Annotated in this window: 47 protein-coding genes, 2 tRNA genes, 1 other RNA gene and 2 pseudogenes (1 of these 52 running past the window's edge); 32 read left to right on the top strand and 20 right to left on the bottom strand. The window is 68.7% G+C overall.

The window, feature by feature from the left end:
* Positions 1-795: the 5' portion of a DEAD/DEAH box helicase gene (locus LDQ05_RS06930; RefSeq protein ID WP_226436155.1), read on the bottom strand. 879 nt of this gene lie to the left of the window's left edge; 795 of the gene's 1,674 nt are visible here — the first part of the coding sequence; the start codon lies at positions 793-795; its stop codon lies off the left edge, out of view.
* A gap of 203 nt (positions 796-998) precedes the next feature.
* Between LDQ05_RS06930 and LDQ05_RS06925 the strand changes: the two genes are divergently transcribed.
* Both LDQ05_RS06925 and LDQ05_RS06920 read left to right on the top strand, forming a co-directional pair.
* Complete coding sequence (locus LDQ05_RS06925) at positions 999-1,703, top strand: ferritin-like fold-containing protein (protein WP_226436154.1); 705 nt, start codon at positions 999-1,001, stop codon at positions 1,701-1,703.
* A 43-nt stretch (positions 1,704-1,746) separates the two neighbouring features.
* Positions 1,747-1,977 carry a DUF3107 domain-containing protein gene (locus LDQ05_RS06920; protein ID WP_226436175.1) on the top strand — a complete coding sequence of 77 codons (231 nt, stop codon included), beginning with the start codon at positions 1,747-1,749 and terminating at the stop codon, positions 1,975-1,977.
* Between the two features lie 6 nt (positions 1,978-1,983).
* Here LDQ05_RS06920 and fasR read toward each other — a convergent pair whose 3' ends face one another.
* The gene (gene fasR / locus LDQ05_RS06915; RefSeq protein ID WP_226436153.1) at positions 1,984-2,646 is read right to left on the bottom strand and encodes an HTH-type transcriptional activator FasR; all 663 of its coding nucleotides are present in this window, start codon (positions 2,644-2,646) and stop codon (positions 1,984-1,986) included.
* A gap of 190 nt (positions 2,647-2,836) precedes the next feature.
* Here fasR and LDQ05_RS06910 point away from each other — a divergent pair, with 190 nt between their 5' ends.
* The 8 genes from LDQ05_RS06910 to LDQ05_RS06875 all read left to right on the top strand — a co-directional run bounded on the left by LDQ05_RS06910 (position 2,837) and on the right by LDQ05_RS06875 (position 12,691).
* Positions 2,837-3,886, top strand: coding sequence for a DUF3152 domain-containing protein (locus LDQ05_RS06910; RefSeq protein ID WP_372461047.1), 1,050 nt, complete (start codon positions 2,837-2,839; stop codon positions 3,884-3,886).
* 80 nt (positions 3,887-3,966) lie between these two features.
* Positions 3,967-5,175: an adenylyltransferase/sulfurtransferase MoeZ gene (gene moeZ, locus LDQ05_RS06905; protein WP_226436152.1), complete on the top strand. Its 1,209-nt coding sequence runs from the start codon at positions 3,967-3,969 to the stop codon at positions 5,173-5,175.
* Positions 5,176-5,273: 98 nt separating this feature from the next.
* Positions 5,274-6,128 (top strand): TIGR02569 family protein, encoded by an 855-nt coding sequence (locus LDQ05_RS06900; protein ID WP_226436151.1) that lies wholly within the window; start codon positions 5,274-5,276, stop codon positions 6,126-6,128.
* Positions 6,129-6,262: 134 nt separating this feature from the next.
* Positions 6,263-7,702, top strand: coding sequence for an MFS transporter (locus tag LDQ05_RS06895; RefSeq protein ID WP_372461046.1), 1,440 nt, complete (start codon positions 6,263-6,265; stop codon positions 7,700-7,702).
* A 96-nt stretch (positions 7,703-7,798) separates the two neighbouring features.
* Complete coding sequence (gene nirB, locus LDQ05_RS06890; protein WP_226436150.1) at positions 7,799-10,315, top strand: nitrite reductase large subunit NirB; 2,517 nt, start codon at positions 7,799-7,801, stop codon at positions 10,313-10,315.
* Positions 10,316-10,422: 107 nt separating this feature from the next.
* The gene (gene nirD, locus LDQ05_RS06885; RefSeq protein ID WP_226436149.1) at positions 10,423-10,860 is read left to right on the top strand and encodes a nitrite reductase small subunit NirD; all 438 of its coding nucleotides are present in this window, start codon (positions 10,423-10,425) and stop codon (positions 10,858-10,860) included.
* Complete coding sequence (locus LDQ05_RS06880; protein WP_226436148.1) at positions 10,857-11,990, top strand: uroporphyrinogen-III synthase; 1,134 nt, start codon at positions 10,857-10,859, stop codon at positions 11,988-11,990. Before nirD ends, LDQ05_RS06880 begins: the two co-directional genes overlap by 4 nt.
* Positions 11,987-12,691 (top strand): sirohydrochlorin chelatase, encoded by a 705-nt coding sequence (locus tag LDQ05_RS06875; protein WP_226436147.1) that lies wholly within the window; start codon positions 11,987-11,989, stop codon positions 12,689-12,691. The genes LDQ05_RS06880 and LDQ05_RS06875 overlap by 4 nt, the downstream gene beginning before the upstream one ends.
* A gap of 6 nt (positions 12,692-12,697) precedes the next feature.
* Here LDQ05_RS06875 and LDQ05_RS06870 read toward each other — a convergent pair whose 3' ends face one another.
* The 3 genes from LDQ05_RS06870 to LDQ05_RS06860 are packed head-to-tail and all read right to left on the bottom strand — an operon-like array spanning position 12,698 to position 15,560.
* Positions 12,698-14,434: an NTP transferase domain-containing protein gene (locus LDQ05_RS06870; RefSeq protein ID WP_226436146.1), complete on the bottom strand. Its 1,737-nt coding sequence runs from the start codon at positions 14,432-14,434 to the stop codon at positions 12,698-12,700.
* Between the two features lie 46 nt (positions 14,435-14,480).
* On the bottom strand, positions 14,481-14,774 hold the full coding sequence (locus tag LDQ05_RS06865) for an MGMT family protein (protein WP_226436145.1): 294 nt from the start codon (positions 14,772-14,774) through the stop codon (positions 14,481-14,483).
* Complete coding sequence (locus tag LDQ05_RS06860) at positions 14,775-15,560, bottom strand: alpha/beta fold hydrolase (RefSeq protein ID WP_226436144.1); 786 nt, start codon at positions 15,558-15,560, stop codon at positions 14,775-14,777.
* 178 nt (positions 15,561-15,738) lie between these two features.
* On the opposite strand from LDQ05_RS06860, the gene LDQ05_RS06855 reads away from it, so the two are divergent.
* Both LDQ05_RS06855 and LDQ05_RS06850 read left to right on the top strand, forming a co-directional pair.
* Entirely contained in the window at positions 15,739-19,092 is a 3,354-nt protein-coding gene (locus LDQ05_RS06855; protein ID WP_226436143.1) for an ATP-dependent helicase, read from the top strand.
* Entirely contained in the window at positions 19,089-22,490 is a 3,402-nt protein-coding gene (locus LDQ05_RS06850) for an ATP-dependent helicase (RefSeq protein ID WP_226436142.1), read from the top strand. The genes LDQ05_RS06855 and LDQ05_RS06850 overlap by 4 nt, the downstream gene beginning before the upstream one ends.
* A 16-nt stretch (positions 22,491-22,506) precedes the next feature.
* On the opposite strand, the gene LDQ05_RS06845 is transcribed toward LDQ05_RS06850, so the two are convergent.
* Genes LDQ05_RS06845 through LDQ05_RS06835 form a run of 3 tightly spaced genes read right to left on the bottom strand, consistent with a single transcriptional unit; the run spans position 22,507 to position 23,799 of the window.
* On the bottom strand, positions 22,507-22,872 hold the full coding sequence (locus LDQ05_RS06845) for a fluoride efflux transporter FluC (protein WP_226436172.1): 366 nt from the start codon (positions 22,870-22,872) through the stop codon (positions 22,507-22,509).
* Complete coding sequence (locus LDQ05_RS06840; RefSeq protein WP_226436141.1) at positions 22,872-23,381, bottom strand: FluC/FEX family fluoride channel; 510 nt, start codon at positions 23,379-23,381, stop codon at positions 22,872-22,874. The genes LDQ05_RS06845 and LDQ05_RS06840 overlap by 1 nt, the downstream gene beginning before the upstream one ends.
* A gap of 34 nt (positions 23,382-23,415) precedes the next feature.
* The gene (locus tag LDQ05_RS06835) at positions 23,416-23,799 is read right to left on the bottom strand and encodes a DoxX family protein (RefSeq protein WP_226436140.1); all 384 of its coding nucleotides are present in this window, start codon (positions 23,797-23,799) and stop codon (positions 23,416-23,418) included.
* Between the two features lie 141 nt (positions 23,800-23,940).
* Here LDQ05_RS06835 and LDQ05_RS06830 point away from each other — a divergent pair.
* Positions 23,941-24,612: pseudogene (locus LDQ05_RS06830) on the top strand (potassium channel family protein); the annotation flags it as partial.
* 9 nt (positions 24,613-24,621) lie between these two features.
* A complete protein-coding gene (nudC, locus tag LDQ05_RS06825) occupies positions 24,622-25,521 on the top strand; it encodes an NAD(+) diphosphatase (RefSeq protein ID WP_226436139.1) in 900 nt (299 codons plus the stop codon).
* Positions 25,522-25,593: 72 nt separating this feature from the next.
* Here the strand turns inward: nudC and LDQ05_RS06820 are convergent, their stop codons facing one another.
* On the bottom strand, positions 25,594-25,848 hold the full coding sequence (locus LDQ05_RS06820) for a mycoredoxin (protein ID WP_226436138.1): 255 nt from the start codon (positions 25,846-25,848) through the stop codon (positions 25,594-25,596).
* A 130-nt stretch (positions 25,849-25,978) separates the two neighbouring features.
* On the opposite strand from LDQ05_RS06820, the gene LDQ05_RS06815 reads away from it, so the two are divergent.
* Positions 25,979-28,114, top strand: coding sequence for an ATP-dependent DNA helicase UvrD2 (locus LDQ05_RS06815; protein WP_287221836.1), 2,136 nt, complete (start codon positions 25,979-25,981; stop codon positions 28,112-28,114).
* 39 nt (positions 28,115-28,153) lie between these two features.
* On the opposite strand, the gene LDQ05_RS06810 is transcribed toward LDQ05_RS06815, so the two are convergent.
* Entirely contained in the window at positions 28,154-29,161 is a 1,008-nt protein-coding gene (locus tag LDQ05_RS06810; protein WP_226436136.1) for an alpha/beta hydrolase, read from the bottom strand.
* Positions 29,162-29,733: 572 nt separating this feature from the next.
* On the opposite strand from LDQ05_RS06810, the gene LDQ05_RS06805 reads away from it, so the two are divergent.
* Positions 29,734-30,072 carry a WhiB family transcriptional regulator gene (locus tag LDQ05_RS06805; protein WP_226436171.1) on the top strand — a complete coding sequence of 113 codons (339 nt, stop codon included), beginning with the start codon at positions 29,734-29,736 and terminating at the stop codon, positions 30,070-30,072.
* Positions 30,073-30,114: 42 nt separating this feature from the next.
* Here LDQ05_RS06805 and LDQ05_RS06800 read toward each other — a convergent pair whose 3' ends face one another.
* From LDQ05_RS06800 to LDQ05_RS06790, 3 genes are all read right to left on the bottom strand, one after another.
* Positions 30,115-31,440: an ABC1 kinase family protein gene (locus LDQ05_RS06800; RefSeq protein WP_226436170.1), complete on the bottom strand. Its 1,326-nt coding sequence runs from the start codon at positions 31,438-31,440 to the stop codon at positions 30,115-30,117.
* On the bottom strand, positions 31,437-32,318 hold the full coding sequence (locus LDQ05_RS06795; protein ID WP_226436135.1) for a TOMM precursor leader peptide-binding protein: 882 nt from the start codon (positions 32,316-32,318) through the stop codon (positions 31,437-31,439). Before LDQ05_RS06795 ends, LDQ05_RS06800 begins: the two co-directional genes overlap by 4 nt.
* A gap of 93 nt (positions 32,319-32,411) precedes the next feature.
* The gene (locus tag LDQ05_RS06790) at positions 32,412-33,884 is read right to left on the bottom strand and encodes a zinc-dependent metalloprotease (protein ID WP_226436134.1); all 1,473 of its coding nucleotides are present in this window, start codon (positions 33,882-33,884) and stop codon (positions 32,412-32,414) included.
* Positions 33,885-33,971: 87 nt separating this feature from the next.
* On the opposite strand from LDQ05_RS06790, the gene LDQ05_RS06785 reads away from it, so the two are divergent.
* On the top strand, positions 33,972-34,997 hold the full coding sequence (locus LDQ05_RS06785) for a YlbL family protein (protein ID WP_226436133.1): 1,026 nt from the start codon (positions 33,972-33,974) through the stop codon (positions 34,995-34,997).
* A gap of 18 nt (positions 34,998-35,015) precedes the next feature.
* On the opposite strand, the gene LDQ05_RS06780 is transcribed toward LDQ05_RS06785, so the two are convergent.
* Entirely contained in the window at positions 35,016-35,606 is a 591-nt protein-coding gene (locus LDQ05_RS06780; RefSeq protein ID WP_226436132.1) for a PPA1309 family protein, read from the bottom strand.
* Positions 35,607-35,736: 130 nt separating this feature from the next.
* On the opposite strand from LDQ05_RS06780, the gene LDQ05_RS06775 reads away from it, so the two are divergent.
* Entirely contained in the window at positions 35,737-38,739 is a 3,003-nt protein-coding gene (locus tag LDQ05_RS06775; RefSeq protein ID WP_226436131.1) for a UPF0182 family protein, read from the top strand.
* Between the two features lie 259 nt (positions 38,740-38,998).
* Positions 38,999-39,072: transfer RNA gene (locus LDQ05_RS06770), tRNA-Met, on the top strand.
* A 334-nt stretch (positions 39,073-39,406) separates the two neighbouring features.
* On the opposite strand, the gene LDQ05_RS06765 is transcribed toward LDQ05_RS06770, so the two are convergent.
* From LDQ05_RS06765 to hisN, 3 genes are all read right to left on the bottom strand, one after another.
* Entirely contained in the window at positions 39,407-40,618 is a 1,212-nt protein-coding gene (locus LDQ05_RS06765) for an acyl-CoA dehydrogenase family protein (protein WP_226436130.1), read from the bottom strand.
* Positions 40,619-40,649: 31 nt separating this feature from the next.
* Positions 40,650-42,047 (bottom strand): acyl-CoA dehydrogenase family protein, encoded by a 1,398-nt coding sequence (locus tag LDQ05_RS06760; RefSeq protein WP_226436129.1) that lies wholly within the window; start codon positions 42,045-42,047, stop codon positions 40,650-40,652.
* A 228-nt stretch (positions 42,048-42,275) separates the two neighbouring features.
* Positions 42,276-43,085 (bottom strand): histidinol-phosphatase, encoded by an 810-nt coding sequence (gene hisN, locus LDQ05_RS06755; protein ID WP_226436128.1) that lies wholly within the window; start codon positions 43,083-43,085, stop codon positions 42,276-42,278.
* Positions 43,086-43,124: 39 nt separating this feature from the next.
* Between hisN and prfB the strand changes: the two genes are divergently transcribed.
* The 13 genes from prfB to LDQ05_RS06690 all read left to right on the top strand — a co-directional run bounded on the left by prfB (position 43,125) and on the right by LDQ05_RS06690 (position 53,992).
* The gene (prfB, locus tag LDQ05_RS06750; RefSeq protein ID WP_226436127.1) at positions 43,125-44,243 is read left to right on the top strand and encodes a peptide chain release factor 2; all 1,119 of its coding nucleotides are present in this window, start codon (positions 43,125-43,127) and stop codon (positions 44,241-44,243) included.
* A gap of 57 nt (positions 44,244-44,300) precedes the next feature.
* Positions 44,301-45,197, top strand: a complete 897-nt coding sequence (locus LDQ05_RS06745; protein ID WP_488186754.1) for a mechanosensitive ion channel family protein — start codon at positions 44,301-44,303, stop codon at positions 45,195-45,197.
* The gene (locus tag LDQ05_RS06740; RefSeq protein ID WP_226436126.1) at positions 45,194-45,685 is read left to right on the top strand and encodes an Rv3103c transmembrane domain-containing protein; all 492 of its coding nucleotides are present in this window, start codon (positions 45,194-45,196) and stop codon (positions 45,683-45,685) included. The genes LDQ05_RS06745 and LDQ05_RS06740 overlap by 4 nt, the downstream gene beginning before the upstream one ends.
* 217 nt (positions 45,686-45,902) lie before the next feature.
* Positions 45,903-46,592 carry a cell division ATP-binding protein FtsE gene (ftsE, locus tag LDQ05_RS06735; RefSeq protein WP_226436125.1) on the top strand — a complete coding sequence of 230 codons (690 nt, stop codon included), beginning with the start codon at positions 45,903-45,905 and terminating at the stop codon, positions 46,590-46,592.
* A gap of 51 nt (positions 46,593-46,643) precedes the next feature.
* Entirely contained in the window at positions 46,644-47,549 is a 906-nt protein-coding gene (gene ftsX / locus LDQ05_RS06730) for a permease-like cell division protein FtsX (RefSeq protein WP_226436124.1), read from the top strand.
* A gap of 69 nt (positions 47,550-47,618) precedes the next feature.
* Positions 47,619-48,092: an SsrA-binding protein SmpB gene (smpB, locus tag LDQ05_RS06725; RefSeq protein WP_226436123.1), complete on the top strand. Its 474-nt coding sequence runs from the start codon at positions 47,619-47,621 to the stop codon at positions 48,090-48,092.
* The gene (locus tag LDQ05_RS06720) at positions 48,089-48,943 is read left to right on the top strand and encodes an EamA family transporter (RefSeq protein ID WP_502707478.1); all 855 of its coding nucleotides are present in this window, start codon (positions 48,089-48,091) and stop codon (positions 48,941-48,943) included. The genes smpB and LDQ05_RS06720 overlap by 4 nt, the downstream gene beginning before the upstream one ends.
* A 107-nt stretch (positions 48,944-49,050) precedes the next feature.
* Positions 49,051-49,421: a transfer-messenger RNA gene (ssrA, locus tag LDQ05_RS06715) on the top strand.
* Between the two features lie 121 nt (positions 49,422-49,542).
* Entirely contained in the window at positions 49,543-51,171 is a 1,629-nt protein-coding gene (pgm, locus tag LDQ05_RS06710) for a phosphoglucomutase (alpha-D-glucose-1,6-bisphosphate-dependent) (protein ID WP_226436122.1), read from the top strand.
* A 48-nt stretch (positions 51,172-51,219) separates the two neighbouring features.
* A complete protein-coding gene (locus LDQ05_RS06705) occupies positions 51,220-52,440 on the top strand; it encodes an MFS transporter (RefSeq protein ID WP_226436121.1) in 1,221 nt (406 codons plus the stop codon).
* Between the two features lie 22 nt (positions 52,441-52,462).
* The gene (locus LDQ05_RS06700) at positions 52,463-52,954 is read left to right on the top strand and encodes a MauE/DoxX family redox-associated membrane protein (protein WP_226436120.1); all 492 of its coding nucleotides are present in this window, start codon (positions 52,463-52,465) and stop codon (positions 52,952-52,954) included.
* Between the two features lie 61 nt (positions 52,955-53,015).
* Complete coding sequence (locus LDQ05_RS06695) at positions 53,016-53,765, top strand: DsbA family protein (protein ID WP_226436119.1); 750 nt, start codon at positions 53,016-53,018, stop codon at positions 53,763-53,765.
* Positions 53,766-53,919: 154 nt separating this feature from the next.
* A tRNA-Ala gene (locus tag LDQ05_RS06690) sits at positions 53,920-53,992 on the top strand.
* Positions 53,993-54,234: 242 nt separating this feature from the next.
* On the opposite strand, the pseudogene LDQ05_RS06685 reads toward LDQ05_RS06690, so the two are convergent.
* From LDQ05_RS06685 to dprE1, 3 genes and pseudogenes are all read right to left on the bottom strand, one after another.
* Positions 54,235-54,785: pseudogene (locus LDQ05_RS06685) on the bottom strand (helix-turn-helix domain-containing protein); the annotation flags it as partial.
* 291 nt (positions 54,786-55,076) lie between these two features.
* Positions 55,077-55,379 carry a hypothetical protein gene (locus LDQ05_RS06680; protein WP_226436118.1) on the bottom strand — a complete coding sequence of 101 codons (303 nt, stop codon included), beginning with the start codon at positions 55,377-55,379 and terminating at the stop codon, positions 55,077-55,079.
* Between the two features lie 663 nt (positions 55,380-56,042).
* Positions 56,043-57,428, bottom strand: coding sequence for a decaprenylphosphoryl-beta-D-ribose oxidase (gene dprE1, locus LDQ05_RS06675; RefSeq protein ID WP_226436117.1), 1,386 nt, complete (start codon positions 57,426-57,428; stop codon positions 56,043-56,045).
* Between the last annotated feature and the right edge of the window lie 243 nt (positions 57,429-57,671).

Below are 57,671 nucleotides of genomic sequence, written 5' to 3'. Positions count from 1 at the left end.
GCGTTCGTGCACCGCGGACGACTGGGGCTCCTCCGCCCGGATGTGGGTGGGCCGGCTCAGGAACGTGCGGGCGAGCGTGATGATCGGCCCGGGCATCGTCGCGGAGAACAGCATCGTCTGGCGACGGTCGGGAACCATCCCGAGGATGCGCTCGATGTCGGGGAGGAATCCGAGATCGAGCATCTCGTCGGCCTCGTCCATGACGAGCACGCCGATCTTGCCGAGGATCAGATGCCCCTGGTTGGCGAGGTCGAGGAGGCGGCCGGGTGTGCCGACGACGACGTCGACGCCCTTCTTCAGTTCGTCGATCTGCTGCTCGTAGGGGCGGCCACCGTAGATGGACAGCACCTCGAGGCCGTTCTTGCGGCTTCCGGGCAGATACTTCGATGCGTTCACGAGGTCGCCGGTGACCTGGACGCAGAGCTCGCGGGTGGGGACGATGACGAGGGCGCGGGGGGTGCCGTCGAGCGTCGCCGTTCCCGAGTCGGCGCTGGTGATGCGGTGCAGCAGGGGGACACCGAATCCGAACGTCTTGCCCATACCGGTACGGGCCTGACCGATGAGGTCGTCGCCGGCGAGGGCGAGCGGGAGGGTGAGTTCCTGGATGGCGAACGTCCGTTCGATGCCGACCTCGCCGAGGGCGCGGACGATCTCGTCGCGAACACCGAGTTCGCCGAACGTGGGGGCGACGTGGGTGGAATCGAGCTGGGCGGAGACGGTCGTGTCGCTGGCGTCGTCTTCGTGGTCGATGGTGATCTTGCTCAGGGGTCTGGCCTTCCTGGTCTCGGCACGCACGCACGAGGTGGACAAGGCGACCGGCCTGCGTCTTCATACGAGCTACCGGGCGGGTGCTCGCGAGCGCGGCAGCGATCCTCAAACGGGTGCGCGCACATTATCGGCGGAGACCGCGGGCCGCGGTGAGCGGCGCGAAGCGCGGTCTTCCTCGCCCATTGTACCGGCACCCCGTATCGGGCGAGGTGGTACTACGCTCTGTCGTCATGGGAGCCGAAGCATCGCCGTCCGCAACACCGCACCGACCGTCGCCCGCGGGTCACACCGTGCCCGCCGATCATCCGGGGGTCGCCGAACTCTACGCGGTGCTCGCGTACGGCGAGATCTCGGCGTTCTACCGGCTTTCCGAGGATGCGCGGTTCTCGCCGTCGGTGCGGGGCCGGGTGGCGTTCGCGCAGATGGCTGCCGCGGAGATGGGTCACTACGAGATCTTGCACACGGCACTCGAGGAGCGGGGCGTCGACATCTATGCGGCGATGGAGCCGTACCGTCGCGCCCTGGACGACTACCACGCGTCCACCACACCCTCGACGTGGCTCGAATCGCTCGTCAAGGCGTACGTCGGTGACGGTATCGCCGCCGACTTCTACCGGGAGATCGCGACGCTGCTGCACCCCGAGGTCGGAGCGGTGGTCCGTGACGTGCTGGCCGAGACCGGGCACTCGGAGTTCGTGGTGAGCGAGGTGCGGGCGGTCGTCGAGCGGAGTGCGACGCAGAAGGACCGCCTGATGCTGTGGGGTCGCCGGCTGCTCGGGGAGGCCATCACCCAGGCGCAGTACGTCCTCGCGCAACGCGAGGAACTCGCCGAACTCGTCATCCTCGCGTCGGGTGATCTGTCGAACATCGCGGCGCTGATCGACCGGATGCAGGTGGAGCACGCCGAACGGATGGCAGTGCTCGGATTGCACTAGCCTGACCGTGACAGGCAGTACACCCGGAGATTCGGAGGTCCTCGTGGAGGTCAAGATCGGTGTCGCGGACAGCCCGCGCGAAGTCGTCGTCGTCAGCGAACAGACGCCCGACGAGGTGGAGGCTCTCGTGACCGCCGCGCTCGGTGGCGCGAACGGCGGCGTGCTCGCCCTCGTCGACGAGAAGGGCCGCAAGGTTCTCGTGCAGGCCGCGAAGATCACCTATGTCGACATCGGACCCGCCAGCGTCGGCAAGGTCGGCTTCGCCGCGAACTGACAGCGGTCAGCGCTGCCGCAGCTCCGGCTGCAGGGGGACCGTCTTGAGCCCGCCCCAAGCGAGGGCGACCGTCGTGTCGACGGCGTCTTCCTTGGGGATCGGACGGGCTGCGTCGAGCCAGTACCGAGCGGTGAACTGGCTCGTCCCGACGAGCCCGACCGCGAGGATGCGGGCACGATACGGATCGAGACCGGAATCGTGGGCCACGAGATCGAAGACCGCGTCCACACACGCCTCGGTGGCCTGCTCCACCCGGTGCGCCACCTGCGGTTCACCCATCAGATCCGACTCGAACACCAGCCGGAACCCCTGGCTGTCGTTGTCGACGAAATCGAAGAACGCCTGCACCGCGGCGCGCACTCGTTGACGGTTGTCGGTGGTCGAGCGCAAGGCCTGCCGGACGCCGTTGATGAGGACGTCGACGTAGTTCTGCAGGACGGCGCAGTACAACTCGAGTTTTCCGGGAAAGTGCTGGTAGAGGACCGGTTTACTGACGCCGGCGCAGTCGGCGATCTCGTCCATCCCGGCCGCGTGGTACCCGCGGGTGACGAACACCTCACTGGCGGCTTCGAGCAGTTGGGCGCGGCGTTCGTCCCGAGGCATCCGCGCACCGCGCTTGGTGCCGATGGCGTTCTCCTTCCGGGACGCTCGGGCGGCGACTTCGGTCATGCTTGCTCCCACTCTGCGCGTGCACCGACAGTGACGGCGGCCACTGCGATGCGAATCATCTCTGCAGGTTACAGGTCGGCGGTGCGCGCAGGTGCAACGCCCTACCGTCGAGTATCCGCTGTTGTGGTCGAGCAGGGAATCCCGTGGCGACCGACGGTCCGATCCTCGGCGATGTGACATTCTGGCACCCGTGACCGACCGAGGAGGAGTGCGCACAGACGAGTCGGAGGACGGTGTGCAGGGGGATTCACGCACGGAGTCGATCGCGGCGCGGTCGAGTGGGCCCCGCGCCGATCCGACACCGCGCAACGGATCGCACCAGCCGTTGCGTGCTCAGTGGGATCCGGTGTCGGGCGAGCCGCACCGGCCTCGGCGGCCCCGACCGGAGCGGAAGGTGCGCAAGCAGAGCCCACTGGGGCGTTTCGTCGCGACCTACGGTTGGCGTGCGTACGCGGTTCCGATCCTCACCGTCGCGACGGTACTGGTGGTCTGGGATGCGGTGCGGGCTCCGGGCGTGGCGCCGGCGGGCGGCGACGACGGCACGGCGGAGACCGTTGCCGCGCGTGCCCCGGCCGCGGACGGGGCGTTCCCGCAGGATCTCGCGTCCGGTGCGCTGCCGGACGGAGGAGCGTTCACGGAGTCGGGTGCGGGGACGTGGCGGGTCGTTCCGGGTACGAGCGAGCAGGTGGGTTCGGGGGAGACACAGGTGTTCACGTACACCGTCGAGGTGGAGGACGGCGTCGACACCGCCGCGTACGGCGGCGACCAGGCCGTCGCGCGACTGGTCGACGAGACCCTGGCGGATCCGCGCAGTTGGACCGCGGACCGGGCGTTCGCGTTCCGGCGAGTGGACGGCGGGTCGCCGGACTTCCGGGTGTCGCTGACGTCGCAGATGACCGTCCGGCAGTTCTGCGGGTTCGACATCCCGCTCGAAGGGTCCTGCTACAACCCCGGCCTGGATCGTGTGTTGCTCAACGAGCCGCGGTGGGTGCGGGGCGCGATCTCGTTCCACGGCGACATCGGTTCGTACCGCCAGTACGTCGTCAACCACGAGGTCGGGCACGCCATCGGATTCGCCCAGCACGATCCGTGCGGGACGGACGGGGGGCTCGCACCGATCATGATGCAGCAGACGTTCGGTACGTCGAACGACGACATCGCCAGGCTCGATCCGGGCGGGGTGGTGCCCCCGGACGGGAAGGAGTGCCGGTTCAATCCGTGGCCGTATCCCCGAGCGTGAGCGGTGGTGGGTGCAGAGCGTGAGCGGTGGTGGGTGCAGGGCGTGAGCGGGCGTCGGTGGGTGCGCGGCGTGGTGGGACAATGACGGCACCCCGCCCCGAGAACCCTGCCGAGGAGCGCACCGTGACCGCATTGCCGCCGTTGGTGGAACCTGCCGCCGAGCTGAGCCGCGAGGAGATCGCCCGCTACAGCCGGCATCTGATCATCCCGAATGTGGGTGTGATCGGACAGAAACGGTTGAAGAACGCCCGGGTCCTGTTCATCGGTGCCGGTGGGCTGGGTTCACCCGCGTTGCTGTATCTGGCGGCGGCGGGAGTGGGGACGATCGGCATCGTCGAGGACGACGTGGTGGAGACGTCGAATCTGCAGCGACAGGTGGTCCACGGCGGTGCGGACGTCGGCCGGCCGAAGGGGGAGAGCGCCCGCGACAGCATTCTCGCCGTCAACGACACGGTGCGGGTGCGGCTTCATCCGGAGCGACTCGACGCGGACAACGCGGTGGGGTTGTTCGAGCAGTACGACCTGATCCTCGACGGGACCGACAACTTCGCCACCCGCTATCTCGTCAACGATGCCGCCGTCCTCGCTCGCAAGCCGTACGTCTGGGGGTCGATCTTCCGCTTCGAGGGGCAGATCTCGGTGTTCTGGGAGGACGCGCCGGACGGGCTCGGCCTGAACTATCGCGACCTGTACCCGGACGCACCGCCCCCCGGTCTCGTGCCGTCCTGCGCCGAGGGCGGGGTACTCGGGGTGTTGCCGGGGACGGTCGGCACGATCATGGCCACCGAGGCGATCAAGTTGATCACGGGTATCGGTGAGTCGTTGCTCGGCCGATTGATGATCTACGACGCGCTCGCGATGACGTTCCGCACGGTGACGTTGCGGCGGGATCCGGGGCGCGTTCCGGTCACCGAACTCGTCGACTACGCGTCGTTCTGCGGGAGTGTCCCGGCGGCGGCGGCCGGTGGCGCCGCGATCACCGCGGGCGAACTGCGCCATCTCCTCGATACCGACGGCGACGTCGAGTTGATCGATGTGCGTGAACCCGTGGAGTGGGACATCGTGCACATCGAGGGCGCGAAGTTGATCCCGAAGGATCGGATCGTCTCGGGTGAGGCTCTCGCGGAGCTGCCGCAGAACCGCCGCATCGTGTTGTACTGCAAGACGGGGATCCGGTCCGCGGAGGCGTTGCAGGTTCTGGAACGCGCCGGGTTCGCCGACGCACTGCACCTGCACGGCGGTGTGCTGGCCTGGGCGCAGCAGGTCGATCCGTCGCTGCCGGTGTACTGAACGACGGGTGTCCGGCGAGTGTTTTGCTGCGAAGCTGTGATCGGCCCCGGCGGAGTGCCTCCCCGGGGTGTGCCGGACGCGACGGTACGGTGACCGGCGTGAGCTCACTCCAACCTCCACAGCACGTGTGCTCCACGTTCGGTCTGCGTGACGTGGATCCGGTCCCGCTCGGCGCGGACTGGGACGGCGGTTTCCGCTGCGGCGACGTGGTTCTGTCCCGTGTCGCGGATCACGCGCGTGCCGCCTGGTCCGCGAAGGTGCGGGAGACCCTCACCGTCGACGGGGTGCGTCTGGCCCGGCCGGTGCGCGCCACGGACGGGCGGTACGTGGTCTCGGGGTGGCGGGCCGACACGTACATCGTCGGCACCTCCGAGCCGCGACACGACGAGGTGGTCTCGCTGTCGCTGCGGTTGCACGCGGCGACCTCGCAACTCGAACGCCCCCGATTCCTGATGCAGCCGCCGGTCGCGCCGTGGGCGGATGTCGACGTGTTCGTCGCGGCCGACAGGGCGGCGTGGGAGACCGTGCCGTTGCGGTCCGCCCGCGCGGCGGGCGCACCCGAGACGGTGACCCCCGACGGCCGCAAGAGTCTGGATCTGATCCATCAGCTCGCGACGTTCCGCAAACCGGTACATCTGCCGGATCAGCTCGTGCACGGCGACCTGTTCGGAACCGTCCTGTTCGCGGGGCGTGCGGCGCCGGGGTTGACCGACATCACACCGTACTGGCGCCCGGCGTCGTGGGCCGCTGCGGTGGCGGTGGTCGACGCGCTCTCGTGGGGTGGCGCCGACGACGCCCTGATCGGTCGGTGGGAAGATCTGCCCGAATGGCCGCAGATGCTGCTGCGCGCGGCCATCTTCCGTCTCGCTGTGCATGCGCTGCACCCGCGGTCGACAGAGGAAGCGTTTCCCGGTCTCGCGCACACCACCGATCTCGTCCGATTACTGCTCTGAGCTGTGCATCACACCCTCACGGAGGCCACCGGCGGAACGTGAGGAACTCGTGACGCGGAGGTCATCGAGGGCAGCACCGCGGCAACACCGCGTACCTACCTTGGGTTCATCGTCGGACCCGAGAGAGGTGACGCGTGACCACATCCATCGCCGAGAAAGAAACGCTGCAAGCCAAGTTCGCCCGTAAGCACTACATCGCGGATTGGGACGCCGAGAACGTCGATGCGTGGGAGGCGGGCGGTGAACGCATCGCGCGGCGGAACCTGATCTGGTCGGTCATCGCCGAACACGTCGGTTTCTCCGTGTGGTCGATCTGGTCCGTGATGGTGCTGTTCATGCCGACCGAGGTGTACGGCATCGACGCGGCCGGAAAGTTCTTCCTCGTCGCAGTGCCGACACTCATCGGCTCCGTTCTGCGGATCCCCTACACCGTCGCCACCGCCCGATTCGGCGGACGCAACTGGACGATCTTCAGTGCGCTGATCCTGCTGGTTCCGACTCTCGCCACCCTGTACCTGATGCTCAACCCGGGCTTCTCGTACACCGCGTTCCTGCTCGTGGCGGCGCTCGCCGGTGTCGGCGGCGGCAATTTCGCGTCGTCGATGACCAACATCAACGCCTTCTACCCGCAACGCCTCAAGGGGTGGGCACTGGGCCTGAACGCCGGCGGCGGAAACATCGGTGTGCCCGTCGTGCAGTTGCTCGGCCTGCTGGTCATCGCGACCGTCGGCAACACCGAACCGTGGATCGTGTGCGCCGTGTACCTCGTGCTCTGCTCGGTCGCGGCGCTCGGGGCGGCCCTGTTCATGGACAATCTCGGTGATCAGAAGGCCGATCTGCGGGCGATGGGTGAGGTCCTGAGGTTCGGACACTCGTGGGTCGTGTCGTTCCTGTACATCGGGACGTTCGGTTCGTTCATCGGGTTCAGCTTCGCCTTCGGTCAGGTTCTGCAGATCAACTTCCTCGCCGGTGGTGACACCGCCGCGCAGGCCGCGTTGCACGCAGCGCAGATCGCGTTCATCGGTCCGCTCCTCGGATCGATCTCCCGCCCGATCGGCGGCATGCTCGCCGACCGCGTCGGTGGTGGCCGCATCACCGTGTGGACCTTCGTCGCCATGACCCTCGCCGCCGGTGTGCTCATCGTCGCCGGCACCATCGACGATGCGACGGACGGCGCGGCGTCGGGCGCTGTGATGACCGCGATGGTGCTGGGATTCATCGGGCTGTTCCTGCTGTCGGGCCTCGGCAACGGGTCGGTGTACAAGATGATCCCGTCGATCTTCGAGGCGAAGGCGCAGGGCCTCGACGGTCTGGACCGTGCCGAGCGTGCCGCCTGGTCGCGCACGATGTCGGGGGCGCTCATCGGGTTCGCCGGTGCGATCGGTGGTCTCGGTGGAGTCGGCATCAACCTGGTGCTCCGGGCCTCCTATTCCGGTGCCGCCCAATCCGCGACGCTCGCGTTCTGGGTGTTCGGTGCCTTCTACCTGGCGTGCATCGCGATCACGTGGGCCGTGTTCCTGCGTCCGCCCCGCCCCGCCGCCGAGAACGTGCCGACGACCCACGCGACCGCCTGATCCACCCGCCCCAACCACCTGAAACGTCGACCGAGTCGAGACCTGGTACGCCGCACAGCCACGGCAGACCGCAGCAGTGAGAGAAAGAAGAAAACCATGAGCCGCAAGAACGTCGTCGTCGCCGGACACGGGATGGTCGGACACCGATTCGTGGAGGCGCTCCGCTCCCGCGACGAGCAGGACCAGTGGTCGGTGACCGTCCTGTGCGAGGAATCCGATCCCGCCTACGATCGTGTGGGGCTGTCGTCGTACGTCGGTTCGTGGGACCGCAAGGAACTCGCCCTCGCCGGCAACGACTACCCGGAGGACACGCTCGTCGACCTGCGCCTGGGTACCCGGGCCGCCACGATCGACCGTGACGCGCGGACCGTCACCACCGGTGCCGGTGAGACCCTGCCCTACGACGCGCTGGTCCTCGCCACCGGGTCGTACGCCTTCGTGCCACCGATCCCCGGCCGTGACCTGCCCGGCTGTTTCGTGTACCGCACCCTCGACGACCTGGACGGTATCCGCAGGGCCGCGGACGCCGCCCGGGAAGCGGGCACCGCGGGCATCGTCGTCGGCGGCGGACTGCTCGGCCTCGAGGCGGCCAACGCGTTGCGGGGGCTCGGCGTGAAGGCGCACGTGGTCGAGTACAACAACTGGCTGATGCCGGCGCAGGTCGACGAGGGTGGCGGCAAACTCCTCGGCCGACTGGTGACCCAGCTCGGTCTCGTCGTGCACACCGGTGTCGCCACGGAGAAGATCGAGGAGGGCGAGCACGGGCTGGCCGTGTCGCTGTCCGACGGCACCGTCATCGATGCGGGGCTCGTGGTGTTCTCCGCCGGCGTGCGTCCCCGCGACGAACTCGCCCGTGAGGCGGGACTCGACCTCGCCGAGCGTGGCGGTGTCCTCACCGATGTCGCGTGCCGCTCCACCAACGACGACAGCGTGTACGCGGTCGGCGAGTGCGCCGCCGTCGAGGGGGTCTGCTACGGACTCGTCGCCCCCGGGTACAGCACCGCCGAGGTCGTCGCCGACCAGTTGCTGGGCGGCACCGCCGAGTTCCCCGGCGCCGACATGTCCACCAAGCTCAAACTGCTCGGTGTCGACGTCGCGAGTTTCGGTGACGCGCATGCCCGCACCCCCGGTGCGCTCGAGGTCGTGCTGTCGGACTCGGCGAAGGGCACCTACGCCAAGCTCGTCGTCTCCGACGATGCGAAGATCCTGCTCGGGGGCATCCTCGTCGGTGATGCGTCCGCGTACGGCTCCCTGCGCCCGCTCGTGGGACGGGAACTCCCCGGCGACCCGGCATCGTTGATCTCGCCGGCGGGGGAGAAGCCCGGTGCCGGTGCGCTGCCCGACGACGCCGAGGTGTGCTCCTGCAACGGTGTCACCAAGGGCACGATCTGCAGTGCGATCGCCGACGGCGCCTGCGACATCGCGCAGATCAAGTCGTGCACGAACGCCGGTACCACGTGCGGTGGCTGCCTGCCGACGATCAAGCAGTTGTTGGCGTCGTCCGGTGTCGAGATGTCCAAGGCCCTGTGCGAACACTTCGAGCAGTCCCGCGCCGAACTGTTCCAGATCGTGCAGGCCACGGGAATCCGCACCTTCTCGGCCCTCATCGACAAGCACGGCACCGGCACCGGCTGTGACATCTGCAAGCCGGTGGTCGCATCGATCCTCGCGTCCACCGACTCCGATCACATCCTGCACCGCAGCCAGGCCGGCCTGCAGGACACCAACGACCACTTCCTCGCGAACATCCAGAAGAACGGCACCTATTCGGTGGTGCCGCGGATGCCCGGCGGTGAATGCACCCCCGAGCAGCTCATCGTCATCGGTGAGGTCGCACGCGACTACGGCCTCTACGTCAAGATGACCGGTGGACAGCGCATCGACCTGTTCGGCGCCCGCGTCGAACAACTGCCCGAGATCTGGCAGCGGCTCGTCGACGCGGGCATGGAATCCGGACAGGCGTACGGCAAGTCGTTGCGCACCGTGAAGAGCTGCGTCGGCGGGACGTGGTGCCGATACGGCGTGCAGGACTCGGTGGGGATGGCCGTGGAGCTCGAATTGCGGTACCGGGGGCTGCGGTCGCCGCACAAGCTCAAGTTCGGTGTGTCCGGCTGTGCCCGCGAATGCGCCGAGGCCCGCGGTAAGGACGTCGGTGTGATCGCCACGGAGAGCGGCTGGAACCTGTACGTGTGCGGCAACGGCGGGCAGTCGCCCAAGCACGCGCAGTTGCTCGCCGGTGGCCTCGACGACGCGACCCTCGTCAAGTACATCGACCGGTTCCTGATGTTCTACATCCGTACCGCCGACCGGTTGCAGCGCACCGCGCCGTGGCTCGATGCCCTCGACGGCGGCCTCGATCACCTCAAGGAGGTCATCTGCGAGGACAGCCTCGGCATCGGCGACGAACTCGAGGCGGCGATGGCCAAGCACGTGGCGGGATACAAGGACGAGTGGGCCGGTGTCCTCGAGGACCCCGAGAAGCTCGCGCGGTTCGTCTCCTTCGTCAACGCGCCCGACGAGGCCGATCCGACCGTGCAGTTCGACGACTCGGGCGCCCGCAAGGTTCCGGTGCTGATGGGGTTGCCGACGGTGCGCACCGACGCGCCGGAGTAATCCACATCACCGGCCGTCGACGACGATTACCCGGCGACAACCGGAGGGTAACGCGGCCGAAACACCGCACCGAGAGAATTTCGGGGAAACCTGCCGAGGGAGGACACATGACCATCACCGATACCCGGACCGCCGAAGTGGCTGCGCGCGCCAGCGTGCTCGACCGGCGGATGGAATGGACGTCGGCGTGCCCGATGAGCCAGCTCATTCCCGGCCGCGGGGTCGCGGTGCTGTTGCGCGGCGGCGAGCAGGTCGCCCTGTTCCTGCTGGACGACGGTACGCTGCGCGCTGTCGGGAACATCGACCCGTTCGGGCGGGCCGCCGTCATGTCCCGCGGGATCGTCGGCGATCGCGCCGGCGAACCCACCGTGGCGTCACCGCTGCTCAAGCAGGTGTTCTCGCTGGACGACGGTCGCTGCCTCGACGATCCCGACACCCACCTGCCCGTCTACGACGTGCGGGTGTGGGCGGGCGTCGTGCAGGTGCACAGCCGGATCCGGTCCCGGAGCGATCTGAACGCCACGGTCGTCGGCGAAGATTCGTGAGCTCGGCGAACACCCCGCTGCACGGATTCACGATCGGCGTGACCGCCGCGCGGCGCGCAGAGGAGTTCGCGACGCTGCTCGAGCGGCGGGGTGCGCAGATCGTCCATGTGCCGGCGATCCGCATCATCCCGCTGTCCGACGACGCCGAACTCGAACGGGTCACCCGCAGCATCGTCGACACACCACCCGACGTGACGATCGCGACCACGGCCATCGGGTTCCGCGGCTGGATGGGGGCGGCGGACGGTTGGGGTCTCGCCGACGAACTCGCCGCAGCACTGTCCACCAGCCGGATCCTCGCCCGCGGCCCCAAGGTCACCGGCGCGATCCGCGCGGCGGAACTGCGGGAGGAATGGTCGCCGGAATCCGAATCGTCCGCGGAACTGCTCGAGCATCTGCTGGCGGAGGGCGTCGAGGGCAAGCGGATCGCCGTGCAGTTGCACGGCGAGCGCACCGAATGGGAACCCGGTACCGACCTGTTCCGGGCGCTGCGGGAGGCCGGCGCCGACGTCGTCGCCGTTCCGGTGTACCGGTGGACACCTCCGGACGACCCGGCGGGGCTGGACCGGCTCATCGACCGGATCGCCGAACAGTCGATCGACGCCGTCACGTTCACCAGCGCGCCGGCCGTCGCGTCGTTGCTCATGCGCGCCAAGGACACCGGAATGCTCGACCCGATGCTCGAGGGGATGCGCACCGGCGTGGTGGCGGTGTGTGTCGGACCGGTGACCGCCGCACCGCTCGTCGAACTGGAAGTGCCCGTGACGATGCCGTCACGGGCGAGGCTCGGATCGCTCGCCCGCCACATCGCGGAGGAACTCCCGCGCCGCGCGGTACGGATCCGGGCCGGGGGACACACCCTCGGTCTGCGCGGCCGGTGCGTCGTCGTGGACGACGAGATGCGGTGTCTCGCACCGGCCGGAATGGCCCTGATCCGCACACTCGCGGCGCGACCGGGCCGTGTGGTCTCCCGTGAGGAGTTGCTCGCCGTCCTCCCCGGCGGCGGGGGCGACACCCACGCCGTCGAAACCGCGGTGGCCCGGTTGCGTTCGGCGCTGGGGGCGCCCGCGATCGTGCAGACCGTCGTCAAGCGCGGATACCGCTTGGCAGTAGACCTGGAGGATTCATGATCACCACCGATCCGGCGTTGCTTCTCGTCGCCCACGGAACCCGTAATCCCCGCGGGGTCGAGATGATCGCCCACCTCGCATCCGAGGTGTCCCGCACCGCGGGGCCGGCACGGGTCGCGTTCGTCGACGTGCTCGGCCCGTCCCCCGCGGAGGTGCTCGGGGACGACTCCCGGCCCACCGTCGTCGTCCCCGCCTTCCTCGCGTCCGGCTATCACGTGCACACCGATGTTCCGCGGGAGATCGCCGAGAGCGGTCACCGCGCGGTCACCGTCACCGATGCGCTCGGACCCGATCCGGTGCTGGCGCGGGTCCTCGCTCGCCGGTTGCGTGAGGTCGGGTGGCGCGATGGCGACGCCGTCGTGCTGGCCGCCGCGGGCTCGTCCGATCCGCGGGCGTTGCGCGACGTGCGGTGCGCGGCGCGGATGTTGTCGAGCCTGATCCGCACCACGGTGCGCGTCGGCTACGTCGCGACCGCCGAGCCGAGGGTGTCCGAGGCGGTGGATGCGTTGCGAGCGCAGGGGGCCCGCAGGGTGTTCATCGCGTCGTATCTGCTCGCGGACGGTCTGTTCCACGCCCGACTCCACGATGCCGGGGCGGACGGAGTCGCAGCACCGCTCGGTGTCGACGCCGACATCGTCGATCTCGTGCTGCGTCGGTACCGTGCGGGTGCCGCCCTGCCGTGGACGGCCGTCCGCTCCTGACGTCGGTCAGCCCGGCAACGGCAGGAACTCGGCGTCGTCACCGTCCACCGCGTGCGGCGGCACCAGTGCAATCGCGTCGCGACCGATCAGTCCGGCCAGATGCGATGTCCGGACAGCGTTGTCGCACAACCAGCGTCCCTCCTCGTCGCGGTATGCGGGAAGAAGGCGGGTGCGATCACCCGCGACATCACCGGCGTTGACGAGCGGCGCGACGAGCGGCGCCGCGGATGCGCGTCCGGTGCGTCCGCACACGACGGCCGGGAGCACGACCATCAGGGTTCCCACCGCGGCGACGGGATTACCGGGCAGTCCCAGAACGGCCCGCCCGTCGGGCAGTACCGCCGACACCTGGGATCCGCCGGGTTTGCACCGGACCCGGTCGACGACGATCTCGGCGCCCGCGCGGTCCAGCGCACCGCGGAGCTGATCGGCGGCGCCGCCACCGGTGGCACCGACGATCACCAGCGCATCGGTGTCGACGGTGTCGCGCAGCAGCACGTCGAAGCCGTCGGCCGTGTCGCGCAGGTGCTGTTCACCGGACACCCGTGCGCCGCACCACTCGACGAATCTCGGGAGGACAGGGCCGAGGGAATCACGGGTCTGACCCTGCTCGAGCGGTCCGGTGCGGCGGATCTCGTCGCCGGTGATCACGAGGTGCACCCGCAGCGGGCCGCGCACGTCCAGCGCGGTGACCTCGCCGCTGAACGCCGCGGACACCACCGCCGGGGTGACGGACACACCCGCATCGGCCAGCAGTGTTCCCGGAAGCCAGTCCTCACCCACCGCACGCGCGTCGTCGCGTCGCGGCGCATCCGGCAGCAGCGTCACGACAGCGCCGGTGACGGAGACGAATTCATCGCGCACGACGGAGGTGGCGCCGGGCGGAAGATGAGCGCCGGTCGCGATCCGCACGGCCTGCCCGTCGTCGAGTACGACCCGACCCGAGGACCCGGCGGTGCGGATCTCCGTGCGCAGCGACCACGGTCCGTCGCCTGCGACGGCGTACCCGTCCATCGCGGAGGTCGCGACGGGTGGCAGCGCCCCCGCGGCGACGAGCGGTGTCGCGAGGGTCGTGCCGAATGCCTCCGCGGGGGGAACGGTGCGGACGGGCAACCGCCGCTGCGCATTCCGCACCAGGGTGCGTGCCCTGGCGGGACCGGGTGCCTCGGTGTGGTCGCGGGCACCGGTGCGGGCACGCGCCAGATCGTCGAGGGTGTCGCAATCGTCGATCCCCGGCGCCGCGACCGTGACGTGGCGGTCGGGCAACAGTGCCCGCACCGGGCGGTCCACGACATCGCCGAGCGCGGCGAGCCGCGACGCCAGCGCGGCACCCCGCCACGCCGCGACGAGGAACTGGACCCGGCCCGTGTCGTCGACGGCGAACGCCGCGTCGGCGTCGGGTGCGGTGCGCAGCGCGTCGAGCAGCGCGGTGACGGTGTCGGTGGTGACGAACGGCAGATCCGACGGCAACGTGACCACGACGTCCGCGGCGGGCCGGGCCGCGGCGAGCGCCGCGACGGGACCGCTGCCGGCGGGTGATTCACGCACCTGCGTCACCGATGCGCCCAGTCCGTCCCGGGGCGGTCCGACCACGGTGACCCGGTCGAGGCCGGCGACGGCGGCGACGGCCGCGTCGAGCATCCGTCTGCCGGCCACGATCTGGGCCGGTTTGTCGAGGCCACCCATCCGTGTGGCGCGGCCTCCCGCGACGATGACGGCTTCGTGGACTGGCGGCGTGGACATACGCTCATGCTGCCCGACCGGGCCTCGTCCGCGCTCGTTCCCCCTGTCAGAAGTGGTGACGAGCACGTTTCACATCGACCCGGTCGCCGGTGATCGGGACACCCTCGAGTGCGAGTCGCGCGAGTTGCCGGGACGACAGGTGCGCGGCAGGACGGCCGGATGCCGGAACCACACGGTGCCACGGTAGATCAGCCGCGTCGGTGCGCATGATCCAGCCGACCGTTCGCGGAGTCGACAACCCGGCCGCGTCGGCGACGTCACCGTAGGTGGCGACGGCACCGGCAGGGATCGACGCGACGAGTGCGCGGACCTTCTCGATCTGTTCGTCGGTGGTGGGCATCTACAGCACCGACCGGATCAACTCGGCGGTGCGCTGCGGCAACTCCTGGTCGATCATGTGATCGCAGGCCAGTTCCAGCATCGTCAGGTTCGGCCCGAGGCGGTCGGTGAGGGCCCTCCGGAACTCGTCGGAGGTGTACGGCGGCTGCACCTTCCCGGCACGCGCGAGGATCGTGCGCACCCCCTGCGGTGGCAGGACGGGTTCACGCGCGAGTTCGCCCCACGACGCGACGAACGCGGGAATGCAGATGCGCCAACCGACCCGGCCGTCGTCGTGTTCGACGAGGTGCTCGGCGATCTCCTCGTCGAGCAGGTCCGAAGCGACCCCGGCCCAGTCACCGTGTGTCTTCTCGGACCGCGCTTCGGCGGCATCGGTGTAGTCGGGATACCGGACCGTGAGGTCCGCGACCTCGAGGAGTCGGTCGCCGGGCAACCCGATCGCGGGGTCGAGCAGAACCAACGAGCGCACCCGCTCGGGCGCGGTGGCGGCCAGGTGCAGCGCAATCGCGCCGCCGAACGAGTGCCCGACGACCGTGACCGGTCCGGTGTCGTGCGTGTCGAGCAGCGTCGACAGATCGGCGACGTGCGACTCGAAGCTCCACGGTGGTGTCCACGGTGACCGACCGTGCCCGCGCAGATCCGGCGCGATCACCCGAAGGTCGGGCAGGTACGTCTCGGCGAGGTTCCGCCAGCGCCGGCCGTGCCCGGTCAGGCCGTGCAGGGCGAGAATCGGCGGGCCGTCCGCGGGGCCGAAGAGGTGGGTGTGGAGGGCATCGGGGGTGCTCACCGGACCACTATCGCACCGCGGCGACGGGCTGCCGCCGCGGTGGACGATTCCCGCGGACCGAATGGTGTCCCGCGCCTGCAGTTGCGGCGGAGCGAAGCGAATGGATCCGCGGGAAGCGCGGGTGAACCGAGTCGCCCCGTGGCGCGGTGGTGTCGGACCCGTCTGCTGGGATGGACACATGACCGCAGCCGACCGACGCGCCCCCGACGCCCCGCGCCGCCCCGCGGCGAGTGGTACGGGCCGCCCCGCGGCGAGGCTCGTCGGCCGCACCGAGCGACCGGCCGCGGACCGCACCTGGCCCGACGACGTACAGCGACTGTTCGCCGATGCGCCGCCCACGCCGCGCTGGCGGCCGTGGCAGGTGCTCGGCGGGCCCGGAACCGGCAAGACCGCGCTGCTCGTCGACCTCGCCGTGCACCGCATCGCATCCGGCGCCCACCCCGAATCCGTACTGGTCCTCACGCATTCGCGGCGCGCGGCGACAGCCGTCAGAGAAGCGATCACCGCGGGCCTGCTGCGTGCGGGTGCCTCCAGCGATCCGCGTGCCACCCGCGAACCGCTGGTGCGCACCGTGCACTCGTACGCGTTCGCGGTCCTGCGTCTGCAGGCGTCCGCGCACGGCAACCCCCCACCGCGGCTGATCACCGGTGCCGAACAGGACGCCGTGATGCGGGAACTGCTGCGCGGCGACATCGACGACGGCGCGGGCATGTGGCCCGAACGACTGCGTCCGGCGCTCGGCATGACGGGATTCGCGGTGGAACTGCGCGATCTGATGCTGCGCGCGAACGAACGCGGGCTCGGCCCGGAGGACCTCATCGAACTCGGCGAACGTCGTGAGCGGCCCGAATGGGTCGCCGCGGGACGCTTCGCGCAGCGGTACGAGCAGGTGATGCTGCTGCGCGGCGCGGTCGGTCTCGAGGCTCCGGAAGCCACCGCGCCGGCGCTCGACGCCGCCGAACTCGTCGGTGCGGCCCTGGCCGCATTCGCGACCGACCCCGACCTGCTCGCCGCCGAACGCACGCGCATCCGGCACCTGCTCGTCGACGACGCCCAACATCTGGACCCGCAGGCCGCGCAGCTCGTGCGGATCATCGGTACCGGCACCCGCACCAGCACCGTCGTGGGCGACCCCGATCAGGCCGTCTACGGTTTCCGCGGGGCCGACACGGCTTTCCTGACCGGTCTCGCCGACGCGGGCACCGACCGGCAGGTGCTGCTGTGCACCGACCACCGCTCCCGTCCCGCGCTCGCGGCGGTCACCGACGGACTCGTCCGGCGGCTACCCGGTTCGTGGCCGCACCGCGGTCTCGCCGTTCCGGAAGCGCCCGACGACGATCCCGGTGACACCGCACCCGGGCGGGTCCGGGTGTCCGTACTGCCGAGCCAGGCGAAGGAGGCCGCGCTCGTCGCCGACACGTTGCGTCGCGCCCATCTCGTCGACGGGGTGCCGTGGTCGCGGATGGCGGTCGTCGTGCGGTCGGTACCGCGGTCCCTGCCGCCGTTGCGTCGTGCATTGCTCGCTGCCGGGGTGCCCATGACCACCGCGGCGACCGAACTGCCGCTCGCCCGCCAGCACAGCGTCGCGGGTCTGCTGCTGGTGCTCAGGGCGGTGTCCGGACGCAACTTCGGGCCGGAGGAGGCACTGGCGCTGATGTCCGGTCCCGTCGGCGGCGCCGAACCGGTCGCGCTGCGGCGGTTGCGTCGCGGGTTGCGTCGTGTCGAACTCGCGGCCGGTGAGGATCGGGACTCCACCGAACTGCTGCGGCTGCTGCTCACCGAAGGCGACACCGAGGTCACCGGGCATCTGCTCCGCGGTCTCACCGACGTCGAGGCGGCGCCGCTGAAGAAGGCCATGGGTGTGCTCGACAAGGCCCGCTCGGCGGCACTGCGCGGTGGCGGCCTCGAGGACGTGCTGTGGGCGGCGTGGCAGGCCACCCGTCTCGAACGTCGTTGGTCGGCGGCGTCCGCCGCGGGCGGTCCGGTGGGTGCACAGGCCGATCGCGACCTCGACGGGGTCGTCGCGCTGTTCGATGCGGCAGCCGACTACGTGGACCGGTTGCCGCGTGCCCAGATCGCCGGGTTCGTCGACTACCTCACCGAGCAGGAGATCCCGGGATCGGTGCGCAGCCGTGTCGGCGCGGAGACCGAAGCGGTGACGGTCGTCAGCGCGCACTCCGCGGCCGGACGCGAATGGGACGTCGTCGCGGTGGCGGGAGTGCAGGAGGGGCTGTGGCCGAGCCTGCGTGCCCGCGGCACGCTCCTCGGCATCGAGGCGTTGATCGACGCGGTCTCCGGTGCCGACGGGGGGGAGTCGGGCGGTGCTCGCCTGTCGCGGACCGCACCGCTGCTCGCCGACGAACGCCGACTGTTTCTCGTCGCGTGCAGCCGCGCCCGCACACAGCTTCTGGTCACGGCCGTCGATTCCGTCTCGGCCGATGCCGAACTCGTGCGGTCCCGGTTCGTCGACGAGTTGCTCGGCACCGATGCCGCGACCGCCACCGACGACCTGCCCGAATCCCCCGACGTCGCCCACACCCGGGTGCTCGCGTTGCCCTCGCTCGTCGCCGAACTCCGCAGTGTCGTGTGCGATCCGGTGCTCACCGAACGTGAACCGGCCCGGGTGCGCCGCGCCGCGCAGCAGTTGGCCCGGCTCGCGCGTGCCGGCGTCAAGGGGGCGCACCCCGACGAGTGGTACGGGACGACCGGACCGAGCACCGCCGCACCCCTGTGGGAGGACGACGAGACGGTACGGCTGTCTCCGTCCACCGTCGAGCAGCTCGTGACGTGCCCGCTGCGCTGGATGTTCGAGCGGCACGGCGGAGACGACGGGGAGAACAGTCATGCCGTGACCGGCACCCTCGTCCACACCCTCGTGCAGGCGCTCGCCGGTCGCATCGCGCCCGACCGCATCGACCGGGCGCTCGAGAAGGCGTGGGAATCGGTGGATCTCGGTTCGGACTGGTACGCGCGCCGCGAACTGGAACGGACCCGCCGGATGCTCGACACGTTCACGACGTGGTTGCACGGCACGCGCGGTGAACTCACCGAGATCGGTGTCGAGGTCGGTGTCGACGGCATCCTCGAACCGCGCACCGACGAGCAGCCGCGGGTGCGGATCCGCGGTCGCATCGACCGGCTCGAACGTGACGCGGACGGCCGGCCCGTCGTCGTCGACGTCAAGACCGCGAAGAATCCCGTGTCCAAGGACGCCGCGCGCGACCACGCCCAGCTCGCCGCCTACCAGGTCGCGGTCGCCGAGGGAGCCGTCGACGGGGTCCCCGCGTCGGAGCCGGGCGGTGCCCGCCTGGTGTTCGTCGCCAAACCCCACAACAAGGACGGCGCGACACAACGCACCCAGCCGGCGCTCGACGACGAGAACCTCGATCACTGGAGGTCGCTGGTGCACGAAGCCGCCGCCGCGACCCGCGGCCCCGGGTTCCTCGCGCGCGTCAACGACGGCTGCCGGCACTGCCCGGTGTTGTCGAGCTGCCCCGCACACGACGAAGGACGGCAGGTGACCGGCGGATGATCACGTCACGGACACCGACACCGCGGGTGAGCGCACGGCAACTCGCGGCGGCGCTCGGTCAGCACCCACCGACCGACGAGCAGGCCGCGGTCATCGAGGCGCCGATGCGTCCGGCGCTCGTCGTGGCCGGCGCCGGCGCCGGAAAGACCGAGACGATGGCCGCGCGGGTGGTGTGGCTCGTCGCGAACGGGCTCGTCGACCCGGAGCAGGTTCTCGGCCTGACGTTCACCCGCAAGGCCGCGCAGGAGCTGACGAAACGTATCCGTCAGCGGCTCGCGACGCTCGCCGGATCGGCGCTGGTCCGCGATCTCGATCCTTCAGGGGAGCTGCGCGCCCGGATCCTCGGCAGTGAACCCGAGGTCGGCACCTACCACGCGTACGCGGGTCGGCTGCTCGGCGAACACGGTCTGCTGCTGCCCATCGAACCGTCCGCGGTGCTCCTGTCGGAGACCGAACTCTGGCAGATCGCGCACCGCGTGGTCAGCACGTGGGACGGCGAACTCGACACCGACAGCAACCCGACGACCGTCACCGAGACGGTGCTCGCCCTCTCCGGGCAGCTCGCCGAGCACCTCGTGGACCCCGACGAGGTGCGGGAGGCACACACCGAGCTCGACAAGCTCGTCCACACCCTGCCGGCCGGTCCGGGACAACGGGGTGGTCCGTCGAAGACGCTCCTCGGTTACCTCGACACCCAGCACGCACGGGTGCAACTCCTGCCGTTGGTACACCGGCTGACGGACACCCTGCGCCGCGAAGGCGCCCTGGACTTCGGCAGCCAGATGTCCCTCGCCGCGCGCGTCGCCCGCGACCACCCCGAGGTCGGCGAGTCCGAGCGCTCCCGGTTCCGCGCGGTGCTGCTCGACGAGTACCAGGACACCGGGCACGCCCAGCGCATCCTGCTCACCGCACTGTTCGGTGCGGGTCAGGACCGCGACCTGGCGGTGACCGCGGTCGGCGACCCGATGCAGGCCATCTACGGCTGGCGCGGAGCGTCGGCGGCGAACCTGCCGCGGTTCGCGACCGACTTCGCACCGCCCGGCGGGCCGCCGGCACCCACCTTGGAGCTCCTGACGAGCTGGCGCAACCCACCGCAGGCGCTCCGGCTCGCCAACGAGATCTCCGAGCCACTCCGCGCGCGCGGAGTGACGGTGAGCCGGCTGCGCTCCCGCCCCGGCGCCGAGGACGGATACGTCGGTGTCGCGTTGTGCCCGGACGTCGACGCCGAACGCGGATGGGTGGCCGATCACATCGCCGCGGAGTACGCGGCGGCACACGAACGCGACGAGGCACCACCGAGCGCGGCGGTGCTGGTGCGCCGCAACGCCGACGCGGCACCGATCGCCGAGGCGTTGCGGGAGCGTGGGCTGCCCGTCGAGGTGGTCGGTCTCGGCGGGTTGCTGCACACCCCCGAGGTCGCCGACGTCCTCGCGATGCTGAGGTTGACCGCCGATCCGGGCGCGGGCAGCGCCGCCGTGCGGGTGCTGACCGGTGCGCGCTGGCAGATCGGTGCCGCCGACCTGCGTGCACTGTGGAGGCGCGCACAGGAACTCGCGATCGCCGGTCGGCACGGGGTCGTCGGCGCGGTCACCGACCCGGATGCGCTCGACGACGCACTCGACTCGGCGTTGCCGGGGGAGTACGCCGACGATGCGGGGCTCGCCGACGCGATCTCCGACCCCGGTTCACCGGACCGGTATTCGGCGTTCGGATACGCCCGGATCACGGCGCTCGCGAAGGACCTCGCGGGATTACGCGAACGACTGGGCCAGCCGCTGACCGAACTCGTCGCGGACATCGAGCGGGTGCTGGGCATCGGTATCGAGGCGCAGGCCCGCGTCGACAGTCGCGGCGGCACCGCCGGTCGCGAACACCTCGACGCGTTCGCCGATGTCGTCTCGTCGTATGCGGGCCACGGGCACGCGACGTTGCCGGGACTGCTCGCCTACCTGGAGGCGGCCGCCGACATCGAGCAGGGACTGGCACCCGGGGAGGTGGAGGTCGCACCTGACCGCGTGCAGGTTCTCACCGTCCACTCCGCGAAGGGCCTCGAGTGGGACGTCGTCGCGGTGCCCCACGTGACGGCCGGGGTGTTCCCGTCCACCACGGGCACGTCGACGTGGCTCGGTTCGCTCGCCGAACTGCCACCGCAGCTGCGCGGCGACCGGGTGCGGCCCGGCGACGAGGACGTCGACGGGGTGCCCGTCCTGGAGCTCGAGGACATCTGCGATCGCAAGATGCTCGAGACCGAGATCGGTCGGCATCGCGACGCGTTCAAACGCCGCAAACTCGACGAGGACCGTCGCCTGTTCTACGTCGCGGTCACCCGCACCCAACGGACCCTGTACGTGTCGGGGCACCACTGGGCCGACACCGGGTCGGCGCCGAAGGGGCCGTCGGAGTTCCTCGTCGAACTCCACGCGCTGCTCACCGCGCAGCCCGACCTCGGCGTCGTCGAGATCTGGGCTCCCGCACCGGAGGAAGGTGAGCAGAACCCGATGACGATCACCCCGCACAGCGCCGTGTGGCCGCGGGATCCGCTCGGTGTGCGCAGGCCCGACGTCGAGCGGGGCGCGGCCCTGGTGCTCGAGGCGATCGCCGCCGGTGACCCGCCACCCGACGACGCCGCACCCGACGAACCGGACGACCGACCGGACGACGATCCCGACGGCTGGGCGGCCGACGTCGATGCGTTGCTTGCCGAACGACGGCACCGCGCCGAACGCGGTGCCGAGGTGACCTTGCCGGCGCAGCTGTCCGTCAGCCAGCTCGTCGATCTCGCCGACGATCCCGACGCCCTGGCGGCGCGACTGCGGCGTCCGCTGCCGTTCCAACCGAACCCCCTCGCACGTCGCGGCACCGCGTTCCACGCGTGGCTCGAACGCAGGTTCGGCGCGACCCGACTGCTGGACCTCGACGAACTGCCCGGCGCCGACGACGAAGGCGGCGACGAAACCGACTTCGATCGTCTGCAGGAGATGTTCCTGAGGTCGCCGTGGGCGACCCGCAATCCCGTCGAGGTGGAGGTTCCGTTCGAGACGTCGTTGGCGGGCACCGTGATCCGCGGACGCATCGACGCCGTGTTCGAGGAGCCCGACGGCGGTTGGACGGTGATCGACTGGAAGACCGGCGCCGAACCCGACGACGAGAAACTCGCGTCGGTGGGTCTGCAGCTCGCCGCGTACCGGCTGGCGTGGGCGCAGTTGATGGCGGCACGGTCCGCCCGCATCACCGGTCGCCCGCAGGAACTGCCGCTGGACAAGGTGCGGGCCGCGTTCCACTACGTCCGTACCGGGCGCACCGTCGCACCGGAGAACCTCCCCGGTGCCGACGATCTCGAGCGGCTCGTGCGCAGTGCCGGCGCAGCATCCGTCGAGCGTCCCACGGCGCCGCGCTGACGGAAGACCCCACCCGTCACGGGTGGGTCAGCGCGAGACCGGCCGCCACGGCCACGATCGTCGTGATCAGCGTGCCGACGGTGTTGCCGAGCGCGGGCAGGTACCGCCGTTGCTGCAGCAGACGGACCGTGTCGACGCCGGCGGTGCCGAACGTCGTGTAGCCACCGCAGAATCCGATACCCGCGATCGTGGTGAGCGACGCGGGTGCACCGCGGAACAGGACGAGTCCGGTGAGTACCCCGAGCAGCAGGGACCCGGTCACGTTGATCACGACCGTCGCCCACGGGAAGGTCGACGGTGTGCGGGCCCGAAGGTAGCCGTCGACGACGAATCGGGTGACCGCTCCGGCGCTTCCGGCCAGGCCCACCCACACCGTGAGGATCATCGTGCCGTGCCCCCGTCTGTCGTGCCCCCGTCTGTCGTGTCCCCGTCTGTCATGCGCCCGCCCGCGGAGTCCCCGCCCGTGGTGCGCGCGCCCGGGAACCGGGCCCCGAGTGCGATACCGAGCGCCGCGGCGAACACCCCGGCGACGACGGTGCCGACCGCGTAGGTCGCGGCAGCGACGGAAGCGCCGGTGCGGACGAGCAGGTCGACGTCGAGCGCGAGTGTGCTGTACGTGGTGAACGCACCGAGTGCTCCGGTGCCGACGCCGAGCCGGGTGAGTTGCCGGATCCCGGTGTCGGCGCCGGAGCGGATCAGGGACTCGAGGAAGACACCGAGCAACAGTGCACCGGCGACGTTGATTCCGAACGTGGCCACCGGCCACGCACCCTCCCCGCCGGGAGATGCGAGGGTGAGCAGATACCGGGCGGTGGTGCCGACGAATCCGCCGACGGCGACGGCGGCGATCGCCGCGGGGCGCAGATACACCGGAACGGGGTGGTCGGACACTCGGCGGACTCCTTCCTCGAGTGGGCAGGAACCCTCAGCCCGTGCGCCGCACCTTCCACGCCTCGGTGATCAGCGGGATCTGCAACGGCAGCCGCACGAGGGCACCGGCCTTCGCGGCGGGGGAGATCCGATCACTGCGCAGCCACGACACCGCCATCTGCACGTTCGCGGGAAACACCGCGACGAACAGCGCCGCGGCGAGGGTACCGCCGAGTCGGCGTGTGCGTGGAACGGTGAGGGCAGCGGCGACCGCGAGTTCCGCCGCGCCCGACACGTACGTGTAGGTGCGGGCGTCACCGGGCAGCGCGCGCGGCACGATGCCGTCGAACGGAGCGGGCCGCACGAAGTGCAGCACACCGGCCCCGGCCAGCACCGCGGCGAGGCGCAGGGCGGGACGACGAGAAGGATGCGTGGACATGTGCGCCACACTAGCGGCCGCGCGTAGGCTCCCAGTGCTGCAGACGGACAGACGCCGCCCGGTCCCGGGCGACGTCGAGAGCGCGGAACGAGGTGGGACGTACGATGCCGCGGAGGTCGCGTCCGGCCGGACGGTTCCGGATGGAGGCGCCGCGTGCGTAATCACACCGTCGTCATCGGGTACGGCACCAAGGGGCGGACCGCCGTCGATGCGATGCTCGGGGACGGGATCCCCCCGTCGGAGATCGTGGTGGTCGACACCGATCCGGCGATCCTCGAATCCGCGGCGGGGCAGGGACTCGTCACGGTGCAGGGTTCGGCGACGAAGTCCGATGTGTTGCGGCTGGCGGGTGTGCAGCACGCCGCATCGGTGATCGTCGCGGCGAACCGCGACGACACGGCGGTGCTCGTGACGCTCAGCGCCCGTGAGATCGCTCCGAAGGCGAAGATCGTCGCGGCGATCCGCGAATCGGAGAACACGCACTTGCTGCGCCAATCCGGGGCGGATTCGGTGGTGATCTCGTCCGAGACGGCCGGCCGTCTCCTGGGTATCGCCACCACGACACCGAACGTCGTCGAGATGATCGAAGACCTGCTCACCCCCGAAGCGGGATTCGCGATCTCCGAACGGGAGGTCGACGACAGCGAGGTGGGGGGGTCGCCGCGGCACCTGAAGGACATCGTGCTTGCGGTCGTGCGGGACGAGCGCATGTGGCGGATCGGGTCGCCGGAGGTGGACGCCGTCGAGGCGGGAGACAAGCTTCTCTACATTCGCCTGGTGTCGGGCTCCGCTCCGGGGCCGATGCGGGATTAGGGTGCAGGCGTGACCAGTTTCGCATTGTCGGACACCCCGTTGTTGTCGCGCACCGTCGTGGATCGAGCCGAGGAGCTGCGTGCCGACGTCGGGGCGCTGCGCGCGGGATGGGCGACCGCGCAGCTCCTGCGGGTCGACCGGCGCGGTCAGGTCCGCGTGGACGGCACGGATCCGGTGTTCGCGGATGCCGTGGAGCTCGGCGCCGAACCGGTACCCGGCGCGGTGTTCCTCGGGGTCCGCGACGGCCGCCACGTGTGGGCCGTGCGAGTGTCGGTCCAGACCGGCACGGTCGCGGACCTGCGCCGGATCGGTGACGGTCTCGGTGCGGCCGACGCGGGTCTGATGGTGGCGGCGGTCGCCTTGCTCAACTGGCACGACCACGCCGGATACAGCGCCGTCGACGGTTCGCCGACCGAGCCGGTGATGTCGGGGTGGTCGCGGATCAGCACCGCGACGGGCCACGAGGAGTTCCCGCGAACCGACCCGGCGATCATCTGCCTGGTCCACGACGGCGCCGACCGGGTGCTGCTCGCCCGCCAGGGGGCGTGGCCGGAACGCCGTTACTCGGTGCTCGCCGGATTCGTGGAGGCCGGTGAATCCCTCGAGTCGTGCGTCGCGCGGGAGATCCGCGAGGAGGTCGGCGTCGACGTACGCGACGTGCGTTACCTGGGCAGCCAGCCGTGGCCGTTCCCGCGGTCGCTGATGCTCGGTTTCGCGGCGCTCGCCGACCCGGATCAGCCGTTGTGCTTCCTCGACGGGGAGATCGCGGAGGCACACTGGTTCACCCGCGACGAGGTGTGCGCCGCGCTCGGCGCCGGTGACTGGAGTTCACCGGAGGACGCACCCCTGTTGCTCCCCGGATCGATCTCGATCGCGCGCGGCATGATCGAGAGCTGGGCGAAGAGCTGAGTGTGCAGCCTGCGTATCCGGCGCTCCGGCTGATCCGCAGGTCGGTGTCGGCAACTGCACACCCGGCGCAGCCTAGAGACCCAGGGCGCATTTGACGGCCGACAGCGGCGGGTTGGTGGCGGTGGTGCCGTCGGCGTACTTCACGGTCGGCACCACGTGGTTGCCGTCGTTGACGCTGCCCACGAACTCGGCGGCTGCGGGATCGGCCTCGATGTCGATCTCGGTGTACGCGATGCCGTTCTCGTCGAGCTGCTTCTTCAGGCGCTTGCAGTATCCGCACCACACCGTGGAGTAGACGGTCAGGGCGGCGTTCTCGGTGGTCGTCATGATCGCGACAACACCACATCCCTCGCCGTCTGTTCCTGCCGGGGCCCGAATGTGCCCTGCGACACAGCCGGGACGTGCACGACGACTCCGGTCCGACGGACTGTCGGCGCCCACTGCCATGATGGAGGCCATGCGTGCGGATGCGGCGGTGGAAGGTCTGGACCCTGAACAGGCAGCGGCGGTACTCGCGCCCCGCGGTCCCGTGTGTGTGCTCGCCGGTGCCGGCACCGGCAAGACGCGCACCATCACGCGGCGCATCGCCCACCTCGTCGCCGGCGGACACGTCGCGGCCGGTCAGGTGCTCGCCGTCACGTTCACCGCGCGCGCGGCGGGGGAGATGCGTTCGCGGCTAAGGGAACTCGGTGTCGGTGGGTCGGGCCCGCAGGTACAGGCCCGCACCTTCCATGCCGCGGCGATGCGCCAGTTGCGCTACTTCTGGCCGCAGGTGGTCGGCGACATCCCGTGGCATCTGTTGGACCGGAAGTTCGCGGCCGTCTCCCAGGCCGCGCACCGTGCCGGGATGCGCGCCGACACCGACACGGTGCGCGACCTGCTCTCGGAGATCGAATGGGCGAAGGGCTCGTTGATCGCGCCCGAGGACTATCCGGCGGCCGTGGCCCGCGCGCATCGTGAGCCGCCCGCCGACGCCGAACGCGTCGTCGCGGTCTACACCGGATACGAGGCGCTCAAGAACCGCGGCGAGGACGGCATCTACCTCGACTTCGACGATCTGCTGATGCACACGGCGGCGGCGCTCGAGGAGAACTCGGCGGTCGCGGAGGAGTTCCGCGACCGCTACCGCTGCTTCGTCGTCGACGAATACCAGGACGTCACGCCCCTGCAGCAGCGGGTGCTGGACGCGTGGCTCGGCGACCGCGACGACCTCACCGTGGTCGGGGATGCCAATCAGACCATCTACTCGTTCACGGGAGCCACCCCCGGCTACCTGCTGGACTTCTCACGGCGGTTCCCCGACGCGACCGTCGTGCGGCTCGAACGCGACTACCGATCCACACCGCAGGTCGTCGACCTCGCGAACCGCGTGATCGGGCAGGCGCGGGGCAGGATCGCCGGTACCCGTCTGAAGCTGATCGGCCAGCGACCGGCCGGTCCGGAACCGGCCTTCGCGGAGTTCGACGACGAACCCGCCGAGGCGACGGCCGTTGCGAAGGCCATCGCGAAACTCCTCCGCGACGGCGTCGAGGCGTCGGAGATCGCGGTGCTGTACCGGATCAACGCGCAGTCCGAGGCCTACGAGCAGGCGTTCACCGAAGCGGGCATCCCGTATCAGGTGCGGGGAGGCGAGGGCTTCTTCCAGCGGGCGGATGTGCGGCAGGCTGTCAGTGCCCTGCGGCAGACCGCGTCCCGCGACGATCTGCCCGACGACGCGGTACGCGGACCGGGTCTCGTCGCACTGGTGCGCGCCACACTCGTGCCACTCGGCCTGACCGAGACCGAACCTGTGGGCACTCAGGCCCGTGAGCGATGGGCGTCGTTGACCGCCCTCGTGCAACTCACCGAGGAACTGCTCGAGCACGAACCGGACCTGGGCCTGGACGGGCTGCTCCGCGACCTCGCGGCGCGGGCGGAGGCCCGCCGACCACCGACCGTCCAGGGCGTGACCCTCGCGTCGTTGCATGCCGCGAAGGGCCTCGAATGGGATGCGGTGTTCCTCGTCGGTCTCACCGACGGTGCGTTGCCCATCAGCCATGTGACCGGCGACAAGGACACTCCGCCGGACGAGGCGGGCATCGAGGAGGAGCGGCGTCTGCTGTACGTCGGTGTCACCCGTGCCCGCGTCCACCTGCAGCTGTCGTGGGCGTTGGCGCGCACGGAGGGGGGTCGACGCAGCCGACGCCGCTCGCGGTTCCTGCACGGGCTCATCCCGGACAGCTCACCCGCCTCGCGGATCGTGGAGCCGGCGCCGTCGAAGAAGCGGCGGCCGCAGTGCCGCGTGTGCGGCAAGCCGCTGATGGGGTCGACCGCCACGATGCTCGGCCGCTGCGAAGGGTGCCCGTCGAACCTCGACGAGGATCTGCTCGTCGCTCTCAAACACTGGCGACGCGACCGCTCGAAGGAGCTGAAGGTGCCGGCGTACGTGGTGTTCAGCGACAACACACTCGTCGCGATCGCCGAACAGCAACCGTCCGACGACCGGGAACTCGTCGCCATCCCCGGGATCGGAGCCAAGAAGCTCGAGCAGTACGGTGCGGAAGTCCTGGCGCTGGTCCGCGGGGATCGGACCGCCGACACCCTCGACATCTAGGTCCGGCGGCGTCTCACCGCCACCGGCCGGGCTCGGCCGTCAGCGGGTCGCCAGGGCCGGCGCAATGGTGGTGCGCCAGGCTTCCCGCAGCTGATCCTCGAACAGTGCCCACGTGTGGGCGCCGGTGTCGCGCATCGACACGGTGGCCGGGACGTTCGCCGCGTTCAGCGCGTCGACGAACATCTCGGTGCAGCGGTGGACGAGTCCTTCGACGACCATTCCCCCGATCGGGGGAATCGCACCGGCGGGGATCCGGTCGACGGCACCCGTCGCACCCCGCGAGGCGCTCACGTACACCGCGGTGCCACGCAACTTCTCGACGTTGAGAGCGGGATCGTGCGCGCGCCATGCGGCGCTGCCAGGAAGCCCCCACATGTTGAAGGGGTTGTTCAGGCCGCTGGCGATCATGGTCGAGATTCCGAACGACGCGAGGAAACTGCTCGGCGCGGGGCAGCCGCTGAAGGAGGCCGCGGCCCGGTACCGGCCCGGCGCCTGGATCGCGAGGTCCAGGGCGGGTCCACCGCTCATGGACAGGCCCGCGACCGCGTCGAGGCCGGTGCCCGAGAAGTGCGCGTCCATCACCGGCGGCAACTCCTGCGTCAGGTACGTCTGCCACATGTTGACGCCCAGCACGGGATCGGCCCGGTCCCAGTCGGTGTAGAAGCTGAACCTCCCGCCGATCGGCAGGACCACCGTGACGTTCTTGTCGGCGAAGAACGCCGGCGCACCGGAATTGTTGATCCAGCCGACGCCGTCCTCGTTGCCGAGTGCCCCGTTGAGCAGATACAGGGTGGGAAGCGACCCGCCGGTCGCGGGGCGCAGCACGTCGTTGGAGATGACGCGTCCCATCGACGGTGAATAGACGTCGACGACGCTGTGCGTCGGTGAGATCTCCCGGATCTCGACGATGCGCGCGGAATCCGCTGCGGCGTCGACCGCGGCGGTGGGCTCGCTGCCCGGTGCGGTCGCACCGTCCGGGGCCGGCTCGGCACCCGCCGGGACGGCGAACCCGAACGACAACGTCGCAGCCACGGCCGCAGCGGACATCACACGCAACATGAAGCACACAGGTCTCTTCTGCACCACGTTAGCGTTGCATACGAATCGCTCGTCGAGGTTGCGTGACGGTCTGCGGTGCGTTGCAGATCGGTCTCGACGTGCGCCCGTGCGGATCCGTCGGCAGGATCGTCGGGCGGTCGGGGTCGTCGTGTTCGACGGCGACGGAGCGGGTGCGTCCGCCGGGGCGGCACGCCCCGCGACCGACGAAACCGCAGGTAGAAAATAACTTGTGCGCCTCACCGCGATGTCGTTACCCTGGATTCCGATGTCACGGGAGACGCCCGTGCGCGCACCGAAGAGGAGGTGGCCCCCGATGCTCGCCATGGATTTCTACGCATCCGCGGCCGCCGTCGCAGCCGGGGCACCCGCTGCCCCGCGCGTGCGCGCCGCCGTATCGTCCGTGGCCGACCGGCTCCGTCGGGAGCGATCCCGCTAGACATCGCGAGTCATTCCAGGCCACGGACACCGCCCAGCGGACCGTGGCCTTCTTCGTTCTTCGGCCCGGTTCGCACCTTCACCATCCGAACCATCGCAGAGGAGCCCTCGTGCCGAGCGACATGATGTCGACCGTCCCGCGCGATCCCGACGCCCGGCAGCAGGACCGTCGCACCCTGCTGCCGTGCCACGACAACGATCCCGACCTGTGGTTTGCCGAAGCACCGGCGGACCTCGAACACGCCAAGACGCTCTGCGCGTCGTGTCCCGTTCGCGCGCAGTGCCTCGCGGCGGCACTCGACCGGGAAGAGCCGTGGGGTGTGTGGGGCGGCGAGATACTCGATCGCGGAGTCGTGGTCGCGCGTAAGCGGCCTCGGGGTCGTCCGCGCAAGCACCCCGTCGTCGACCCGGTCACCGGTGCTGGGACGGACGCCCCCCGGGAAAAGGAGCTCGTCTGCGTGTGACCAGGTGTCGCGCGCGGACGGGTTCCGGCCCGGGGCCGGCCGTCACTCGTCGGCGAACCCGGGCAGCCACTTTGTGAGGATGCGCATGTACGGTGCGTACGCGTCGAGCTGGGCGCAGATCCCCACCGAGCCCAGCAGCACCCGGAACACACTCAGGTACTGGGGCGGCAGGTTCAGGGTCCGCGCCGTCTTGAACTGGGGTCCCGTCAGATCCGTGGCGGCGCCGGCTGCCTTCTGCAGCCACGCGCGGGTGAAATGGAACGACTCGGTGTGGATCGGGTCCGTGAACGGCCGCAGGTAGTCGGCGATCTCCCGATCCGTGACGGTTCGTCCCGGAAGCACGAAATCGTTGTCGTACAACAGCCGAGTCAGTTCGTCGAAGCGCTCGTCGAGCGCGAGCCGTACCATCCGACCCAGCACGGGTGGGAACCCGTCGGGCATCGGTGCGGTCGCGCCGAAGTCGAGCACACCGAGTCGGCCGTCGTCGAGCAGCATGAAGTTGCCCGGGTGCGGGTCGCTGTGCAGCATTCCGACGCGGGCGGGGGAAGCGAAATGGAACTCGGCCAGTAGTTCCCCGGCGCGGTTGCGCTGCTCCCGGGTTCCGTCGTGGATGATCGCCGACAGGGGAGTTGCCGAAAGCCATTCGGTCACGGTGACTTTCGGGGAGCTCGCGACCACCCGGGGGACGAGGACATCCGGATCGCCGTCGAACGCCGCGGCGAAGGCCCGCTGATTGTCCGCCTCGGTGCGGTAGTCCAGTTCCTCCTCGGTTCGGGCCGTCAGTTCGTCGAGTATCGCGCGGACGTCGGTTCCCGGCATCACGGTGGCGAACAGCGACGCGAACCGCGACAGGGTGCGCAGATCTGCGCGCAGCGCCTCGTCGGCCCCGGGATACTGCACCTTCACGGCCACATCCCTGCCGTCCGACCACACGGCACGGTGGACCTGGCCGATACTGGCCGACGCCGTCGGAACATCGTCGAACGAGGTGAACCGCTCACGCCAGCGGGTGCCCAGTTGCTGGTCGAGCACGCGATGGACGGATTTCGCCGGCAGGGGAGGTGCCTCGGCCTGCAGCTTGGTGAGTGCTTCACGGTACGGCTCGGCGAACTCTTCGGGGACCGCCGCCTCCATGACGCTCAGAGCCTGCCCGAACTTCATGGCACCGCCCTTGAGCTCACCCAGCACACTGAACAATTGCTCGGCGGCCTTCGCGGTCATCTCGGCGTCGATCTCCTCCCGGTCGCCGCCGGCGAGACGCCTGCCGAAACCCACCGCGGCGCGCCCGGCGATCCCCAACGGGATGCTCGCGAGTCTGGCGGTGCGGGAAGAGCTTCTGCGAGGGATGTCGGTCACGATGACCATCATGCCTGAACGCCCGACCGCGACGTTCGGCACGAGCAGTCGGGGTGCGGTCGCCACCTGCGGGTTTCGAAACGGTACGTCCGCAGATCCACCTCGACGGTCCCGTCGACCGCCGTCGGTGTCGACGTGCGCCCACCGCCGAGGATCGGATCGAGTTGGCGAAGCGCCAGTGCCGCCGTGACCTGTGTGGTGGCCCGGTCCGCGTGCCCGATCCGACGCCACAGCTGCGCGGCCAATCGGGGCCACGCAGGATCGGCATCGGTGCGGGCGAGGTCGGCGCAGCGCAGACAACTCGTGCGGCCCGGTGCGACGAGCGGTCCGACCAGCCCGCGGCCGTCCCGGACCCGCACCGTCAAATGCGTGATGTCGTGGGCCATCAGATCCCGGACCAACCGGGGATCGGGTACCTGATGGTCGGCGAGGATCACACACCCGAGACCGCCCCGCAGCTCCGCGTCGTCCGTGTAGCGCGCGGCCCGCGACCAGTCGGCATGTGTCCGGGACAACTGGTCGCACAGCGCTTCGGTGAGTGGACCGAGCCCGTACACCCGGAGCCTGGGTGCGGTGACCGGTTCGAGTGGATCTCCGCCCGTGAGGTCGGAGGTGCGCACCATGCCGGCGTCGACGAGCCCGTCGACCACCGTCGCGACGGCGGTCGGGTCGAGGCCGCGCCGACCTGCCTCGTCGAGGATCCGGTCGCGGTCCATACGGCCGTCGAGCATCCGGAGCAGTGCGCACACGTCGAAGGCATCGAGTCCCGCCGGCGGGACGAGGACGGCGCCGGTGTCCGGCCCCCACCCGAGTTGCACGGTGTCGTCGGGGCGGCGCAGTACGAGCAGTGCGGGGTCGAGGAGCAGTCCGGTCGGCGGCGGAGGCGTCATGCACGGCAGCCTCGCACGTGTGGCGGTCGCCGCCGATCGTCGAACACCGGTTGTCCACAGGTCGGCAGCCCGGTGACCTGGTGGAACGTCGGGTCAGACGGATTTGCCCGGATCGTCACCGGTGCCGTCGGAACCGTCCTCGCGGCCTTCCGTCTCCTCCCGCTCCGCGCGTTCCCGCTCCATCATGGCCTCGAGCTGTGCGATCGGATCGTCGAACGCACCCGTGTCGGTGCCGAGCACCCGCGCGACGAATCCGTCGGGGTTGTCCAGATCGGAGGAATCGGGCATCAGATCGGGATGCGCCCAGACGTGGTCGCGGGCATCGGTGCCGGCATCGGTGGTCAGGGTGCGCCACAACGCGGCGGCCTCCCGCAGTTTCCGGGGACGGAGCTCGAGACCGACCAGGGACGCGAAGGTCTGTTCGGCGGGCCCACCGGTGGCCCGGCGGCGCCGCAGCGTCTCGCTCAGGGCCGATGCGCCCGGGAGCCGGTCGCCGAGTGCGTCGAGCACCACGGTCTCGACCCAGCCCTCGATCAGGGCGAAGAGCGTTTCGAGCCGTTCGAGGGCCTGCTTCTGTTCCGGAGTGGTCTGCGGTTCGAACGCGCCCTGGCCGAGCAGTTCCTGGAGCTTCTCCGGATCGGCGAGGGCGTTCGGGTCGAAGCCCTGCGCGAGATCCTCGATCGCCGAGAAATCCATCTTGATGCCGCGCGCGTACTCCTCGACGGTGCCGAGCAGACGCTGCCGGAGCCAGGGGACGTGGCTGAACAGGCGTTGGTGTGCGGCCTCGCGGGCCGCCAGGAAGACCATGACCTCCTGGGCGGGCTGTTCGAGCCCGTCACCGAACGCCTCGATGGCGGTGGGCATGAGCGCCGCGGTGCCCTCGGGGCCGAGGGGAAGACCGATGTCGGTGGAGGTCAGCACCTCCTTGGACAGCTGGCCGAGTGCCTGACCGAGCTGCGATCCGAACGCCACCCCACCCATCTGCGCGAACATCCCCATCATCGGGCCGACCATCGCCCGGGCCTCCTCGGGCAGGCCCTGCACCATCATGCCGTTGACCTGCTCGGCGATCGGATTGCACAGACGCTTCCAGGTGTCGAGCGTGTTGTCGAGCCAGTCGACCGGGGTCCACACGACCGTGCGCGAGGCACCGGCAGGCAGTGTCGTCGCCGCGTCGAGCCACAGTTCGGCGAGGCGGGTCGCGTCGCGGACGGCATCGGCGGTCGTCGACGAGACCGGGGTGACGGATCCGATCTGCTGGCGGGCGAGTTTGACGGCGATGTCGTAGTTCACCGGTCCGGTGTCGCCGGACCCCATCGCCGACCCCATCCCGCTGAGCATCTGCCCGAACTGGCTGAGCATCTGCCCGAGCTGGGACGGGTCGAAGCCCTGCGCGCCGAACGGGTTCTGCCCACCCCCGAACGGGTTCTCTCCGCCGGGTGCTCCGAACCCGAACGGGAATCCGCCGGCGCCGCCACTGCCGGAGTCGCCACTGCCGGATCCCCCGTCCTTCTTGCGGTCGGGATCGTCGTCGGGATTCGAGAATCCGAAGGGCACGTCGCTCATACCGTCAACGGTACAAGGCCGGGCGCACCGAAACGCCGCACGCAGTCACGCTGACGGCGAACAGAGAGGTCCCGATACCCTGTCCGGGTGAATCGACGCCTCGTGACACCTGTCGCTGTGCTGCTCCCGGTCGTGGTTCTCGTGATCATCGCCTTCAACGTGCGGGTTCCGTATGTCGCGCTCGGACCGGGGCCGACCTTCGACACCCTCGGTGATGTCGACGGCACCCCGGTGGTGCAGGTCGACGGTGTCGAGCCGGACCCGACGACCGGGCAGTTGGTCATGACCACCGTCGGTGTCACGGACAGTCTCAACTTCGCGCAGACACTGACGGCGTGGGTCAGCGGACGGTACTCGCTCGCCCCGCGCGAACAGGTCTATCCACCGAACCGCAGCAAGGACGAGGTCCGGGCGGCCGATCACGCGCAGTTCACGCAGTCCGAGCGCAGCGCCGAACTCGCCGCGCTGCACCACCTGGACATGCCGGTCGTGCTGAGGGTCGCGCAGGTGGGGGAGGACGTCCCCGCATCGGGCCTGCTCAGCGAGGGCGATCGCATCCTGCGGGTCGGTGGGGAGGACATGGCCACGGCGGGTGACGTGCAGCGGGCGGTGGGAGCCGTCGCACCCGGCGGCACCGTCGACATCGTCGTCGACCGCGACGGTGCCGAGCAGACCGTGACGGTCACTGTCGGGGCTCGACCGGGGGCCCCCGACAAGGGCTTCCTCGGCATCGGTACGGAGGAGGTCCCGGACGTGCCGTTCACGGTCACGTTCAACCTCGCCGACATCGGTGGTCCGTCGGCCGGGCTGATGTTCAGCCTGGCGGTGGTCGACAAGTTGAGTCCCGGCGAGCTCAACGGCGGGATGGACGTGGCCGGGACCGGCACGATCGACTCGGACGGCGTGGTGGGGCCGATCGGCGGGATCACCCACAAGCTCACCGCCGCCGCCGAACAGGGTGCATCGGTGTTCCTGGTGCCGGCCGACAACTGCGCGGAGGCGCTGACCGGTGCCCCCGACGGTGTCCGGCTCGTGGAGGTGGAGACCCTCGACGGCGCGATCGACGCGCTCGCGACCGTCGCGGCAGGCGGTGACGCACCCACCTGCCGGTGACGTCGGCCGGGCCGGGTGTCAGTCGGGTCGGTTGTCGAGTGTCGCGTACAGGGCGGCCACGACACCCGGTGCGAGCTCGTCGTAGGTGCGCAGTTCGGCGCCGGCGAACGGGTCGTCGTCCGTGGGGCGCAACTCGAGCAGGCTCAGCGACGGACCGTCGCGCAGTACGCCCGTGATCAGGCGGGCCTCCCGGCCGTCGGGGCGGCGCAACGCCGCCTCCCGGGCGGTGGTGCGATGACGGTCGGTCAGTTGCGGCGCGGACGCCTCGTCGAGGTCGGACTCGGCGCCCGGTGGCAGCACCACGATCTCCTGCACCAGGGCGCATCCGGCGACCTGGTCGGGCCAGCTCGTGGTCGAGAGGAACTCTTCGAGCGCGGGACTGCCCCCCTCGACGTCGTCGGGCAGGAGTTCCTGCACGACCGGGGTGTATTCGTGCCCGTCGTCGAGTTGGTCGCTCAGCGTCGGTTCGGCCGCGGCGAGCAGCGCGGTGGGGACCAGCGCGAACAGCGTGGGCGGCCGGTCCCAACCCTCGGCGTCGACGAAGTCGACGATCTCGTGGACGGCGCGCGCGAGGGCGCTCTCGGACGGGACTGGCAGGTGATCGGTCACCGGTCCATCCTGACATTCGCCTGCATGCGAGCCGTGGCGTCCCTGGTTCCGTAGAGTGGGGCGAAACGGTCAGTCGAGGTGACGGACGTGGCGCCCCCGTGCGCCGACGGAAGAGTTGGGAGCGTGGCACGTGGGCATGAGGCCCCCGACCGGAATACCGAGTTTGTCGAAACGAACCAAGATCCTGCTGGTTCTGGCTGCGGTGGTCGCTGTGCTGCTGCTGCTCGGGCCGCGGCTCGTGGACACGTACACCAACTGGCTGTGGTTCGGTTCCGTCGATTTCCGCAGTGTGTACGTCAAGGTGCTGATGACGAGGATCGTGTTGTTCCTCGTGGTCGGCGTGTTCGTGGGTGTCGTGGTGTGGCTGGCGCTGCTCCTCGCGTACCGGTCCAGACCGGTGTTCGTCCCCACGGCCGGTCCCAACGATCCCGTCGCGCGGTACCGCACCGCGGTGATGACGCGGATGCGCACCTTCGGGCTCGGCATCCCGATCGTGCTGGGTGTGCTGTCGGGGCTGATCGCCCAGTCGAGCTGGGTGACGGTGCAGATGTTCTTCAACGGAGGTTCGTTCGGCACCACCGATCCGCAGTTCGGCTTGGATGTCGGGTTCTATGCGTTCGACCTGCCGTTCTACCGGTTCGTCCTGAACTGGATGTTCGTGGCCGTGATCTTCGCGTTCCTCGCGAGTCTGGTCACCCACTACGTGTTCGGTGGGATCCGCCTGGCGGGGCGCGGTGGCAGTGTGTCCACCGCCGCTCGTGTGCAATTGGCGATCATGGCCGGGCTCTTCGTGGCGTTCAAGGCGGTCGCGTACTGGTTGGATCGCTACGAGCTGTTGTGGAGCGGGCGCAAGGAACCGATGTTCACCGGCGCCGGTTTCACCGACACCAATGCGGTGTTGCCCGCGAAGATGATCCTGATGGCGATCGCCGTCATCTGTGCGCTGGCGTTCTTCGCAGCGATCGTGCTGCGTGATCTGCGTATCCCGGCGCTCGCGACAGCGTTGCTGGTCCTGTCGTCCATCCTCGTGGGCGCCGTCTATCCGCTGATGGTCGAGCAGTTCTCGGTCCGGCCGAACGCCGCCGACAAGGAGCGCGAGTACATCGAGCGGAACATCGCGGCGACCCGGGAGGCGTACGGGATCACCGACGACGTCGTCACGTACGAGGCGTATTCGGGTGAGGGCACGGTGCCGCCGGAGGAGGTTCCGGCCGACATCACCACCATCGCGAACACGCGTCTGCTCGACCCGAACGTGCTGCCGCGCACCTTCACGCAGCAGACGCAGCTGAAGAACTTCTACGGCTACCCCGAATCGCTGGACATCGACCGGTACGAGGTCGACGGGCGTGTCGAGGACTACATCGTCGCGGCGCGTGAGCTGTCTCCGTCGAGTCTCACCGGCAACCAGACCGACTGGATCAACCGGCACACCGTGTACACGCACGGCAACGGTCTGGTGGCGGCACCGGCGAACCGCGTGAACGCCGCGGTGAGTGCGTCGGCGGAGGAGGCCGCGAACAGCAACAGCGGCTACCCCGTGTACATGATCAGTGACCTCGCGTCGCTCGCTGCGGACAACCAGGTCATTCCCGTCGAGCAGCCCCGCGTCTACTACGGCGAGGTGATCGCGCAGGCCGACCCGGACTACGCGATCGTCGGCGGCCCCGAGGGATCCGCGCCCCGCGAGTACGACACCGACACCGAGAAGTACACGTACACCGGTGAGGGTGGGGTCGACATCGGGAACTGGTTCAACCGGTTGGCGTTCGCCGGAAAGTACGCCGAACGCAACATCTTGTTCTCCAGTGCGATCGGCAGCGATTCGAAGATCCTGTTCAACCGCGACCCCCGCGATCGCGTCACCAAGGTCGCGCCGTGGCTCACGGCGGACGGCGACGTCTACCCCGCCGCGGTCGACGGGCGGATCGTGTGGATCGTCGACGCGTACACCACGCTCGACAACTACCCGTACGCGCAGCGCAGTTCGCTCGAGGGACTGGTCGAGGACAGCATCGATCAGAACACCGGACGTCTGCTGCCGCGTAAGGAGGTGTCGTACATCCGTAACTCGGTGAAGGCGACGGTCGATGCGTACGACGGCACCGTGACCCTCTATCAGGTCGATGAGCAGGATCCGGTGCTCAGCGCGTGGATGGGGGTCTTCCCGGACGCGGTGACACCCAAGGACCAGGTCTCCGACGAGTTGAGTGCACACTTCCGGTACCCGGAGGATCTGTTCAAGGTGCAGCGCGAGATGTTGGCGAAGTACCACGTCGACGATCCGCGTGAGTTCTTCACCAACAACGCGTTCTGGTCGGTTCCCGCGGATCCGACGGTCGACACGACCGCCAATCAGCCGCCGTACTACCTGCTGATGGGCGACGAGACGACGGCCGAGGCGCGGTTCAGGTTGACGTCGGCGATGGTGGGTTACAACCGGCAGTTCCTGTCGGCGTACATCTCCGTGGAATCCGATCCCGAGAACTACGGCAAGTTCACGATTCTGCAATTACCTACGGACACACAGACATTTGGTCCGGAGCAGACTCAGAATGCCATGATCTCCGATACCCGGGTGGCGTCGGAACGGACGCTGCTCGAGAGATCCAACCGGATCCACTACGGCAACCTGCTGACGTTGCCGATCGCGCAGGGCGGCATCCTGTACGTCCAGCCGATGTACACCGAACGTAACCCGACGGCGGGCAGCACCTCGACGTTCCCGCAGCTGTCACGTGTGCTCGTGAGTTATCGGGAGCCGGGTTCGAGCGGTGGTGTGCGGATCGGCTACGCCCCGACGCTCGCCGCAGCACTGGACCAGGTGTTCGGCCCCGGTGTCGGCGACATGGCGACGGCCCCGGGCGGGGAAGCGGTCGCGAGCGCCGAAGTGGAAGACGAGACCCGGACGGAGACCGCGGAGGGAGCCGCACCCGTCGTCACACCGGACGGTGAGGCGGAGGCACCGGCCCCGTCGGCGCCACCGGTGGGTCGGGACGCGGCGATCGCCGAACTCGATTCGGCTCTCGAGGACCTCGCCAACGCTCAGCGCAGCGGCGACTTCGGGCAGTACGGACGTGCACTCGACCGGGTGCAGCGTGCCGTCGAGAGCTACCAGTCGTCGGGCGGCTGACCGGCGCTCCAGGTGCAGAACGTAGGAACCCCGCGGCGGTGGCCGTGGGGTTCCTACGTTCTCGGGGGACTACTTTCCCGAACGGTTGCTCGAGCGGCGCAGGCCCGCAGAATCCGCGCCGATCATCGTGGTGGCGGACTGTGGATGTGGTCGGGAAGTGACCCCGGACACGCGAATCGTCCGGTGTCCGTACCGAATCGGTGCGCGGTGCAGGCGATTTGCTTTCCGTTCCGACGCTCGTGTAACTTCGTTCATGCAACGCGGGGTGGAGCAGCTCGGTAGCTCGCTGGGCTCATAACCCAGAGGTCGCAGGTTCAAATCCTGTCCCCGCTACGAATCAGGCCCGGGAAACCAAGGTTTCCCGGGCCTGAAATTTTCTGGGGATTCGACCCCCCCCTTCCGCGAACCCTCCTTTCGGGAGGTGGGTAGCGCCCCCGACCACCACTCGCTCGCGCCTGGGGGGCCGTCGCCGAGAGCGGCGCATGACGACATCACCCAACGCTCCCGAACAGCCGCCGGTCGACCCGAGCGAATGTATCGTCGGCTCGATCGAGGGAGACGAACGGTACACTCGCTCATTCGCTCGGTGACCAGACGGCGCAACTCCCGCCGCACACTGTGCGACGGGAGTTGTCCGATCCCCCGATGGAACCTCCGAACCGCTACATCACTTCAGTTCGGAGGACGACTTGCCGAGCACCCGGCGCGCGACGATCAGCTGCTGGATCTGCTGGGTCCCCTCGAAGATGTCGAGGATCTTGCTGTCGCGGGCCCACTTCTCGAGCAGAGGACGCTCCGAGTAGCCGTACGTGCCGGCGAGTTCGACCGCCTTGAGCGACACCGCCGTTCCGGTGCGGCCCGCCTTGGCCTTGGAGATCGACGCCTCGAGCGAGTTCGGCTGCTTGTTGTCGGCCATCCACGTCGCCCGCAGGGACAGCAGGTATGCGGCCTCCCAGTCGGCCTCGAGTTCGAGGAATGCGGCGGCAGCGGCGTGCTGGTTCATGGCGGGAACGTCGTAGGACACCTCCACGCCGGCCTCCGACAGGATCGTGCGCAGTTCCTCGAGGGCCGCGCGGGCCAAACCGATGGCCATTCCCGCGACGATCGGGCGCGTGTTGTCGAAGGTCTGCATGACGCCCGCGAAGCCCTGCTCCACGTTCACCTCGGGCGAACCGAGGATGTTGTCCTTCGGGATGCGGCAGTCCTGCAGCAGCAGCACCGCGGTGTCGGACGCCTTGATACCGAGCTTGTGTTCGAGTCGCGCGACCGAGAGGCCGGGAGCCTCGCGGGGAACGACGAACGACTTGATCGCGGCGCGGCCCTTCGAGCGATCGACGGACGCCCACACGACGACGTGCGTGGAGCGTTCCCCGGCGGTGACGAAGATCTTCTCGCCGTTGAGGACCCACTCGTCACCGTCGAGTACGGCCGTGGTGGTGACAGCGGCCGAATCGGATCCGAAGCTCGGCTCCGTGATGGCCATCGACGCCCACACCTTGCCGAATCGTTCGAGCTGCTCGTCGGTCGCGACCGCCGCGATCGCCGAGTTGCCCAGGCCCTGGTAGGGAATCGACAGGGTCAGCCCGACGTCGCCCCAGCAGGTCTCGATGACGTTGAGCAGACCGGCCATGTTGCCGCCGTTGGCGTTTCCGGCGGAAGGCTTCTGGGCCTTGTCGTCGCGGCCGAGCGCTGCTCCCGCTGCGCCCTGACCGGAGTCGTTGAGCCCTTCGACCATGGCGGCCATCGTGTCGAGCTCGACCGGGTACTCGTGCTCGGCGAGATCGTACTTGCGCGAGACCGGCCGGAAGATCTCGGCGGCCACCTGATGCGCCTGGTTGGACGACGCCTTGAGCTTTCTGGGAAGTTCGAGATTGATCATCAGATGTGTTCCTGGTTCGGATCGGAGAAGCTCAGACGAGGACGACGCCCTCGGCGAGGCCGATGGCACGCAGATCCCGGTACCAGCGTTCGACCGGGTGTTCCTTGGTGAAACCGTGGCCGCCGAGCAGTTGCACCCCGTCGAGGCCGATCTGCATGCCCTTGTCGGTGGCGAGCTTGCGGGCCAGTGCCGCTTCGCGGGCGAACGAGAGTCCCTGCTCCGCGCGTGACGCACCCCGCAGAGTCACGAGCCGCAGACCATCGAGTTCGATCTTGATGTTGGCGACCATGAACGCGACCGCCTGTCGGTGGCTGATCGGTTCCCCGAACGCTTCGCGCTCGTTGACGTAGGGCACCACGTAGTCGAGCACGGCCTGGCCGGTTCCGACGGCGAGCGACGCCCAGCCGAGGCGGGCCAGGCGCACGGCGTCGGCGTACTGCTCGGCGCGCACGTCCGCGTCCTCGTCGCCGAGGAGTGCGGATTGCGGAACGGCGACGTCCTCGAGGAGTAGACGTCCGAGACCGGCGGCGCGCAGCCCCATGCTCGGGTCGGCCTCGACGATCACGCCCTTGCTCTTGGCCTCGACGATGAAGAAGGACGGCTTGCCGTCGAGCTCGGCCGCGACGATGAAGAGTTCGGCGCTTCCGGCCGCGGGAACGAGTGCCTTGACTCCGTTGAGGCGGTAACCGCTGGGGGACCGCACGGCCTTCGTCTCCAGTGCGAACGGATCGAACAGCGGACGCGGCTCGGCGACGACGACCGATGCCTGCGGGACGTCCTCGCTCGCGAAGGCGGGGAGGTACGTCTTCTGCTGTTCGTCGGTGCCCCACTGGGTGAGCGCCACCGCGACACCGCTCGGCGCGAGGATCGGCAGGGCGAGGCCCATGTCGCCGTGTGCGAGCGCCTCCGCGACGAGTGCGTTGGTGACGACGCCGCGTTCGGTGGCGACACCGTCGAAGGCTTCGGGGACGTTGACCATGGTGATGCCGAGTTCGGCTGCGCGGGCGAGCAGGTCGGCCGGGGCCGCTGCGGCCGCGTCGGCGTCGTGCGCGGCGGGGCGCAGGATCTCGGCGGCGAACTCGCGCACCGTCTCGGCAATCATCTGCTGGTCGTCGGTGGGGGTGAGGTCGAAGAAGTCGGAGTTCTTCGCCGACGCGAGGCGCTCGGGGCCGGCGCCGGAACCGCCGGAGACCTTCTTGAACGTCCGGGTCGCGGCGCCGAGGGTCTTGAAACCCGTCTTGGTGGACTCGTACGTCACGCGATCGATGGTCTGTCGGATGTTGTAGCGGTCGGCGATCTCGGATCCCGTGATCCGCGTGAGTACACGCATCGCCGCGCCCATGGCGTCGCGCTTGATCGGGTTCAGGCCGACGGCCGACGTGTCGCGAGGGGTGTTCCGGGCCACGCTGTCTTGCTTGCTCATGATCACCAGAGGTTTCTCGATTGCGGTGCGGACCCCACCAATCTTACTCTCGAGTAAGTTCATTGTCTACTTCGGAGTAAGAAGTGGTTGTGTTCCGTGGTCCGCGACGCCGCGACCAGCCGCATTCATCCCAGGTGACGCCCGGAAACCCGGTCGCGCGGGGCTCGGGGCGCGGGGCCGGGCGGTGCGACGTCGCGGATCACGCCGTGCGTCGGCCTCGCGCAATCGCCTGCGTCACGACGGCGTCGAAAGTCCTTCGGGATGCAGGCCCGCGAGGACCGCGGCGTGCAGGAGCCCGTTCGTCGCGACCGCGCTGCCGCCGTGCGGTCCCGACACGCCGTCGAGATCGGTGAACGTGCCACCGGCCTCGCGGACCAGCACGTCCAGGGCCGCGAGATCCCACAGCGACACCTCGGGTTCGAGGGCGATCTCGAGTGCGCCCTCCGCAAGGAGGCAGTACGAGAAGAAATCGCCGTACGCGCGCACCCGCCACACGTCGTCGGTCAACGCGACGAACCGGTCGCGGATCTCGCGTTGCTTCCAACCCGACAGGCTCGAGAAGCTCAGGGACGCGGATCCGAGCGCGCGCACCCCCGACACCGAGATCCGGCGTGCCGAGCCCCCGTCGTACGACGTCCAGGCGCCGGCGCCCGCCGACGCCCACCAGCGTCGGTTCAGTGCGGGCGCGCTCACGACACCGACGACCGGGACACCGTCGTCGAGCAGCGAGATCAGTGACGCCCACACCGGCACACCCCGCACGAAGTTCTTGGTGCCGTCGATCGGGTCGACGACCCACTGCCGACCCCGCAGTATCGGGTCACCCCCGAACTCCTCGCCCAGCACCGCGTCGTCGGGTCGCTGCTCCGCCAGGGTTGCGCGGACGCCGCGTTCGACCGCGAGATCGGCGTCGGACACCGGGGTCAGGTCCGGCTTGTCGTCGACCAACAGGTCCAGGGCGCCGAATCGATCGCGGGTGTGGGCGTCGGCATCGTCGGCGATGCGCAGGGCGAGGTCGAGATCGGTGGTGTAGTCGGTGGCCATGCGTCAGACGCTAGCCCCCAGCCGGTAGCCTTGATAATCGTGCATCCCGATGTTTCCGCAGACCTGGCCGAGCTCGCGACGACCCTCCGCACGGTGGAGTCGGTCCTGGACGTGGAGGAACTGCGCCGGCGAATCGACGAACTCGAGCACCAGGCGGCCGACCCCGACCTGTGGAACGACCAGGAACACGCCCAGCAGGTCACCAGTCAGCTCTCCCATGCGCAGGGCGAACTGCGACGCGTCGAGGAACTGCGGCAGCGGCTCGACGACCTGTCGGTCCTCTACGAGCTCGCAGAGGAAGAGGAGGGCGACGCACGGACCGCGGCACTCGCCGACGCCGACGCCGAGCGTGTCTCGCTGCGCGGTGACATCGAGGCGATGGAGGTCCGTACCCTGCTGTCGGGCGAGTACGACCAGCGCGACGCGCTCGTCAACATCCGTGCAGGCGCCGGTGGTGTCGACGCCGCGGACTGGGCCGAGATGCTCATGCGCATGTACATCCGCTGGGCGGACAAGCACGGGTACGGCGTCGAGGTGTACGACACCTCGTACGCGGAGGAAGCCGGTATCAAATCGGCGACGTTCGCAGTCAAGGCGCCGTACACGTACGGCACGTTGTCCGTCGAGATGGGCACCCACCGCCTCGTGCGGATCAGCCCGTTCGACAACCAGGGCCGCCGCCAGACGTCGTTCGCGGAGGTCGAGGTCCTGCCGGTCGTCGAGACCACCGACCACATCGACATCGACGAGAACGACGTCCGCGTCGACGTCTACCGTTCGTCCGGTCCGGGCGGGCAGTCGGTGAACACCACGGACTCCGCGGTGCGACTCACCCACGTTCCCACCGGGATCGTCGTCACCTGTCAGAACGAGAAATCGCAGCTCCAGAACAAGGTGTCCGCGATGCGCGTCCTCCAGGCCAAACTCCTCGAACGCAAGCGGCAGGAGGAGCGCGCCGAGATGGATGCGCTCAAGGGCGACGGTGGCAGCTCGTGGGGCAACCAGATGCGTTCGTACGTGCTGCACCCGTACCAGATGGTCAAGGACCTGCGCACCGAATACGAGGTGAACAACCCGTCGGTCGTGCTCGACGGTGAGATCGACGGATTCCTCGAAGCCGGTATCCGCTGGCGGATGAGCGAGGAACAGAAGCAGTAGCGAGAGGGTCGGAGTCCGCCGTTCGGGGCGGCCGAGCATCTCCGGAGAGGACGACCACTGTTTCCCACGAGCAGACTGCTGGACTGGCTGACATCGAGCGGCCTGCTGATCGCGCTGACCGTGCTCGGAGCGGTGCTCATCGCCCGGTTCGTGTCGTGGTTCGGTGGTCGGATCACCGAGCGCATCGACAACCGGTACACGCAGTCCGACGACCTGGTGCGGTCCGAGGCGACGAAACATCGGCACTCGGTCGCGCAGGTCGTCACCTGGATCGCGATCTCGTTCGTCTACATCATCGCCACGCTGAAGGTCTTCGACTACCTCGCGCTGCCGATCGGCAGTCTCGTCGCCCCGGCGACCGTCGTGGGTGCGGCCGTCGGTTTCGGGGCGCAACGCGTCGTCCAGGACATCCTCGCGGGGTTCTTCATCATCACCGAACGTCAGTACGGATTCGGTGACACCGTGCAGATCTCGGTGACCGGATCATCGGAGGACGCGACCGGCACCGTCGAGGACGTCACGCTGCGGGTGACCCGCGTGCGCAGTGCGGCCGGCGAGGTCATCACCGTCCCCAACGGCCAGATCAACAAGTCCGTCAACCTGTCGAAGGACTGGGCACGTGCCGTGGTGGACGTCCCGATCCCGGTGAGCGCCGACGTCTCGGCCGTCACCGATCTTCTACGCGAGCTGGGTACCGCCGCGTACGAGGAACCGCGTGTCCGTGAACTGCTCCTCGACGAGCCGAGCGTGATGGGTGTCGAAAGCCTCGAAGTGGACAAGGTCAGTGTGCGGGTGGTCGCCCGGACCCTGCCCGGCAAACAGTTCCAGGTCGGCCGACTGCTGCGGGCACGTATCGCCGGTGCGCTGCGTGCGAAAGGGATCACGGTGACCCCGGAACTCGATACCGCGGCCGTTCTCGAGCGGAACCGGGCGAACAGCGAGGTGGGGTCGTGAGCGAGCAACAGAACGACTCGCCCGGGCAGCCGGAAGCGTCGGACGGGCCGGATGCGTCGCGTCCGCGCCTGCAGGTTCCGTCTCACCTGTTCCGGGGCCGGGTTCGTACCACCACGCTCGTGATGTGCGTGCTGTGGCTGGGCATGTGGGTGACGTACCTGATCCTCAACCAGCCCGACGACCACGCGCAGGCACCCCAGCAGGCCGTCCTGATCTCCGACACGCCCTACGTGCCGTATGTTCCGGCGGAGAGCACCACCCACGCGCCCGCACCACCGACCACATCCGGTGCACCGACACCGACGACGAGTGGGACTCCGACGTCGCCGGGTCCCGGTGCTCCGGGATCGACGTCGTCGCCCACCACGGACACCACCGGAATCCTCCCGTTCGAACTGCCCGAGATTCCGGGTCTGCCCGGATTCGACGGTGGCGACGACTCGGAGACGGGGGAGGATTCGGGACAGACGGGCGAGTCGACACCGTAGGTCGTCGTCCGACACAGGCTGGTCGGCTGCACCCCTTCGTCGGGTCCGGGGTCGTCGCCCGACTCGCCGCCTCGCGATGTACCGGAAACGTACCGGATTCGCCGATCCCCGAAACAGACCCCGCGGGCCACCGCCCGGATCGTGGCTGTTGGAGACGGTGTACCCCGACAGTCCCCGAGGGGCTTCGAGTCGGCACGAAACGGCTAGCATGGCCCACGTGATCCGCCTGGAGAATGTGTCCAAGTCGTACAAGACGTCGACCCGTCCCGCACTCGACGACGTGAGTGTCGAGGTGGACAAGGGAGACTTCGTCTTCCTGATCGGACCGTCCGGGTCCGGGAAGTCGACGTTCATGCGGCTGCTGCTCCGGGAGGACACGCCCACCAGCGGCGACATCCACGTGGCGGACTTCCACGTCAACCGGCTCCCGTCGCGGCGCGTCCCACGACTGCGACAGAACCTCGGTTGCGTCTTCCAGGACTTCCGGCTGCTCCAGACGAAAACGGTCGCACAGAACATCTCGTTCGCGCTCGAGGTCATCGGCAAGCCCCGCGCCGTGATCGAACGCACCGTCCCCGAGGTCCTCGATCTCGTCGGCCTCTCCGGCAAGGCCGATCGGTTTCCCAGTGAACTGTCGGGCGGCGAACAGCAGCGGGTCGCAATCGCGCGGGCGTTCGTGAACCGGCCGCTGGTGCTGCTCGCCGACGAGCCGACGGGAAACCTGGACCCCGACACCAGTCAGGACATCATGTTGCTGCTCGAACGGATCAACCGGACCGGCACCACCGTCCTCATGGCCACCCACGACCACCACATCGTCGATTCGATGCGTCGCCGCGTCGTCGAACTCGATCTGGGTCGGGTCGTTCGTGACGAGGCACGAGGTGTGTACGGCGTCGGCCGCTGACCCCTCCCACCTTCCCGTACCCGTTCGGCAACCGAAGGAACCCGACACCCGATGCGCGCAAGCTTCCTGTTCAGCGAGGTCGTCACCGGCCTGCGCCGCAACCTGACCATGACGATCGCCATGGTCCTCACCACCGCGATCTCACTCGGACTGTTCGGCGCGGGACTGCTCGTCGTGCAGGTGGCGGGAAAGACCCAGAAGATCTTCCTCGATCGCGTCGAAGTGCAGGTGTTCCTCACCGAGGACATCTCGGCGATGGACCCCGACTGTGCCCAGGACATCTGCCGCAACCTGCGGGCGGACCTCGAGAACACCGACGACGTGGTGACGGTGCAGTACCTCAACCGTGAGGACGCCGTCGCCGACGCGACCGACCGGGTGTTCGCCGACCAACCCGAACTCGCCGAACTCGTCAGCCCCGACAGCTTCCCCGCGTCCTTCAAGGTCAAGATGTCGGATCCGTCGAGCTTCGCGCTGATCCAGGAGGGGTTCGCCGACCGCCCGGGCGTCGACAGCATCCTCAACCAGCAGGACCTGGTCGAACGACTCTTCGGGGTGCTCGGCGGCATCCGCAACGCCGCCTTCGCGATCGCGACCATCCAGGCGGTCGCCGCGATCCTGCTCATCGCGAACACCGTGCAGATCGCGGCGTTCACCCGTCGCACCGAGGTCGGCATCATGCGGCTGGTCGGCGCGACCCGGTGGTACACACAATTGCCGTTCCTGCTCGAGGCCGTGGTCGCGGCCCTCGTCGGTGCCGCCCTCGCGATCGGTGGCTTGTTCGCCGCCAATTCCATGTTCGTGAAGGACATGCTCGCGGAGGTGTACGACGCCAACATCGTCGCGAGGATCACGACCAGCGACATCCTGCTCGTGTCACCGTTCCTCGTTCTCGTCGGAGTCGGGATGGCCGCGCTCACCGCCTACGTCACGCTGCGCCTGTACGTGCGTGAATAACGGTTTGCATGGATTTCCTATGCTGGACATCGTTCAGTTCGAATTCCCGAGGACCGGAAGGGCCTGCACTTGAAGGAAAAGGGCCGGAAGGTCATCGCCACCAACCGCAAGGCACGACACCACTACACGATCATCGACACCTACGAAGCCGGTGTGGCGCTCGTCGGTACCGAGGTCAAGAGCCTGCGGGAGGGTAAGGCCTCACTCGTCGACGCCTTCGCGACCGTCGACGACGGTGAGGTGTGGCTGCGTGGCCTGCACATCCCCGAGTACGGGCACGGCTCGTGGACCAATCACGCACCGCGCCGCACCCGGAAGCTGCTCCTGCACCGCCGCGAGATCGACGCGCTGGTCGGCAAGACCCGCGAGGGCAACCAGACCCTCGTCCCGCTGTCGATGTACTTCTCCGACGGCAAGGTCAAGGTCGAACTCGCGTTGGCGAAGGGCAAGCAGGACTACGACAAGCGTCAGGACATCAAGCGCCGGACCGCCGAACGTGAAGTGACCCGCGAACTCGGTCGGCGGGTCAAGGGGATGCGCTGACCGCGGTCCTGCTCGCCCTCGTGGCCGCCGTCGGGTACGGGGTCAGCGACTTCGTCGGCGGTGCCGCGTCCCGCCGGGCGACGGCGCTGAACTTCGTCGTCGCCTCCTACCCGCTGTCGCTGGTGATCGCGCTGCTCGTCGCGCCGTTCATCGCAGGATCCGTCACCGCCCCGGCGCTCGTGTGGGGCGCGGCCTCGGGTGTCTTCGGTGGGTTCGCCGTCTGGTGGTTCTATCGCGCACTCGCGGCCGGGCCCATGTCGATCGTCTCGCCGCTCACCGCCCTGCTGGTCGCCGGAGTCCCGGTCTTCGTCGGACTGGCCGCCGGGGAACGACCCGGACCCCTCGCCTACCTGGGTATCGTCGTCGCGCTCGTCGCGGTCGTGCTGGTCAGTCGTGAATCGCAGGAAACCGTCGGTGGTGACGAGCACCCTCGCTTCACGCCGCGCGTCGCGTGGTTGACGGTGGCGTCGGGAATCGCGTTCGCGTTCACGTTCGTGTCCCTCGATCAGGTACCGGCAGGAAGCGGCCTGTGGCCGCTGGTGATGTCGCGACTGGCGGCGACCGTGGTCGTGTGGATCGCGGCGCTGGCAGCGCGTCAGTTCGCGGGTCCACCGAGCTTTCTGTATCCGCACGTGGTGTTCGTCGCCGTCCTCGATGTCGTCGCGAACGCCGCGATGCTGTACGCCTTCCACGGCGGGATGCTGTCGGTGGTCAGTGTCATCGGCGCGCTGTATCCGGCGGCCACGGTCCTGCTGGCGTTGGTCGTCCTCGGCGAACGGCTCGGTCGCGGCCAGTACATCGGGATGATCGCGGCGCTCGGCGCGGTCGCCCTCATCACGGTCGCGACCTGAGCGAAAACCTCGGTGATCGGCGTCACCGCGACGCGCCGGTAAAGGGAATGACAATGGGGGTCCGTGACGTTACAGTGGGTAGTCCTGCGATGGTCGCGGGTACGTACGGGGCTGAACGGTTTCGACTGCGTACGTTGAGTCAAGGGAAGCGTGTCGGTGCAGGCAAGAGACCACCGTAAGCGTCGCTGCAACCAATTAAGCGCCGATACCAATCAGCGCGACTACGCTCTCGCTGCCTAAGTAGCGAAGCGTGTCTGTCAGTCCGATCTCGCCCTCGGATCGGGTACTGGCATCAGCTAGAGGGCTTCACCGTCCGGCTCGGTCGCGGAGTCGTACGGGACATCCAACAGCGACTGGGATCGTCATCTCGGCTGGTTCGCGAGACCGGGAGATCCGAGTAGAGGCATAGCGAACTGCACACGGAGAAGCCTTGGCGAGGCGGCGGAGGACCCGGGTTCGATTCCCGGCAGCTCCACCCTCGGGCCCCCGATCTGGACACCAGGTCGGGGGCCTTTTTCATGCCCGTCCACGTGAGCCTGCGGGTGCCGTGCGCGTGCGCAGGCAGAATGGTCACCACACCGGAGCGACGAGGAGAACCCATGGCGCACGAACGAGCAGGGCAACCGGCGCGACCCGAGGACCTCGTGGACCTCGCTCATCTGGTGACCGCGTATTACACCGTCGCGCCGGACCCGCGGAACTCGCTGCAGCAGGTGGAGTTCGGCACGTCCGGTCATCGCGGTTCCAGCCTCGACGGCGCGTTCAACGAGGCGCACATCCTCGCGACCACCCAGGCCATCGTCGAATACCGTGCGGCGCAAGGTGTCACCGGGCCGCTGTTCCTCGGCCGCGACACCCATGCGTTGTCCGAGCCCGCGTGGACCACCGCACTCGAGGTGCTCGTCGCCAACGGGGTCGAGGTCGTGGTGGACGCCCGCGACCGGTTCACCCCCACGCCGGCGGTGAGCCACGCGATCCTGCATCACAATCGTGCGGCGGGTGCGCGCGCCGACGGCATCGTCGTGACCCCCTCGCACAATCCACCGCGCGACGGCGGATTCAAATACAACCCGCCGCACGGTGGACCGGCGGGCACCGACGCGACCACGGTGATCGCGGCCCGGGCGAACCGACTGCTGGCCTCGGCACTCGACGGTGTGCGTCGGGTACCGGCCACCACGGCGATCGCGAAGGCAGGGCGGTACGACTACCTCGCGGCCTACGTCGACGACCTGCCGAACATCGTCGACCTCGACGCCATCCGCGGATCCGGGCTGCGGATCGGAGCCGACCCGCTCGGCGGTGCTTCCGTCGACTACTGGGGTGCGATCGCGGAGCGGCACCGCCTGGATCTGACGGTCGTGAACCCGCTGGTCGACGCGACATGGCGGTTCATGACCCTCGACACCGACGGCAGGATCCGGATGGACTGCTCGTCGCCGAATGCGATGGCCTCGCTGATCCGTGCACGCGGCGACTTCGATCTCGCCACCGGCAACGATGCGGACGCGGACCGGCACGGCATCGTGACACCCGACGGGGGGGTGCTCAACCCCAACCACTACCTCGCCGTCGCGATCGACTACCTGTTCCGGAACCGCCCGCACTGGTCGCGGTCGAGCAAGGTCGGCAAGACCCTGGTGAGTTCGTCGATGATCGACCGGGTTGCTGCCGGCCTCGACCGGGACGTGCTCGAGGTGCCCGTCGGATTCAAGTGGTTCGTCCCTGGCCTGATCGACGGCAGCCTCGGTTTCGGTGGGGAGGAGAGCGCCGGAGCATCGTTCCTGCGCCGCGACGGGTCGGTGTGGTCCACCGACAAGGACGGCATCGTCCTGGCCCTGCTCGCCGCGGAGATCACCGCGGTGACCGAGCAGAGTCCGTCCCAGCGGTACGGCGACCTCACCGCGCGGTTCGGGGATCCGTCGTACGCGCGGGTCGACGCTCCCGCGACGCGTGAGCAGAAGGCGGTGCTCGCCGAGCTCTCACCCGACCGGGTGTCGGCGACCGAACTCGCGGGCGAACCCATCACCGCCACGCTCACCGCGGCACCCGGCAACGGCGCGGCCATCGGAGGGTTGAAGGTGACGACGGAGAACGCGTGGTTCGCGGCGCGACCGTCGGGAACCGAGGATGTCTACAAGATCTATGCCGAATCGTTCCGCGGTGACGACCATCTCGCCCGGGTGCAGGACGCGGCACGAGAGCTGGTGGCATCCGTGCTCGGCTGACGACCACCGGCGACCCCGGTCGTGCGCATGGCTAACATTGCCCGCATCATGCGTACACGTGAGTCGGCACTGCCCCGGGAGATCTGGGTTCTCGTCGCCGCGAGCTTCGTCATCGCGCTGGGATTCGGTCTCGTCGCACCGGCACTGCCGCAGTTCGCGCGCAGTTTCGACGTCGGGATCACCGCCGCGAGCGTGATCATCTCCGCGTTCGCCGCGATGCGGCTGCTGTTCGCGCCTGCCAGCGGTGCACTCGTGCAGAAACTGGGGGAGCGGCCCGTCTACATCACCGGGGTGCTCATCGTCGCGGTATCGACCGGGGCGTGCGCGTTCGCGGCGAACTACTGGCAACTGCTGGTGTTCCGCGGTCTCGGTGGCATCGGTTCGACGATGTTCACCGTCTCCGCGCTCGGCCTGCTCGTGCGCATCGCGCCGCCCGACGCACGCGGTCGCGTGTCCGCGCTCTACTCCACCAGTTTCCTGCTGGGCAACATCGGTGGGCCCCTCGTCGGCGGTGCACTCGTCGGTCTCGGACTGCGTGTCCCGTTCATCATCTACGCAGTGGCGTTGCTCGTCGCGGCCGCCGTGGTCGGTGTGAGCCTGCGGTCGTCGCACCTGGCCCAGCCGGAGGCCGGCACCCACGCACCGCCGATGAGGTTGCGCGACGCCCTCGCGGTGCCCGCCTACCGGGCGGCCCTCGGATCGAACTTCGCCAACGGATGGGTGGTGTTCGGGGTGCGCGTGGCGATGGTGCCGCTGTTCATCGTCGAGGCGTTGCGGCAACCCGACGGATTCGCCGGTGTTGCGCTGACAGCATTTGCATTGGGCAACGCGGTGGTCCTGATCCGGTCCGGCGCCTGGTCGGACCGGTACGGCCGCCGCCCGTTCGTCATCGGCGGACTCGTGGTGTGCGGGGTGAGCACCATCGCGATGGGGCTGACCGATCATCTGCCGTTGTTCCTGGCGGTGTCGTTCGTCGCGGGCCTCGGATCCGGCCTCGCGAATCCGTCGCAGCAGGCCGCGGTCGCCGATGTCGTCGGCAGCAAGGCCCGCGGTGGCCCCGTTCTCGCCGCCTTCCAGATGACCTCCGACATCGGTGCGGTGGTCGGTCCGATCGCCGCGGGCAAGATCGCCGACGAGTTCTCCTACGCGGCCGCGTTCACGGTCACCGGTGTGATCATGCTCGTGGCGACGATCCCGTGGATCCTCGCGGGCCGGGTCCGGGTCGCCCGGCCCGGCACCGATGTGACGGACTTTACTGATCGCCGATAGGAACGTCGGTACTGTCGCCGGGGTGTGGGTACGAATGGTCTCCCTGGCGGCGCGTCTCGGTCTCGCCGCAGTGTGGCTGATCTCCGGATGGATCAAGTTCACCGACCCGACGCAGACGGTCGTCGCGGTCCGCGCCTACCAGCTGGTGCCCGCCGACCTGGTGCGCCCGTTCGCCGCGGTGTTCCCGATGGTCGAACTCGTTCTCGGTGCGTTGCTGCTGATCGGTTTGGCGGTGAGACCCGCCGCGATCGCCAGTGTGCTCCTTCTTCTCGCGCTGATCGCTGCGATCGTGTCGGCGTGGGCGCGAGGCCTGTCGATCGACTGCGGATGCTTCGGCGGTGGTGGCGTCGTCGAAGGCATCGACAGTGGCGACTACATCCGGGAGATCGCCCGCGACGTCGGGTTCATCGCGCTCGGCGTGTGGCTGACAGTGTTCCCGCGCACCCCGTGGGCGCTCGGGCCCGGTTCGCGGACCACCTTCTCAGGGTCGGCTCAGCCCGCGGTGCAAGAGTGAAGCCGGTCGGAGTGCGAATCCACCACAACACCCCAGAGACGACGAGACGAGGACAACTCCCGTGAGCGCCAAGAAGATCAAACCGGTCAAGTACACGCCGGAGCCGACGTCGAACAAGTCCACCTACATCCTCGGCGGCATCGCGTTGGTGGTCATCGCGGTGCTCGTCATCGGGGGTGTGCTGTGGCAGTCGCGGAGCACGGAGGCGCGCAACGAAGGCTACGGGGCCGTCAGCAATTCCGCGGTGGAGGTCACCCTCGACGACGACGGCACGATCCTCGTGGGGCTACCGTCGGCGTCCACGACGATCGACGTGTTCGAGGACCCCATGTGCCCGTACTGCGCGGAACTCGAACACAAGCACGGTCAGGAACTCGCGGAGGCGATCGACGGCGGCACGCTCGCTGTCCGCTACCACATGCTGGCCTTCCTCGACCGGCTCTCGGCGAGCGGTGACTTCTCGACGCGCGCGGTCGCGGCGTCGCAGTGCGTCGCCGAGAGCGGCGACGCGATCGCCTTCTCCCGGTTCCACGCGGACCTGCTCTCGCCCGACAACCAGCCGGCCGAGGGCGGAAGCAGCGACCACAGCAACGACGACCTCGCGCAGATGGCCCGCGATGCCGGAGCGTCCGACGACACGGTGGCCTGCATCGCGGACGGCACCCGAGTCGAGCAGGCCGCGGTATCCGCGGAGGCCGGTCGTCAGCTGCTCGCCACCACCGGTGCGACGGGCACCCCGGCCGTGATCCACGACGGCACCGTCGTCGATACCTTCGGCAACGAGAACTGGGTCACCGACCTCGCAGGCTAGTGCGCATGGTCGGCGGTGGCGGGCGGTGTTCTCGCACGCCACCGCCGATGACCAGGCGATTTGTTGGCCAGGAGGCCGATGGTGTAACTTTCTTTCTGCGCGAGGGGCACGGCCCCGAGCGTGGAGGACACCCGGTGACGGGAAAAATGAACACGGGGCTATGGCGCAGCTGGTAGCGCACCACACTGGCAGTGTGGGGGTCAGGGGTTCGAGTCCCCTTAGCTCCACAGAAGTAGCAGGTTAGGCCCGGTCAGCGACCGGGCCTAACCTATTTTTCTGTTCTGGCCCCCCGTAAACCCCCCGTTTTGGCTGCGTGTTCGACGGATGCCGTCTGCGGACCACCTTGTCGCGGTTCCGATCCGCTGCGACCGACGATGTGTGAGCAGTCGGCATCCTGTTCGGGCCGTACTGGTCGTGGTCTGGGCGCCGCCATCGCTGGCGTCGGGGCCAAGTCCTCCTGGGACTCGCGCCCCCGCACCGGATTGTTGTGCCTGTTCAGTACGCCACTGCTCTTGTCGGCCTGGGAGTTTCTGTAACCGACGGTGCGGCCCAGCATTCGCCAGCCGCCGCCTACGGGGATCTTGCCGAGTTTCTTCGCATCGAGGTGCACCAGGTCACCGGGATGGTCGTGTTCGTGGCGGCGCACGACCCGTGCGGTGGCCCGGTACAGCCAGCGCAGCCAGGCGAGCCGGTATCGGGTCAGGACCTGGTGGACCGTGGAGGGATGCAAGCCCAGCAGGCAGGCGATCCGCGCTGGTCCCACCGGCGTAGCAACCGGACCTTGATGATGCGGCGTTCGGTGCGTGTCGGGGTGCGGCTCGGGCTGCGACGTGGTCGGCTGGACCGGTCGGTCATCCCGGCTTCGCCCTGGTCACGGTAGCGGTCGGCCCATCGTTTCGCGGTCGTGGCCGATACCTGGAATCGTTCGGCGGCACGCCGCAACGGCCACCGGTCCTCGACGACACAGCGAGCCAGCCGCAATCGGCCCAGCTCCGACAAGGACGCATTACGGTGGGACACGAAGACCTCCGCTCGGTGGGGCTGTGTTTGCTTGGCAGCTCGCACTCCACCCGGAGGTCTTCGTTTTGTCACCTCGCCACGCCGTCACCAACGTCGATGGTCAGTACACCTAGGCCAGCTGAGTCCGGGAGATGCCGAAACCTCACGGTGTACTCGATTGGTCATGAAATCGGCGTAGCGTTTTCGCAGGTTCCCGAAATTTCTCGACGTTCCCGCCTTTTCACCGTCAATGCAGGTAGATAACCGTCTGGCGCTCTTGAAACTATCGGAACATTTCCGAAAGTTGCTGTGTCAATCCGCAAGCAAATCGTAGAAATATCGTAGAAACGTCGCGATAAAGGCCGGTGTGGCGTGATCGGGCGTGATTGGGGTGAGTTGCCGTGGATCATCCCACCGACAAGATCCCAGATAGGTCGGACTCTCAACCCGATCCACGGCGACCACCTTATGAATTAACGCGGTGCTGCCATAACGGCGTGAGATGCCAAAACAGACCAGCAGATCGCTATTCGCTGCTGGACAACCTGGACCTGCGGCGTCCGGATCCAGGCCGACATCGAGGAGCGCTTGGCGGTGGACGGAGTCCATTCCCATGCTCGGGTTGGTCGGTCGCGGCGGCGTGTGGGTCCCGCGGCGATATGACCTGACCTGTATTTCGCCTCAGAGCGGCGGGAGCGGTGGTTTGCGTTGCTTTTGTAGCTAGGATGATTGTTGGCGCGCCCGGCCTCCTTCATGTCCTCGGCCTCGCGTGTATTTGCCCGGCCGTCGACAGGTGCGTCATGAAGTTGACCGCCAACCCGCGCTGCAACCGAAAATGAGGATGATCCCCGCCGAACGGCCGCCACTCTGCGGCATGAGTCCCGCAGAAACCTGGGCCGATTACCTCGATGCCTCTGGGAGAAACTCGAGCAATCGTGTGGTCACTATTCACCCGGCAGAGCACTTCACCCTCCGGCTAACCCACGTCCACACACGCAGGCGTAAGTCTCTGCACAGGTTCGGTGCCGTCGAGGACCCGCATACCCTGGGGGATCATATCTATTCTATATCGACGATGTGCTGGGCGAAAGCCAGACACCGAAGGCGCCATGGACGCTGTCGGCGTCGGCGATTGGGCCGGCGAGCACGCCGGTTCTCATAGGGTGCGCTATTACCAGGGTTAGGTAGAAGGAGACCGGACTGCACCAAGCTGGCAAACCTGGGCAGTCCGGTCACACCGCGGCATATAGATGCCTATGCGCTCGGAGTAGTTAGTTCTCAGTTACCGGAGTGGCCCGGCTCGTCATCGACAAGTCGGAGACGGCGGGCCTGGTCCGAGACAAACACCCGTTCCGGGTCAACAGCGTCACGTATCCTGCGCCACTCCTCAAGTCGCGGGTACATTACTCGAATCATCTCCGGCGTGGTGCGTGAATCCTTGGCGAAGTAGAGGCGCCCTCCTGCGTCCAGCACTCGACGATCGAGCTCGGCGCAGAACTCGTTCAGGCCTGCCTTCACCGGGAAGTCTAGGCTCAACATGAATCCGGGGTGTGGCCATGATAGCGGAGCCCGGCTGCTTGGCCCCATACGCTTGAACACGTTGAGAAACGATCGGTGTCCTGAGTGGGCGATGGCTCGGACAGTCTCGGCCAGTTGGTCTTCGGCACCGTACGGAATCGAAAACTGATATTGAAGAAAACCTCGGCGACCATAGCCGCGGTTCCACTCCCCAAGCAGATCCAGGGGATGAAGGAATTGAGTAATGTTCTGGATCAGGCCTCGGCCGTGCTTCGCGAAGGTGCGGTGGGTGACCGCGCCGCCAAGCTGAGTTGTAAGATTGTTTACCATTCCATTAGGAAAGACATCGGGAACCGTAAACAGTTGTGGAGCATTGAAATACAGGGGATTCTTGCGGAGCTTGGCGGGCAATTGATCGACTGTGGCGAGGTTGCCGCGACTGAACCCCGCGCGCCCGAGCTTCGTGTTGGTGCTAATAGTATCGGGCACTGCCACTGAGTACTCATAGCCGTCATCAGAGCCGCCGGTTAGCAGCTCCATCGTTTCATCGAGGCTGTTGGTTCGGTCGCTGTCGACGAAGAAGTACGCGGTTTCGGTGCGCTTCATCTTGATTCGGGCACGTGTGACGATGCCGGTCAGACCCATACCGCCTACGGTCGACCAGAACAGCTCCGTGTCACCTTCGTCAGGCCTGATCGTGTGGAGAGTGCCATCGGCGGTCAACAGGTCCATCGACAGTACGTGGTTGCCGAAACTGCCCTGGGAATGATGGTTCTTGCCATGAATATCGGAAGCGATCGCGCCGCCGATGGTCACCTGCCGAGTACCCGGCAGCACGGGTACCCACAGACCATACGGCAGGGCAGCCCGCATCAGCGCGTCCAAGCTGACGCCCGCCTCGACATCGACTATGCCGCTGTCCGGGTCGATCGAATGAATGCGGCTGAACATGGTCATGTCGACAACAAGCCCGCCACTGTTCTGCGCTGGGTCCCCGTAGCTGCGCCCCAGCCCTCGGGCGATAACACCACGTGGCCCTGCCTTACGGACAGCCATGGCGACCGTGTCGAGGTCGGGGGTGGAAAGTACTTGCGCGACAGTCGGTGCGGTGCGTCCCCAGCCAGTCAGTGGACGCTGATCGATCACCGATTCTCCATTCGTGAAATACACCCTGTCACCGTAGCCGCTGACCACCAACTCTCGACAATCACGGCCGTCACCAGCCACTCATCTCTACCTGGCCGCGCGCCCGAGGCCGTGGGGGGCCCGCCAGGGCCCCGTAGTTGTTGACTAGCGGTGCCATGACCTGGGGTTTCGGTGTGTTCGGGGGCGGGTTGAGCGGGCATGGGGACAGGGATTGATCATGGGTGTGTCTTACGCATCCAGATC

Source organism: Rhodococcus yananensis (genome assembly GCF_020515525.1).
Taxonomy (GTDB): Bacteria; Actinomycetota; Actinomycetes; order Mycobacteriales; family Mycobacteriaceae; genus Rhodococcus; species Rhodococcus yananensis.
This window is presented reverse-complemented; position numbering and strand designations above follow the sequence as displayed.

Excerpts from the sequence above, each read along its gene's own strand:
- LDQ05_RS06680 (WP_226436118.1), bottom strand. The coding sequence starts at position 55,379 with ATGGGAATGGACTCCGTCCACCGCCAAGCGCTCCTCGATGTCGGCCTG.
- LDQ05_RS06835 (WP_226436140.1), bottom strand. The coding sequence starts at position 23,799 with ATGTCCACGCATCCTTCTCGTCGTCCCGCCCTGCGCCTCGCCGCGGTG.
- LDQ05_RS06790 (WP_226436134.1), bottom strand. The coding sequence starts at position 33,884 with ATGAGCGACGTGCCCTTCGGATTCTCGAATCCCGACGACGATCCCGAC.
- nirB (WP_226436150.1), top strand. The coding sequence starts at position 7,799 with ATGAGCCGCAAGAACGTCGTCGTCGCCGGACACGGGATGGTCGGACAC.
- LDQ05_RS06765 (WP_226436130.1), bottom strand. The coding sequence starts at position 40,618 with ATGATCAATCTCGAACTTCCCAGAAAGCTCAAGGCGTCGTCCAACCAG.
- LDQ05_RS06925 (WP_226436154.1), top strand. The coding sequence starts at position 999 with ATGGGAGCCGAAGCATCGCCGTCCGCAACACCGCACCGACCGTCGCCC.
- nirD (WP_226436149.1), top strand. The coding sequence starts at position 10,423 with ATGACCATCACCGATACCCGGACCGCCGAAGTGGCTGCGCGCGCCAGC.
- LDQ05_RS06800 (WP_226436170.1), bottom strand. The coding sequence starts at position 31,440 with ATGATGGTCATCGTGACCGACATCCCTCGCAGAAGCTCTTCCCGCACC.
- ftsX (WP_226436124.1), top strand. The coding sequence starts at position 46,644 with ATGCGCGCAAGCTTCCTGTTCAGCGAGGTCGTCACCGGCCTGCGCCGC.
- LDQ05_RS06820 (WP_226436138.1), bottom strand. The coding sequence starts at position 25,848 with ATGACGACCACCGAGAACGCCGCCCTGACCGTCTACTCCACGGTGTGG.
- LDQ05_RS06805 (WP_226436171.1), top strand. The coding sequence starts at position 29,734 with ATGTCGACCGTCCCGCGCGATCCCGACGCCCGGCAGCAGGACCGTCGC.
- hisN (WP_226436128.1), bottom strand. The coding sequence starts at position 43,085 with ATGGCCACCGACTACACCACCGATCTCGACCTCGCCCTGCGCATCGCC.
- LDQ05_RS06875 (WP_226436147.1), top strand. The coding sequence starts at position 11,987 with ATGATCACCACCGATCCGGCGTTGCTTCTCGTCGCCCACGGAACCCGT.
- moeZ (WP_226436152.1), top strand. The coding sequence starts at position 3,967 with ATGACGGCACCCCGCCCCGAGAACCCTGCCGAGGAGCGCACCGTGACC.
- LDQ05_RS06855 (WP_226436143.1), top strand. The coding sequence starts at position 15,739 with ATGACCGCAGCCGACCGACGCGCCCCCGACGCCCCGCGCCGCCCCGCG.
- LDQ05_RS06795 (WP_226436135.1), bottom strand. The coding sequence starts at position 32,318 with ATGACGCCTCCGCCGCCGACCGGACTGCTCCTCGACCCCGCACTGCTC.
- LDQ05_RS06810 (WP_226436136.1), bottom strand. The coding sequence starts at position 29,161 with ATGTCCGCTGCGGCCGTGGCTGCGACGTTGTCGTTCGGGTTCGCCGTC.
- fasR (WP_226436153.1), bottom strand. The coding sequence starts at position 2,646 with ATGACCGAAGTCGCCGCCCGAGCGTCCCGGAAGGAGAACGCCATCGGC.
- pgm (WP_226436122.1), top strand. The coding sequence starts at position 49,543 with ATGGCGCACGAACGAGCAGGGCAACCGGCGCGACCCGAGGACCTCGTG.
- LDQ05_RS06815 (WP_287221836.1), top strand. The coding sequence starts at position 25,979 with ATGCGTGCGGATGCGGCGGTGGAAGGTCTGGACCCTGAACAGGCAGCG.
- LDQ05_RS06870 (WP_226436146.1), bottom strand. The coding sequence starts at position 14,434 with ATGTCCACGCCGCCAGTCCACGAAGCCGTCATCGTCGCGGGAGGCCGC.
- LDQ05_RS06705 (WP_226436121.1), top strand. The coding sequence starts at position 51,220 with ATGCGTACACGTGAGTCGGCACTGCCCCGGGAGATCTGGGTTCTCGTC.
- LDQ05_RS06850 (WP_226436142.1), top strand. The coding sequence starts at position 19,089 with ATGATCACGTCACGGACACCGACACCGCGGGTGAGCGCACGGCAACTC.
- LDQ05_RS06865 (WP_226436145.1), bottom strand. The coding sequence starts at position 14,774 with ATGCCCACCACCGACGAACAGATCGAGAAGGTCCGCGCACTCGTCGCG.